The sequence below is a fragment of the Paenibacillus sediminis genome (assembly GCF_017873765.1).
Taxonomy (GTDB): domain Bacteria; phylum Bacillota; class Bacilli; order Paenibacillales; family Paenibacillaceae; genus Paenibacillus_AG; species Paenibacillus_AG sediminis.
The window spans coordinates 1-54929 of sequence record NZ_JAGGKP010000014.1 but is presented as its reverse complement, the minus strand read 5'-3'; the positions used below and the strand labels follow the sequence as shown (position 1 = coordinate 54929).

The 54929-nt window shown below is 43.6% G+C and carries 72 protein-coding genes and 1 other annotated feature (1 of these 73 running past the window's edge); of the genes, 69 read left to right on the top strand and 3 right to left on the bottom strand.

The window, feature by feature from the left end:
* The 3 genes in view from radA to pssA are tightly spaced (at most 57 nt apart) and all read left to right on the top strand, a layout consistent with a single transcriptional unit that may run on beyond the window.
* Nucleotides 1-1075 carry the 3' portion of a DNA repair protein RadA gene (gene radA / locus J2Z20_RS16325; RefSeq protein WP_209852874.1) on the top strand. 293 nt of this gene lie to the left of the window's left edge, so the window shows 1075 of its 1368 coding nt (coding positions 294-1368); the start codon falls outside the window, past its left edge; it ends in the stop codon at nt 1073-1075.
* 13 nt (nt 1076-1088) lie between these two features.
* Nucleotides 1089-2165: a DNA integrity scanning diadenylate cyclase DisA gene (disA, locus tag J2Z20_RS16320; protein WP_209852866.1), complete on the top strand. Its 1077-nt coding sequence runs from the start codon at nt 1089-1091 to the stop codon at nt 2163-2165.
* Between the two features lie 57 nt (nt 2166-2222).
* On the top strand, nt 2223-2951 hold the full coding sequence (gene pssA, locus J2Z20_RS16315) for a CDP-diacylglycerol--serine O-phosphatidyltransferase (protein WP_209852857.1): 729 nt from the start codon (nt 2223-2225) through the stop codon (nt 2949-2951).
* A gap of 97 nt (nt 2952-3048) precedes the next feature.
* Here the strand turns inward: pssA and J2Z20_RS16310 are convergent, their stop codons facing one another.
* Complete coding sequence (locus J2Z20_RS16310) at nt 3049-3438, bottom strand: nucleoside triphosphate pyrophosphohydrolase family protein (RefSeq protein ID WP_209852855.1); 390 nt, start codon at nt 3436-3438, stop codon at nt 3049-3051.
* A gap of 227 nt (nt 3439-3665) precedes the next feature.
* Between J2Z20_RS16310 and J2Z20_RS16305 the strand changes: the two genes are divergently transcribed.
* The 63 genes from J2Z20_RS16305 to J2Z20_RS15995 all read left to right on the top strand — a co-directional run bounded on the left by J2Z20_RS16305 (nt 3666) and on the right by J2Z20_RS15995 (nt 51290).
* On the top strand, nt 3666-4751 hold the full coding sequence (locus J2Z20_RS16305) for a PIN/TRAM domain-containing protein (protein WP_209852853.1): 1086 nt from the start codon (nt 3666-3668) through the stop codon (nt 4749-4751).
* A 72-nt stretch (nt 4752-4823) separates the two neighbouring features.
* Nucleotides 4824-5519: a 2-C-methyl-D-erythritol 4-phosphate cytidylyltransferase gene (gene ispD, locus J2Z20_RS16300; RefSeq protein ID WP_209852851.1), complete on the top strand. Its 696-nt coding sequence runs from the start codon at nt 4824-4826 to the stop codon at nt 5517-5519.
* Nucleotides 5519-6007 (top strand): 2-C-methyl-D-erythritol 2,4-cyclodiphosphate synthase, encoded by a 489-nt coding sequence (gene ispF, locus J2Z20_RS16295; RefSeq protein ID WP_209852894.1) that lies wholly within the window; start codon nt 5519-5521, stop codon nt 6005-6007. Before ispD ends, ispF begins: the two co-directional genes overlap by 1 nt.
* 30 nt (nt 6008-6037) lie before the next feature.
* Complete coding sequence (gene gltX / locus J2Z20_RS16290) at nt 6038-7501, top strand: glutamate--tRNA ligase (RefSeq protein WP_209852849.1); 1464 nt, start codon at nt 6038-6040, stop codon at nt 7499-7501.
* Nucleotides 7502-7937: 436 nt separating this feature from the next.
* Nucleotides 7938-8618, top strand: a complete 681-nt coding sequence (gene cysE, locus J2Z20_RS16285) for a serine O-acetyltransferase (RefSeq protein ID WP_209852847.1) — start codon at nt 7938-7940, stop codon at nt 8616-8618.
* A 27-nt stretch (nt 8619-8645) separates the two neighbouring features.
* Nucleotides 8646-10046, top strand: a complete 1401-nt coding sequence (gene cysS / locus J2Z20_RS16280) for a cysteine--tRNA ligase (protein WP_209852845.1) — start codon at nt 8646-8648, stop codon at nt 10044-10046.
* Nucleotides 10046-10555: a Mini-ribonuclease 3 gene (locus tag J2Z20_RS16275; protein ID WP_209852843.1), complete on the top strand. Its 510-nt coding sequence runs from the start codon at nt 10046-10048 to the stop codon at nt 10553-10555. The genes cysS and J2Z20_RS16275 overlap by 1 nt, the downstream gene beginning before the upstream one ends.
* A gap of 43 nt (nt 10556-10598) precedes the next feature.
* On the top strand, nt 10599-11345 hold the full coding sequence (gene rlmB / locus J2Z20_RS16270) for a 23S rRNA (guanosine(2251)-2'-O)-methyltransferase RlmB (RefSeq protein ID WP_209852841.1): 747 nt from the start codon (nt 10599-10601) through the stop codon (nt 11343-11345).
* A gap of 5 nt (nt 11346-11350) precedes the next feature.
* The gene (locus tag J2Z20_RS16265; protein ID WP_209852839.1) at nt 11351-11872 is read left to right on the top strand and encodes an NYN domain-containing protein; all 522 of its coding nucleotides are present in this window, start codon (nt 11351-11353) and stop codon (nt 11870-11872) included.
* A 162-nt stretch (nt 11873-12034) separates the two neighbouring features.
* Nucleotides 12035-12679, top strand: coding sequence for an RNA polymerase sporulation sigma factor SigH (gene sigH / locus J2Z20_RS16260; protein WP_209852838.1), 645 nt, complete (start codon nt 12035-12037; stop codon nt 12677-12679).
* 299 nt (nt 12680-12978) lie between these two features.
* Nucleotides 12979-13128 carry a 50S ribosomal protein L33 gene (gene rpmG, locus J2Z20_RS16255; protein WP_072735843.1) on the top strand — a complete coding sequence of 50 codons (150 nt, stop codon included), beginning with the start codon at nt 12979-12981 and terminating at the stop codon, nt 13126-13128.
* 24 nt (nt 13129-13152) lie between these two features.
* Complete coding sequence (secE, locus tag J2Z20_RS16250) at nt 13153-13344, top strand: preprotein translocase subunit SecE (protein ID WP_209852892.1); 192 nt, start codon at nt 13153-13155, stop codon at nt 13342-13344.
* Nucleotides 13345-13366: 22 nt separating this feature from the next.
* On the top strand, nt 13367-13900 hold the full coding sequence (nusG, locus tag J2Z20_RS16245; protein ID WP_209852835.1) for a transcription termination/antitermination protein NusG: 534 nt from the start codon (nt 13367-13369) through the stop codon (nt 13898-13900).
* A gap of 73 nt (nt 13901-13973) precedes the next feature.
* Entirely contained in the window at nt 13974-14399 is a 426-nt protein-coding gene (gene rplK / locus J2Z20_RS16240; protein ID WP_016310704.1) for a 50S ribosomal protein L11, read from the top strand.
* Between the two features lie 88 nt (nt 14400-14487).
* A complete protein-coding gene (gene rplA, locus J2Z20_RS16235) occupies nt 14488-15180 on the top strand; it encodes a 50S ribosomal protein L1 (protein ID WP_209852833.1) in 693 nt (230 codons plus the stop codon).
* Between the two features lie 65 nt (nt 15181-15245).
* Nucleotides 15246-15403, top strand: a sequence feature (ribosomal protein L10 leader region).
* 58 nt (nt 15404-15461) lie between these two features.
* Nucleotides 15462-15965, top strand: coding sequence for a 50S ribosomal protein L10 (rplJ, locus tag J2Z20_RS16230; RefSeq protein ID WP_209852830.1), 504 nt, complete (start codon nt 15462-15464; stop codon nt 15963-15965).
* A 59-nt stretch (nt 15966-16024) separates the two neighbouring features.
* Nucleotides 16025-16390: a 50S ribosomal protein L7/L12 gene (gene rplL, locus J2Z20_RS16225; protein ID WP_209852827.1), complete on the top strand. Its 366-nt coding sequence runs from the start codon at nt 16025-16027 to the stop codon at nt 16388-16390.
* Nucleotides 16391-16522: 132 nt separating this feature from the next.
* The gene (locus J2Z20_RS16220) at nt 16523-17122 is read left to right on the top strand and encodes a class I SAM-dependent methyltransferase (RefSeq protein WP_209852815.1); all 600 of its coding nucleotides are present in this window, start codon (nt 16523-16525) and stop codon (nt 17120-17122) included.
* Nucleotides 17123-17502: 380 nt separating this feature from the next.
* Nucleotides 17503-21048: a DNA-directed RNA polymerase subunit beta gene (rpoB, locus tag J2Z20_RS16215; protein ID WP_209852813.1), complete on the top strand. Its 3546-nt coding sequence runs from the start codon at nt 17503-17505 to the stop codon at nt 21046-21048.
* 101 nt (nt 21049-21149) lie between these two features.
* Nucleotides 21150-24764, top strand: a complete 3615-nt coding sequence (gene rpoC / locus J2Z20_RS16210; protein WP_280921781.1) for a DNA-directed RNA polymerase subunit beta' — start codon at nt 21150-21152, stop codon at nt 24762-24764.
* A gap of 166 nt (nt 24765-24930) precedes the next feature.
* Complete coding sequence (locus J2Z20_RS16205; protein ID WP_209852809.1) at nt 24931-25182, top strand: ribosomal L7Ae/L30e/S12e/Gadd45 family protein; 252 nt, start codon at nt 24931-24933, stop codon at nt 25180-25182.
* Between the two features lie 143 nt (nt 25183-25325).
* Complete coding sequence (gene rpsL / locus J2Z20_RS16200; RefSeq protein WP_209852807.1) at nt 25326-25745, top strand: 30S ribosomal protein S12; 420 nt, start codon at nt 25326-25328, stop codon at nt 25743-25745.
* 48 nt (nt 25746-25793) lie between these two features.
* Complete coding sequence (gene rpsG / locus J2Z20_RS16195; RefSeq protein WP_209852803.1) at nt 25794-26264, top strand: 30S ribosomal protein S7; 471 nt, start codon at nt 25794-25796, stop codon at nt 26262-26264.
* A 44-nt stretch (nt 26265-26308) separates the two neighbouring features.
* On the top strand, nt 26309-28387 hold the full coding sequence (gene fusA / locus J2Z20_RS16190; RefSeq protein ID WP_209852800.1) for an elongation factor G: 2079 nt from the start codon (nt 26309-26311) through the stop codon (nt 28385-28387).
* Nucleotides 28388-28486: 99 nt separating this feature from the next.
* The gene (tuf, locus tag J2Z20_RS16185) at nt 28487-29677 is read left to right on the top strand and encodes an elongation factor Tu (RefSeq protein WP_209852796.1); all 1191 of its coding nucleotides are present in this window, start codon (nt 28487-28489) and stop codon (nt 29675-29677) included.
* Nucleotides 29678-30006: 329 nt separating this feature from the next.
* Entirely contained in the window at nt 30007-30315 is a 309-nt protein-coding gene (gene rpsJ, locus J2Z20_RS16180) for a 30S ribosomal protein S10 (RefSeq protein ID WP_068698242.1), read from the top strand.
* Between the two features lie 43 nt (nt 30316-30358).
* Nucleotides 30359-30982, top strand: coding sequence for a 50S ribosomal protein L3 (gene rplC / locus J2Z20_RS16175; RefSeq protein WP_209852777.1), 624 nt, complete (start codon nt 30359-30361; stop codon nt 30980-30982).
* A gap of 26 nt (nt 30983-31008) precedes the next feature.
* Nucleotides 31009-31632, top strand: a complete 624-nt coding sequence (rplD, locus tag J2Z20_RS16170) for a 50S ribosomal protein L4 (RefSeq protein ID WP_209852775.1) — start codon at nt 31009-31011, stop codon at nt 31630-31632.
* Nucleotides 31632-31922, top strand: a complete 291-nt coding sequence (gene rplW, locus J2Z20_RS16165; RefSeq protein WP_209852773.1) for a 50S ribosomal protein L23 — start codon at nt 31632-31634, stop codon at nt 31920-31922. The genes rplD and rplW overlap by 1 nt, the downstream gene beginning before the upstream one ends.
* 29 nt (nt 31923-31951) lie before the next feature.
* A complete protein-coding gene (gene rplB, locus J2Z20_RS16160) occupies nt 31952-32782 on the top strand; it encodes a 50S ribosomal protein L2 (protein ID WP_209852770.1) in 831 nt (276 codons plus the stop codon).
* Nucleotides 32783-32846: 64 nt separating this feature from the next.
* Entirely contained in the window at nt 32847-33128 is a 282-nt protein-coding gene (gene rpsS / locus J2Z20_RS16155; protein WP_209852767.1) for a 30S ribosomal protein S19, read from the top strand.
* 32 nt (nt 33129-33160) lie between these two features.
* On the top strand, nt 33161-33493 hold the full coding sequence (gene rplV, locus J2Z20_RS16150; protein ID WP_209852764.1) for a 50S ribosomal protein L22: 333 nt from the start codon (nt 33161-33163) through the stop codon (nt 33491-33493).
* Nucleotides 33494-33506: 13 nt separating this feature from the next.
* Nucleotides 33507-34172 carry a 30S ribosomal protein S3 gene (rpsC, locus tag J2Z20_RS16145; protein WP_209852761.1) on the top strand — a complete coding sequence of 222 codons (666 nt, stop codon included), beginning with the start codon at nt 33507-33509 and terminating at the stop codon, nt 34170-34172.
* Between the two features lie 2 nt (nt 34173-34174).
* Nucleotides 34175-34609: a 50S ribosomal protein L16 gene (rplP, locus tag J2Z20_RS16140; protein WP_209852758.1), complete on the top strand. Its 435-nt coding sequence runs from the start codon at nt 34175-34177 to the stop codon at nt 34607-34609.
* The gene (rpmC, locus tag J2Z20_RS16135; protein ID WP_209852755.1) at nt 34599-34799 is read left to right on the top strand and encodes a 50S ribosomal protein L29; all 201 of its coding nucleotides are present in this window, start codon (nt 34599-34601) and stop codon (nt 34797-34799) included. Before rplP ends, rpmC begins: the two co-directional genes overlap by 11 nt.
* A gap of 51 nt (nt 34800-34850) precedes the next feature.
* The gene (gene rpsQ, locus J2Z20_RS16130) at nt 34851-35117 is read left to right on the top strand and encodes a 30S ribosomal protein S17 (protein WP_209852752.1); all 267 of its coding nucleotides are present in this window, start codon (nt 34851-34853) and stop codon (nt 35115-35117) included.
* 38 nt (nt 35118-35155) lie between these two features.
* Nucleotides 35156-35524 carry a 50S ribosomal protein L14 gene (gene rplN / locus J2Z20_RS16125; protein WP_209852749.1) on the top strand — a complete coding sequence of 123 codons (369 nt, stop codon included), beginning with the start codon at nt 35156-35158 and terminating at the stop codon, nt 35522-35524.
* A 41-nt stretch (nt 35525-35565) separates the two neighbouring features.
* Nucleotides 35566-35919 (top strand): 50S ribosomal protein L24, encoded by a 354-nt coding sequence (gene rplX, locus J2Z20_RS16120; protein ID WP_209852746.1) that lies wholly within the window; start codon nt 35566-35568, stop codon nt 35917-35919.
* A gap of 31 nt (nt 35920-35950) precedes the next feature.
* Nucleotides 35951-36493, top strand: a complete 543-nt coding sequence (gene rplE / locus J2Z20_RS16115) for a 50S ribosomal protein L5 (protein WP_209852743.1) — start codon at nt 35951-35953, stop codon at nt 36491-36493.
* Nucleotides 36494-36540: 47 nt separating this feature from the next.
* Complete coding sequence (locus J2Z20_RS16110) at nt 36541-36726, top strand: type Z 30S ribosomal protein S14 (protein WP_062490520.1); 186 nt, start codon at nt 36541-36543, stop codon at nt 36724-36726.
* 32 nt (nt 36727-36758) lie between these two features.
* Nucleotides 36759-37157 carry a 30S ribosomal protein S8 gene (gene rpsH, locus J2Z20_RS16105; protein WP_209852740.1) on the top strand — a complete coding sequence of 133 codons (399 nt, stop codon included), beginning with the start codon at nt 36759-36761 and terminating at the stop codon, nt 37155-37157.
* A gap of 30 nt (nt 37158-37187) precedes the next feature.
* Nucleotides 37188-37730, top strand: coding sequence for a 50S ribosomal protein L6 (gene rplF / locus J2Z20_RS16100; RefSeq protein WP_209852738.1), 543 nt, complete (start codon nt 37188-37190; stop codon nt 37728-37730).
* An 80-nt stretch (nt 37731-37810) separates the two neighbouring features.
* On the top strand, nt 37811-38179 hold the full coding sequence (gene rplR, locus J2Z20_RS16095; protein ID WP_209852736.1) for a 50S ribosomal protein L18: 369 nt from the start codon (nt 37811-37813) through the stop codon (nt 38177-38179).
* 27 nt (nt 38180-38206) lie between these two features.
* On the top strand, nt 38207-38704 hold the full coding sequence (rpsE, locus tag J2Z20_RS16090; protein WP_209852733.1) for a 30S ribosomal protein S5: 498 nt from the start codon (nt 38207-38209) through the stop codon (nt 38702-38704).
* Between the two features lie 12 nt (nt 38705-38716).
* On the top strand, nt 38717-38902 hold the full coding sequence (gene rpmD / locus J2Z20_RS16085; protein WP_209852730.1) for a 50S ribosomal protein L30: 186 nt from the start codon (nt 38717-38719) through the stop codon (nt 38900-38902).
* 45 nt (nt 38903-38947) lie between these two features.
* On the top strand, nt 38948-39388 hold the full coding sequence (gene rplO, locus J2Z20_RS16080; RefSeq protein ID WP_209852727.1) for a 50S ribosomal protein L15: 441 nt from the start codon (nt 38948-38950) through the stop codon (nt 39386-39388).
* Nucleotides 39388-40686, top strand: coding sequence for a preprotein translocase subunit SecY (gene secY / locus J2Z20_RS16075; protein ID WP_209852723.1), 1299 nt, complete (start codon nt 39388-39390; stop codon nt 40684-40686). The genes rplO and secY overlap by 1 nt, the downstream gene beginning before the upstream one ends.
* A gap of 92 nt (nt 40687-40778) precedes the next feature.
* Complete coding sequence (locus tag J2Z20_RS16070; RefSeq protein WP_209852721.1) at nt 40779-41423, top strand: adenylate kinase; 645 nt, start codon at nt 40779-40781, stop codon at nt 41421-41423.
* Nucleotides 41424-41428: 5 nt separating this feature from the next.
* Nucleotides 41429-42181, top strand: coding sequence for a type I methionyl aminopeptidase (gene map, locus J2Z20_RS16065; RefSeq protein WP_209852719.1), 753 nt, complete (start codon nt 41429-41431; stop codon nt 42179-42181).
* 9 nt (nt 42182-42190) lie between these two features.
* Nucleotides 42191-42499: a KOW domain-containing RNA-binding protein gene (locus J2Z20_RS16060; protein WP_209852717.1), complete on the top strand. Its 309-nt coding sequence runs from the start codon at nt 42191-42193 to the stop codon at nt 42497-42499.
* A gap of 2 nt (nt 42500-42501) precedes the next feature.
* Entirely contained in the window at nt 42502-42717 is a 216-nt protein-coding gene (infA, locus tag J2Z20_RS16055) for a translation initiation factor IF-1 (RefSeq protein WP_209852715.1), read from the top strand.
* Between the two features lie 80 nt (nt 42718-42797).
* Nucleotides 42798-42911: a 50S ribosomal protein L36 gene (rpmJ, locus tag J2Z20_RS16050; protein WP_003333770.1), complete on the top strand. Its 114-nt coding sequence runs from the start codon at nt 42798-42800 to the stop codon at nt 42909-42911.
* Between the two features lie 20 nt (nt 42912-42931).
* Nucleotides 42932-43300 carry a 30S ribosomal protein S13 gene (gene rpsM, locus J2Z20_RS16045; protein ID WP_209852712.1) on the top strand — a complete coding sequence of 123 codons (369 nt, stop codon included), beginning with the start codon at nt 42932-42934 and terminating at the stop codon, nt 43298-43300.
* A gap of 16 nt (nt 43301-43316) precedes the next feature.
* A complete protein-coding gene (rpsK, locus tag J2Z20_RS16040; protein WP_209852710.1) occupies nt 43317-43712 on the top strand; it encodes a 30S ribosomal protein S11 in 396 nt (131 codons plus the stop codon).
* Between the two features lie 129 nt (nt 43713-43841).
* The gene (locus tag J2Z20_RS16035) at nt 43842-44786 is read left to right on the top strand and encodes a DNA-directed RNA polymerase subunit alpha (RefSeq protein WP_209852707.1); all 945 of its coding nucleotides are present in this window, start codon (nt 43842-43844) and stop codon (nt 44784-44786) included.
* 33 nt (nt 44787-44819) lie between these two features.
* Nucleotides 44820-45185, top strand: coding sequence for a 50S ribosomal protein L17 (rplQ, locus tag J2Z20_RS16030; protein ID WP_209852703.1), 366 nt, complete (start codon nt 44820-44822; stop codon nt 45183-45185).
* A 189-nt stretch (nt 45186-45374) separates the two neighbouring features.
* Nucleotides 45375-46160 (top strand): tRNA pseudouridine(38-40) synthase TruA, encoded by a 786-nt coding sequence (gene truA / locus J2Z20_RS16025; RefSeq protein WP_209852699.1) that lies wholly within the window; start codon nt 45375-45377, stop codon nt 46158-46160.
* Between the two features lie 188 nt (nt 46161-46348).
* Nucleotides 46349-46786, top strand: coding sequence for a 50S ribosomal protein L13 (gene rplM / locus J2Z20_RS16020; RefSeq protein ID WP_209852697.1), 438 nt, complete (start codon nt 46349-46351; stop codon nt 46784-46786).
* Between the two features lie 20 nt (nt 46787-46806).
* Nucleotides 46807-47199, top strand: a complete 393-nt coding sequence (rpsI, locus tag J2Z20_RS16015) for a 30S ribosomal protein S9 (protein ID WP_209852695.1) — start codon at nt 46807-46809, stop codon at nt 47197-47199.
* Nucleotides 47200-47354: 155 nt separating this feature from the next.
* On the top strand, nt 47355-48047 hold the full coding sequence (locus J2Z20_RS16010; RefSeq protein WP_209852693.1) for a phosphoadenylyl-sulfate reductase: 693 nt from the start codon (nt 47355-47357) through the stop codon (nt 48045-48047).
* 27 nt (nt 48048-48074) lie between these two features.
* Nucleotides 48075-49244, top strand: a complete 1170-nt coding sequence (gene sat / locus J2Z20_RS16005) for a sulfate adenylyltransferase (RefSeq protein WP_209852691.1) — start codon at nt 48075-48077, stop codon at nt 49242-49244.
* A 72-nt stretch (nt 49245-49316) separates the two neighbouring features.
* Nucleotides 49317-50084, top strand: coding sequence for an N-acetylmuramoyl-L-alanine amidase CwlD (gene cwlD, locus J2Z20_RS16000; RefSeq protein ID WP_209852689.1), 768 nt, complete (start codon nt 49317-49319; stop codon nt 50082-50084).
* A 90-nt stretch (nt 50085-50174) separates the two neighbouring features.
* Complete coding sequence (locus J2Z20_RS15995) at nt 50175-51290, top strand: Mrp/NBP35 family ATP-binding protein (protein WP_209852686.1); 1116 nt, start codon at nt 50175-50177, stop codon at nt 51288-51290.
* A gap of 24 nt (nt 51291-51314) precedes the next feature.
* Here the strand turns inward: J2Z20_RS15995 and gerD are convergent, their stop codons facing one another.
* Nucleotides 51315-52043 (bottom strand): spore germination lipoprotein GerD, encoded by a 729-nt coding sequence (gerD, locus tag J2Z20_RS15990; RefSeq protein ID WP_245252479.1) that lies wholly within the window; start codon nt 52041-52043, stop codon nt 51315-51317.
* Nucleotides 52044-52179: 136 nt separating this feature from the next.
* Between gerD and J2Z20_RS15985 the strand changes: the two genes are divergently transcribed.
* Complete coding sequence (locus tag J2Z20_RS15985) at nt 52180-52767, top strand: KinB-signaling pathway activation protein (RefSeq protein ID WP_209852683.1); 588 nt, start codon at nt 52180-52182, stop codon at nt 52765-52767.
* A gap of 34 nt (nt 52768-52801) precedes the next feature.
* On the opposite strand, the gene pdaB is transcribed toward J2Z20_RS15985, so the two are convergent.
* A complete protein-coding gene (gene pdaB / locus J2Z20_RS15980; RefSeq protein ID WP_209852680.1) occupies nt 52802-53608 on the bottom strand; it encodes a polysaccharide deacetylase family sporulation protein PdaB in 807 nt (268 codons plus the stop codon).
* A gap of 92 nt (nt 53609-53700) precedes the next feature.
* Between pdaB and J2Z20_RS15975 the strand changes: the two genes are divergently transcribed.
* Nucleotides 53701-54318 carry a stage II sporulation protein M gene (locus J2Z20_RS15975; protein ID WP_209852677.1) on the top strand — a complete coding sequence of 206 codons (618 nt, stop codon included), beginning with the start codon at nt 53701-53703 and terminating at the stop codon, nt 54316-54318.
* A 105-nt stretch (nt 54319-54423) separates the two neighbouring features.
* Nucleotides 54424-54657, top strand: coding sequence for a hypothetical protein (locus J2Z20_RS15970; RefSeq protein WP_209852674.1), 234 nt, complete (start codon nt 54424-54426; stop codon nt 54655-54657).
* Nucleotides 54658-54929 lie beyond the last annotated feature (272 nt).

The following is a 54929-nucleotide window of genomic DNA, read 5'->3' as shown; positions in this document are numbered from 1 at the left end:
AGGCATTGGGAAGTCAACGCTGCTGCTTCAAACCTCACATGAAATGACTCAGGCAGGACTTAAAGTACTATATATTTCAGGTGAAGAATCCATTAGGCAGACTAAGCTTAGAGCTGAGCGTCTTGGCGCTCTGTCTCCTGAGTTATATGTGTTATGCGAGAGCAATATGGAACTTATTGAAGAAGCGATCGAGAGCATTCAGCCCGATTTTCTCGTCATTGACTCCATTCAAACGGTATATCAACCGGAAGTAACCAGCGCCCCAGGCAGCGTATCTCAAGTTCGTGAATGTACGGCTAGATTTATGCGTATTGCTAAAGGGAAAGGGATTGCAACGGTGCTTGTTGGACACGTTACTAAGGAAGGTGCTATTGCCGGTCCGAGACTGCTCGAACATATGGTCGATTGCGTTCTCTATTTTGAAGGTGAACGGCATCAGACATATCGATTGCTGCGTGCGGTGAAGAATCGTTTTGGCTCCACCAATGAAATTGGTATTTTCGAAATGAGTGAGACTGGTCTAGTGGAAGTAGCCAATCCTTCTGAGCTGTTTCTGTCAGAACGACCGCTCGGAGTTGCCGGCTCTACAGTTGTAGCGAGTATGGAAGGCACAAGACCTGTACTCGTCGAACTTCAGGCACTTGTATCGGCCACACATTTTCCTTCTCCAAGACGAATGAGCACCGGTGTCGATCATCAGCGTATGTCGCTCATTATCGCCGTACTTGAGAAACGTATGGGAATGTTCCTTCAAAATCAAGACGCCTACTTAAATGTAGCTGGTGGTGTCAAACTAGATGAACCGGCTGTTGATTTAGCGATTGCCGTCAGTATTGCTTCCAGCTTCCGTGATGCTCCGACAAGACCGTTCGATGTCGTGTTCGGAGAAATTGGTCTTACAGGAGAGGTTAGAGCGGTGTCTAGAGCAGAACAACGGGTGAAGGAAGCGGAGAAATTGGGTTTTAAGCGTGTTATTTTACCGGAGAAGAGCTTGAAGGGGTGGAAACGACCGGGAGGAATTGAGATTATTGGAGTAAATACTGTGGCAGAAGCACTAGCGGTCGCGTTAGATTAGGGGGCATATAAAGATGAACGAACCGAGCCAACTGGATAGAATGAACGACTTACTTAAGCTTGTAGCGCCTGGGACAGCTTTTCGTGAAGGACTCGAAAATGTTCTTAGAGCCAAAACGGGGGCGCTTATTGTTGTCGGCTACAGTCCCGAAGTGATGGAGGTTGTTGATGGGGGATTTTCAATTAACTGTGATTTTTCTCCCAACTACTTGTATGAATTAGCGAAGATGGATGGTGCCATTATATTGAGTGAGGACCTCAAACGAATTTTATATGCGAATACGCAGTTAATTCCGGATTCCTCCATCTCATCCATTGAGACAGGTATACGCCATCGTACTGCCGAACGTGTCGCTAAACAAACAGGTAAGCTCGTCGTATCGATCTCTCAACGGCGTAATATTATTACACTGTACAAAGGTCAGCTGCGTTATGCACTGAAGGAAATCGGCGTTATTCTAACGAAGGCCAATCAAGCGATTCAAACGTTGGAAAAATATAAATCCGTGCTGGATCAGTCGCTCACGAATTTAACAGCATCCGAATTTGAAGAATTGGTCACTGTGCCTGAAGTGGTAAACGTGATACAACGATTCGAGATGGTACTTCGCATTAAGAAGGAAATTAAGCGTTATATCAACGAGCTTGGCACAGAGGGACGTTTGATCAGCATGCAGATGGAAGAGCTGCTTAACAATACAGAGGAAGAAGCATGGCTTCTGTATAAGGACTATGCTCGTGAAGATGATGATGAGAAAATTAGAGAAATTATTGAAGCATTGAAGCGTACTTCAGATGATGAATTGCTCGATGTTCACCATGTCGTGCGGCTTCTCGGCTTTCCATCTTCTGCAGCTACATCTGAAGAGGCGGTTGCTCCTAGAGGGTACCGGGTGTTCAGTAAGATTCCGCGATTGCCGAATGTCATTATCCATAACTTAGTAGACCGCTTTGAACAGCTTCCTCATGTTATGATGGCAACAATTGAGGAACTTGATGAGGTAGACGGAATTGGTGAAGTGCGAGCTCGTGCAATCAAGGAAGGTCTGAAACGGCTTCAAGAACAAGTGTTCATTGACAGACAAATCTAATTCCATTTACAATCAAGTATGTATTATATTTGCGGCACATATATTCGAGGTGAAGAGATGATAACGAAATCAATTCCGAACATGTTTACTTTAGGTAACCTGTTTCTCGGAATGATCGCGATCATTATGGCAATAGATGGGAACTATAGCTTTGCTGCCATTATGGTCATTATCGCGATGTTGATGGATGGATTAGATGGTCGCGTGGCGCGCGCGTTAGGCGTTCAGAGCGAATTTGGCAAAGAACTTGACTCGTTGTCCGATGTCATATCATTTGGTGCAGCTCCTGCAATCATTGTTTATTCCGCTGCTTTTTATAATTTGAATCCTGCGATTGCCTTTGCGGTGACGGCTATTTTTCCGATGTGCGGTGCTTTGCGGCTGGCTCGTTTCAACGTGAAATCAGGAATTCCCGGCTATTTTACAGGCCTGCCAATTCCGGCTGCTGGCGGAGTGCTCGCAACATTATCTTTATTCTATAAGGATATAACGGAGCCCTATTTAGTCATTGCAACATTATTATTATCTTACTTAATGATTAGCACCGTGAAATATCCGAATTTCAAAAAAGTAGGCATACCGAAAAAAGCAAAATGGATCGCTCCTATTATTATTATAGCGGGTGTGATCGTCGCAGTGATGTTCACTCAACAAGTAGCAAAAACGATCTTTGTGGGCTTAGTTTTATACACGATATATGGAATGAGTCAGAACGTCAAGAAAATTGCAAAAGTACTTCGTCGTCATAAATCATCTGAAGAAGAAGTTTATCGCACTAAAAACTAAAAAATGCTTGTTGTTTAACAAGTCCATAATAAAAAATAAAAAGCATTTATTTCCCGGACCACCCGGAGAGATAAATGCTTTTTGTTATTTTTGCCGGTTATGACAAATTAAAAAGCCCTAAAGTAGAACATTTCTCGGATTCCTTTTGTAATACATCGTCTAAATTGATTCCAAGTTGACTGCATAAGGCGGAAATATAAAATAAGTTCCGTCCGAGTTCGGAACTAATGGCTTCTCTACAGTGCTCACATAATTGTCCATGTACATGATTCGTTGAATTTTCTTTAGCTTGCTGCAGGTTTGAGCCGAATTTTTGTTTCTTAGCATACAGTTGGATACAACCGCACTCCGTAATAGACTTGGTGACAGCTCGATTTACTGAGGAACTGCTCTGACCATTTTTAGACATGACATCAAGCAAGCTGCGGTGACGGAGTAACAGTTCGGAAACTTGTTCTTGAAAAGACTGCAAACTTGGTGCGCTCATTTTCCCAATCCACCTCATCATTCATAAGAGTTGAGTTCATTATAGTCCACCCGATTACCAATTTTCAACAAAAAAACAAATTTAGAAATGGAGAAATTGATTTGTGTTCCGCGTCAAATTCCTCGAAAAAAGTTTGGTGTTTCGCGATTATGTCTGGCAAAAATGGTTCATACTGGATATTGAAGATATGCATTTAATAGGATTATCTTTTAGGAGGTGAAGGACTTATGATAAAGAGAGTCATTACAGCATTTGCTGGATTGTGCGGTGCTTGGGCGGGATTTGCTTCGTTTTACTCCATAGATTACAGGTCGCAGTTTATACAGCGATTCTTCGGAGGGATGGGGCAAACAGCAGCAAGTCTTATATTTGCAGCCATTGGCGCAATATTGTTTTTAGTTATATGTTCGATCGTTGCAGATTCGATTTCTTCGAAGCTTCATTACGTCATTCATATGTTGTCACGTATTCCGATGAATGAGATGGCTCCAGGTTTAACCGGCCTCGTTGCAGGACTTCTGCTCTCGCTTCTTGTGTACCCAGCCCTTTCTTGGACAGGACAAGCTCGTGAACTCGTTCAGCTCGGGTTCGCTTTAGTGTTCGGATATGTAGGACTGCGGGTTGGGTTAGAGAAGAAGGAGGAATTAGCTTCTCTCTGGACGACGGGAAAATGGGGGCATGCCATTTCTCCAGAGCGCAAGCTTGAGGAACACAAAATATTGGACACGAGCGTCATCATTGACGGACGTATTGCCGATATATGCAAAACTGGGTTTATTGAAGGGACTATTGTTATCCCTGAGTTTGTACTCGAAGAGCTGCAGCATATTGCGGATTCATCTGATCTGCTCAAAAGGAACCGCGGGCGTAGAGGTCTTGATATTTTAAATAAAATTCAAAAAGAGCTCGACGTGAAGGTCCTGATCTATGAAGGCGACTTTGAAGAAATTTCAGAAGTAGACAGCAAGCTTGTGAAGCTAGCGAAAGTGCTTCAGGGTAAAGTTGTAACTAATGATTATAATTTAAACAAAGTGTGTGAACTGCAAGGTGTGTCTGTGCTTAACATTAATGACCTTGCGAATGCCGTTAAACCGGTCGTGCTCCCTGGTGAGGAGATCATGGTGCAAGTGATTAAGGATGGTAAAGAGCATGGACAAGGCGTCGCCTATTTAGACGATGGAACGATGATTGTCGTCGAAGGCGGGCGGGAGTTTATAGGAACAACGATGGAAGTACTTGTGACGAGCGTTCTGCAGACCTCTGCTGGTCGTATGATCTTTGCCAAACCAAAATTGTTGGAAAAAGCCCAGTAAAAACGGTATGATGTAGTTATACGAATGGCGATCATCGGCGAAGATTTTACAGATTAAGCAGGGAGAGAACGTATGAACAGCGGAGTAGGTGTGGTTGTCGTCGCAGCTGGCAAAGGCTCTCGAATGGGGACGAAGGAGAGCAAGCAATATTTGCAGCTGCAGGGCAAGCCAATTATTATCCATACATTAGAGGTATTTGACAAAATAGATGTTGTCGATGAGATTGTACTTGTTACTGGTGCACAGGACTTTGAACGTTGTCAGACGTGGGTTAACAGCTACGGTCTTCGCAAAGTAACGAAGATTGTTGCTGGGGGCAGTGAACGTCAGCATTCTGTTTACAAAGGACTGCAAGAAATTCGCTCCTCATGGGTACTTGTGCATGACGGTGTTCGTCCGTTTGTAACGGAGGAGCAGGTTGTTGCCTGTTATGAAACGGCTAGGCAGCACGGAGCATCTGTTCTGGCTGTTCCCGTTAAGGATACGATCAAACAAGTGAACGAAGCGGGTGTAATTACAGCAACGCCAGACCGCCATAGCTTGTGGGCTATTCAGACCCCACAGGCTTTTCGTCTTTCCGACCTTATGCGTGCTCATCAAGAAGCGCAAAGGGAAGGATTTGTCGGAACTGATGATTCTATGCTCGTTGAGCGGCTAGGCATGACCGTAGCGGTATGTGAAGGAAGCTACAGTAATATCAAAATTACGACGATTGAAGATTTGGATTATGCAGAGTTTTTGGAGAAGCTAAAGGGAGAGAAAAGATGATGATTCGTGTTGGACAAGGTTTTGATGTGCATCAGCTGGTCGAAGGCAGGCCGTGCATTATTGGGGGTGTGCAAATACCGTTTGAGAAAGGGCTGCTAGGACACTCGGATGCAGATGTATTGCTGCATGCTGTAACCGATGCAATTTTAGGAGCGCTTGGCTTGGGAGACATCGGCAAACACTTTCCAGATAACGATCCTGCGTTTAAGGATGCGGATAGTTTGAAGCTTTTAGAGCATGTGTGGGGTCTAGCGAAGGAGAAGGGATATCGCCTTGGTAACGTAGATGCAACAATTATTGCTCAGAAGCCGAAGATGGCGCCTTATATCCCACAAATGGTTGACATTATCGCTAAAGCGCTTGACGCTGAGACAGAGCAAGTTAACGTGAAAGCAACAACTACGGAGCAGCTTGGTTTTACTGGCCGAGGCGAAGGGATCGCGGCTCAGTCTATTGTATGCCTTGTCCAAGGTATGCTATCATCTTGAGAGAAACTGAAGCAGAAAAGAGGGATTATAATGACCAGTCAAGTTCGAGTGCGTTATGCACCGAGTCCGACGGGACATTTACATATTGGTAATGCCAGAACGGCATTGTTCAACTACTTGTATGCAAGAAGTCAAGGTGGTAAATTCATTATTCGTATTGAGGATACCGACTTGAAGCGAAATGTTGAGGGCGGAGAAGAGAATCAATTAACTTACCTGAAATGGCTCGGCATGGACTGGGATGAAGGTGTAGATATTGGAGGAGAATACGCTCCTTATCGTCAGACAGAACGTCTGGATATTTATCGTAAATATTGGCAGGAGCTCATTGATAAAGGTCTGGCCTACCGTTGTTATTGTACGGAAGAAGAGCTTGAACAGGAGCGCGAGGAGCAAATTGCTCGCGGAGAAACACCTCGCTATTCCGGCAAGCATCGTAATTTAACCGAAGAAGAGATTAAAGCGTACGAAGCTGAAGGCCGTGTACCAAGCATTCGCTTCCGTGTGCCTGAAGGCAAGACGTATACGTTTAATGATATGGTTAAAGGAACGATTTCCTTTACTACAGAAGATATGGGCGATTTCGTTATTGTGAAGCGGGATGGTATCCCGACTTACAACTTCGCTGTGGTTATAGACGACTATTTAATGAAAATTACTCACGTGCTTCGCGGAGAAGACCATGTATCGAATACGCCGCGCCAGCTTATGATCTATGAAGCACTCGGCTGGGAGCCTCCAATCTTTGGTCACATGACACTCATTGTGAACGAGAATCATAAGAAGCTTAGTAAACGTGATGAATCTATTATTCAATTTATTGAACAATATGATCAGCTCGGTTACTTGCCAGAAGCGTTGTTCAACTTTATTTCTCTGTTAGGTTGGTCTCCAGAAGGAGAAGAAGAGATCTTTACGAGAGAACAGCTCATTTCGATCTTTAATGCGAACCGCTTGTCTAAGAGCCCAGCGGTGTTTGATACGGCGAAGCTTGCGCATATTAACAATTATTACATCAAGCATGCTGATCCAGACCGTATCGCAGATTTGGCCATTCCGCATCTTCAAAAAGCAGGCAAACTTCCGGAATCTCTATCTGCCCAGCAGAGAGAATGGGCGAAGACGCTTGTGGCTCTGTATCAAGAGCAAATGACAGCTGCGTCGGATATTGTCGAGTTGTCGGAAATGTTCTTCAGAGACGATCTGGTGTTAGAAGAAGAAGGAGCGAACGTGCTTGCTGAGGAGCAAGTGCCGACAGTGCTGCAAGCTTTCTTAACGAAAGTCGAGCAAACGGATGAATTTACGAGCAGCAACATGGCTGTATTAATTAAAGAAGTGCAAAAAGAAACAGGCTATAAAGGCAAACAGCTGTTTATGCCGATTCGTGTTGCTCTTACAGGACAAACACATGGCCGTGATTTGAATCAGACGATTTACTTGCTTGGACGAGATAAAGTGATCAGCCGTCTTAAAGCGCGGCTCAGCGGTAAATAATTGATATTTTACATGTAAAACATTTCTTGTCAGTTCTATACCTTTTCGATATAATTACTACCAAACATCTGAATATCGAATAGCTAAGATCAGGAGAAGTACGTTGAAACGTGTATTTTCCAGAGAGGATAACCATGAGTAGCTGACTGTATATGCAGCATAGTGCTCTCGGCTGAAAGTTATCTAAATACAGACAACGGAAATGCGCCTGGGAGCTGCATTGTCGAAAATGTCAACATATTAGACAATGTCGTGTCGTCCCCGTTAAGGACGTCTATAAGTGGGGTGTCTCGGAGAAGTTGCTTAGTTAGTGCCTGCCTTCTGACCGAGTACCCAAGCAGAGTGGAACCGCGATTTCATACGTCTCTGCAGCGTTTGCTGCAGGGGCGTTTTTTGTTAGAAATGGCAAGTAAGAAACGAAGAGGTGAAACAAGGTATGTTTGAAAATATAAAATCAGATATACAGGCAGTATTCGATAATGACCCGGCTGCGAGAAGCGTGTTCGAGGTTGTGTTCACCTATTCAGGCTTGCACGCCATTTGGGCACACCGGATTGCACATCGTTTTTATAAGCGCCGTTGGTTTACTGTTGCCCGCATCATTTCTCAAGTGAGCCGTTTCATGACGGGTATTGAAATTCATCCTGGTGCGCAAATTGGAAAGAGACTGTTTATTGACCACGGGATGGGAGTTGTCATTGGCGAAACTTGCGAAATTGGGGATGATGTGGTTATCTATCAAGGAGTGACACTAGGCGGAACCGGTAAGGAAAAGGGCAAACGTCATCCAACGATTGGCAACAACGTCGTATTAGCTTCAGGAGCGAAAGTCCTCGGATCTTTTAAAGTTGGGGATCACAGCAACATCGGCTCTAATTCTGTTGTGCTGAGAGAAGTGCCTTCGAACAGTACGGTTGTCGGCATTCCAGGAAGAATTGTGAAACAAGACGGCAAAAGAGTGGATCGTCTCAGCCACCAGCTGCCTGACCCGATTGTCGATTCCATGCGTCTTCTTCAGCGAGAAGTTGAAGAGCTCCGTGCTGAGGTTCAGCGTTTGAAAAGCGAGAAAGAGAAAGAGACGACTTCACCTTCTCTGCCTCAAAGGAATACATTGTAACCACTTAAGCTGAAAGGAAAAGTGAACATGGCATTACAAATTTACAATACATTGACTCGTTCCAAAGAGATTTTTGTATCTCAAGAACCGGGAAAAGTAAAAATGTATGTGTGCGGACCGACAGTATACGATTACATTCATATTGGTAATGCGCGTCCGATGATCGTCTTCGACGTCGTACGAAGTTATATCGAAAGTTTGGGGTATGACGTGAACTATGTCGTTAACTTTACGGATGTGGACGATAAGCTCATCCGAAAAGCGGAGCAGATGGACACAACTGTACCTCAAGTTGCGGATACTTTCATCGAGGCATACTACGAAGACTTGGAAGGGCTCGGCATTCCGCGTGCAACGATGAACCCAAGAGTTACAGAAAATATTGACGTCATTATCGAGTTTATTAAAGAGTTGGTTGATAAGGGATTCGCTTATGAGAAAGGCGGAGACGTCTACTACCGAACTCATAAATTTCCCGATTACGGCAAATTGTCGCATCAGAATATCGATGAGTTGCAGTTCGGTATTCGGATCGAGGTGGATGAGCGCAAGGAACATCCTGAAGACTTTGTGCTGTGGAAAGCGGCTAAGCCTGGAGAAATTCACTGGAACAGCCCTTGGGGAGAAGGACGCCCTGGTTGGCACATTGAATGCTCCGCAATGGCACGCAAGTATTTAGGGGATACACTCGACATCCACGGCGGGGGACAAGATTTGCAGTTCCCGCATCATGAGTGCGAAGTGGCTCAATCAGAAGCGCTGACCGGAAAACCGCTTGCGAAATATTGGATGCATAACGGATATATCCGTATTAATAATGAGAAAATGTCGAAATCATTAGGTAACGGGATCTTGGTTAAAGATTTACGCAAAAATTATAAACGCGAAGCGATTCGTTATTTTATGCTGTCGACTCATTATCGCAATCCGCTAAACTTCAGTGACGATACGATGATGCAAGCGGAGAAAAGTGTTGAGCGCATTGCCAACGGGGTGGCTCGGCTGAATCACAGACTCGAAATCGCAGATGCATCTCGCGAGGTAAGTGCCGAGCTCTCTCAAAAAATCGAGGCGATAGCCTCTCTGTTTGATGAGAAAATGCAAGACGACTTTAATACGCCGGATGCGATCACAGCGATGTTCGAGTGGGTGAATACAACGAACCAATGGCTGCAGCAAGATGTCGTAGGTCGTGCTGATCTCGAAGCGCTCAAACAATTGTTTGTAAAAATGAACAACGTGCTTCGTCTATACGAAGAAGGCGAACCAGATTTGCTCGATGAAGAAATAGAACGCTTAATTGAAGAGCGGACGGAAGCGCGCAAAGCGAAAAACTGGGCTCGTGCTGATGAGATTCGCGATCTGTTGGCAGCTCAAAACATCTTGCTTGAGGATACGCCTCAAGGCATGAGATGGCGGCGTAAATGATGGACGATTCGAAGCAAGTAAACCTTAGCAGCGCACATGAACATCTGGACAATGGCGGTAATCACGAGCAGTCATATGATGGGGAAGGCAGTGAATGGTTTCATTACGAACCATCAAAGCCCCCTCATTTACTTCCGCCTATTGTGCTTGCTTATATCGGGGATGCCATTTATGAGGTCGCCATTCGTCAATATTTAATTTCGAAGAGCAATTTAAGACCAAATCATCTGCACCGCACAGCAACTCGTTATGTTTCGGCTAAAGCGCAGGCAGCTATCCTTGCGCACATCGAACCCCTTCTTACTGAAGAGGAGCGGGAAGTTGTGCGCCAAGGACGCAATGCGAAATCAGGCAGCATACCGAAGAATGCCAATGTAATCGACTATCGTCTTGCAACCGCATTCGAATGTTTAGTCGGTTTCCTATATTACAAGAAACAATCGGGACGGCTTCAATATTTGCTTCACCAAGGAATTGAATCTGTAGAACAGTCCGAAAACAACACATGATAAGCGCGGAAAGCGATGCGGATATAGGAGGAAGGAACAAATCATGCAGGATGAATATATCGCGGGTAAGCATTCTTTGCTCGAAGCTATACGATCTGGGAGAACAATAAATAAAATTTGGATTGCTGAAAATGCATCTAAACATTTAACTCAGCCCATTGTAGCCGAGGCTAAGAAACATGGGGTTGTTATTCAATATGTGGATAAAAGAAAACTCGATCAAATGGTCCCTGACATGCAGCATCAAGGCGTTGCGGCACAAGTTGCTCCATTTGCCTATGCGGAAGTTGAAGATATATTAGCTGCCGCACAGCAAAAGGGAGAGGATCCATTTCTTATTGTGCTTGATGAAATTGAGGACCCTCATAATTTAGGATCTATTCTAAGAACGGCCGACTGTACAGGAGCGCATGGAGTCATTATTCCTAAACGTCGCTCCGCTCAGGTGACGGCTACCGTTTCCAAGACGTCTGCGGGAGCTGTCGAATATGTACCTGTGGCAAGAGTGACAAATCTAGCTTCGACCATTGACCAGCTGAAAGAAGCGGGTGTATGGGTTGTGGGCACCGACGTTCGTGCGAGTGAAGAAATCTATGATAATAGCGTGCTTTCAGGTCCGGTCGCAATTGTTATTGGCAACGAGAATACAGGAATGGGTCGGCTTGTTCGTGAAAAATGTGACGTTCTAGTAAAACTGCCGATGGCTGGGCACATCAATTCACTCAATGCATCGGTGGCAGCGGGAGTCGTCATGTACGAGGTTTTACGTCGTCGCCAAGCTAAAGGGTAGAGCTTATGCCCGATTTCCGAGATTTGCTTCTGGTTGATGGCTATAACATGATTGGATCGTGGCCTGATCTTGTAGAGTTAGCGAAGACGAACATGCAGGACGCCAGAGACAGATTGCTTGAGAGGCTTGCTGATTATCAGGCTTTTTCAGGGCGGAAAGTGATCGTTGTATTCGATGCTTACCTTGTCCCGGGCCTTGGCAAATCATTTACTCAAGGCAAAGTTCAAGTATATTTCACCAAAGAAAAAGAGACAGCAGATGAGGCGATCGAACGGTTAGTTAACGAAATGAGTCATCGGCGCAGGCAGATTTATGTTGCGACGAGCGACATGGTAGAGCAGCACGTTATCTTTGGACAAGGTGCTTTACGTGTATCTGCACGTGAACTGTTAATTGAATTAGAGCAGAGCGAGCAAGAGGTTAAAACGCAAATTGCTCAGGATAATGCGAAGTCTGCTCGAAATACGGTGGACAGCAAACTCAGCCCTGATGTAAGGAAGGTTTTTGAACGCTGGCGGAGAGAGTAACGAGAATCGGTACTATGATCAAGACAGTAACCTTTACCAAGTATTCATGCCATTTGGCTTTTTTGGCATATCATGGTTGACGTTGAAAGGTTACATAATATATACTTGTGCTATATTTCATAGAGTGACGGGATACCGTGTGTTGCGGCCGGAGGGATTGTGGTGAGTGTCGACCTCAAGCAAGTAGTTGTGTCTGATTACGATTATAGTACTGATGAAGACATTGTTGGATTAGTCCACGAAGGCGACAGTGAAGCGCTAGAGTACTTAATCAATAAGTATCGCAATTTTGTGCGCGCAAAAGCCAGATCCTATTTCTTAATTGGCGCCGATCGCGAAGACATCATCCAAGAGGGGATGATTGGGTTATACAAAGCGATTCGCGATTTTAAAGGGGACAAGCTGGCGTCGTTCAAAATATTTGCAGAACTATGCATCACCCGCCAAATTATTACTGCTATCAAAACAGCAACGAGACAAAAGCACATTCCTCTGAATTCTTACGTGTCGTTGGACAAGCCTATTTACGATGAAGATTCAGACCGCACCTTGCTTGATGTGATATGCGGCTCACAGGTCTGCGATCCTGAAGAGCTAATTATTAATCAGGAAGAGTTTGACGGTTTAGAAGTAAAGATGTCCGAAATATTAAGCGATTTAGAACGAAAAGTTTTAATGCTATATTTAGACGGCCGATCTTATCAAGAAATAGCCGTAGACTTAGATCGTCACGTGAAATCGATTGATAATGCGCTTCAGCGCGTGAAACGCAAACTTGAGAAATATTTGGAAGTACGAGATATTTAAGTGAGAGTGAATACGAGGAAGAAAGGCTCGCATAGAGTCTTTTTTTTCTCGAAACATATTAATAGGTTTAGCTTTGATCATATCGACCTATACTTGAAAATGAATGCAAGCAGCGTTCGGAGAAATAGCCAAAAAAAGCATGATTCACCTTACTGGCTGCGGGAGTGAAAACCAGCATTGTTTTCATTGACATGGTCATACCCTTATGATAAAGTGTTTTAGGTAGGCCTAAATTCGCGGTTTTTTAGGATCAATATAGAGACTTCTGATTAGAAGGATGTCTTCGGGAGGTGCACATCATGCGGGTAATTATTACGTTGGCTTGTACTAACTGCAAACAAAGAAATTACACAACGACTAAAAACAAGCGCAATCACCCCGACCGCATGGAGATGAAGAAATTTTGCAAGTTTTGTAACGAGCAGACTTCTCATCGCGAAACCAGATAGTTTTTTGGAGGTGTAGTCGTGGGCGTGAAAAACAGTTTCAAGTCTTTGTTTTCCTATTTCTCTGAAAGCTGGGCTGAACTTAAAAAAGTTCGCTGGCCTAATCGTAAGGAACTGACAAACTATACATTGATCGTCCTTGGTACGATTGCGTTTGTTACAATTTACTTTTGGGTTCTTGACATCGGTATTTCCGCTGTGATTGAAGCGATTATTTAAGAAGGGTCCCAGGTGGCTTGATATGGAAAAAAGATGGTATGTCGTTCATACCTATTCTGGGTATGAGAATAAAGTCAAAGCCAATTTGGAAAAACGTGTAGAATCCATGGGCATGGAGGACAAGATATTCCGTGTTCTTGTTCCGATGGAAGAAGAAGTGGTGAACAAAGACGGCAAGAAAAAGACCGTTATGCGTAAAGTTTACCCAGGATATGTCTTGGTTGAAATGATCCAGACCGATGATTCTTGGTATGTTGTTCGCAATACGCCAGGGGTTACGGGTTTTGTTGGTTCGACAGGTTCCGGTTCCAAACCGACGCCTTTGCTGCCAGAAGAAGTGGAACAAATTCTGAAGCATATGGGTGTAGATGAGCCGAAACCGAAGATTGAATTCGACATTAAGGAATCTGTACGCATTAAAGTTGGTCCGTTTGCGAATTTTGTTGGAACAGTCGAAGAGATTTTGACCGACAAGAGCAAACTGAAAGTTCACGTTAACATGTTTGGGCGAGAAACCCCGCTAGAGTTAGACTACACTCAAGTGGAGAAGCTATAAAGTAAACTTCAGGTTTCTTGTGGGAGGGATATTAAATCCCGTCTACCACTACTAGTGCAAGGAGGTGTTTTACATGGCGAAAAAAGTTATCAAAGTTGTAAAACTGCAAATTCCTGCAGGGAAAGCGAATCCGGCTCCTCCAGTAGGTCCAGCGTTGGGTCAAGCGGGTGTCAACATCATGGCATTCTGTAAAGAATTTAACGCTCGTACTGCGGATCAAGCTGGTTTGATCATTCCGGTTGAAATTTCAGTGTTTGAAGATCGTTCTTTTACTTTCATCACTAAAACTCCACCGGCTGCAGTTCTACTTCGTGTAGCTGCAAAAATTGAAAAAGGTTCAGGCGAACCTAACAAGAAAAAAGTGGCGACTGTTAAACGCGATACAGTTCGTCAAATCGCTGAGCAAAAAATGCCAGACTTGAACGCTGCATCCGTTGAGGCTGCTATGCGTATGGTTGAAGGCACTGCTCGCAGCATGGGTATCACAATCCAAGACTAATTGTATTGGGATGTGATGAATGTTCCCTTGGGAACGTTACAAGTGGGAGGAATATCCGTCCGCTAATACCACGAAGGAGGAAAATGATATGGCTAAACACGGTAAAAAATACCTGGAAGCTGCTAAGCTGATTGACAGCGAAGCAACTTATGAGCCTTTGGAAGCCGTTGAATTGGTGAAAAAGGCAGCTACTGCGAAATTCGACGAGTCTGTTGAAGTAGCAGTACGTTTGGGTGTTGACCCTCGTAAACAAGATCAAGCTGTACGCGGTGTTGTTGTCTTGCCTCATGGTACAGGTAAAACAAAACGCGTTTTAGTATTTGCAAAAGGTGACAAAGCGAAAGAAGCGGAAGCAGCCGGCGCTGATTATGTTGGAGATCAAGATATGATCAACAAAATCCAACAAGGCTGGTTTGATTTCGATGTCTGCGTTGCGACACCAGATATGATGAGTGAAGTTGGTAAATTGGGCCGCCTTCTCGGTGGTAAAGGCCTAATGCCTAACCCTAAAGCTGGTACGGTTACATTCGATGTTGCTAAAGCTGTTCAAGAAATTAAAGCTGGTAAAATCGAATACCGTCTAGATAAAGCAGGTCAAATTCACGCTCCAATTGGTAAAGTATCTTTCACTGCTGAACAATTGAATGAGAACCTTAAAGCTCTTCTTGATGCACTTAACCGTGCTAAACCAGCAGCTGCAAAAGGTGTATACCTTAAAAACATCGCTGTATCTTCGACGATGGGGCCAAGTGTTCGCGTGAGCACAGCAAACTACAGATAATATTGACAAGTTAATTGTTTAGTGTTATATTGTATGAGTTGTGTCCGAGATGGAACATGACCGTTAAATGTGAATATTGCTTACCGTAGACAGTAGGTGCCAATATGGCTTAATTTCCTACCGAGGTGTTATGATAGAACGTCTGCATTATGTTAAACGAGTTTTAGCAAATGTATGAGTGATCAGGCCTTCGTTATTCTACGGAGGCCTTTTCTATTGCTCGTGTAGGAGAGTGGCAGTAGAAATGCTGCTGCTTAGAAATCTATTAGGAGGTGTACAGTTTGGCTAACGCAAAAGTGATTCAATCTAAACAAGAAGCCGTTGAAGTGGTTACAGCGAAATTGCGCGAAAGTGCTACTACCGTTGTAGCAGACTACCGCGGTTTGAACGTAGCACAAGTTACGGAACTTCGTAAACAGCTTCGTGAAGCTGGTGTAGAATTCCAAGTGCTCAAAAACACAATTCTTCGCCGTGCGACTGCTGCTGCAGAATTGACTGAACTGGATGAAGTGTTAACTGGTCCAACTGCGATCGCATTCAGTGCAGAAGATGCTGTGGCGCCAGCCAAAATCTTGAGCGACTTCGCTAAGAAGAACGACGCTTTGAAAATTAAAGGTGGCGTTGTTGAAGGACGCGTAGTTGACACTGCTCAAATTAAAGCACTTGCGGATCTTCCTTCCCGCGAAGGTCTCCTTTCTATGCTTCTCAGCGTATTGCAAGCTCCAGTTCGCAACTTCGCGCTTGCAGTTAAAGCTGTTGCAGAGAAAGAAGAAGCTACTGCTTAATTTAGTAATGTACCAAGCGGTTTGAAAATAAAAAACTATTATAAATGGAGGTTCAATCAATGAGTAAAGAACAAATCTTAGAAGCAATTAAAGGTATGACTGTACTTGAACTTAACGATCTTGTAAAAGCAATTGAAGAAGAATTCGGCGTAACCGCTGCAGCTCCAGTAGCTGTTGTTGCAGGTGGCGCTGGTGTGGCTGAAGCTGCAGAACAAACTGAATTTGACGTAATTTTGACTAACGCTGGTGCTTCCAAAATCAACGTTATCAAAGTTGTTCGCGAAATCACTGGCCTTGGCTTGAAAGAAGCTAAAGACCTAGTTGACAACGCTCCAAAACCACTGAAAGAAAAAGTGGGCAAAGAAGAAGCAGATTCCATCAAAGCTAAATTGGAAGAAGCAGGCGCAACTGTAGAAGTTAAGTAATTTCTTTGTTATTAACAGCAAGCCCCTTGAATTCGTTCAAGGGGTTTGTTTTGTAAATAGGGAAGTGTAGAACAGGAAAATGAGGGAATTCTGACTAATGAGATTCAGAGTTCGACGATTTGGAGGTTGGGCATGCCTGATCATTATTACTCCAGTCAGCCAGTAGTTAAGCATGATCGCAAGATACTGGAAGCGAAGTTAAGAGGGAAGACATTCCGATTTATTAGCGATGCAGGTGTCTTTTCTAAAAGTGGCATCGATTTCGGAAGTCGTGTCCTTATTGAAGCAATGGATATTCCGAAAGATGCTTCCGTGCTGGATGTTGGGTGCGGCTATGGCCCAATTGGACTTACGGCGGCGACGCTCGCTACTGAAGGACACGTTACGATGATTGATGTAAATGCTAGGGCAGTGGATCTAGCTAAGGAGAATGCTAGGCTCAACAATCTTACGAATGTAACCGTTGTGGAGAGCGATCTATTTATTGCTGTAGAAGGTCAAGTGTTTGATGTGATCCTGACAAATCCGCCAATACGTGCTGGGAAAGAAACGGTTCATTCTATTTTCGAGCAAGCGTACGCACATTTGAAGAGTGGAGGGGCACTGTGGATTGTTATACAGAAGAAACAAGGAGCGCCTTCTGCGAAAGCGAAATTAGAAAGTTTGTTTCCAAAGGTTGAAGAAGTGACGAAGGACAAAGGATACCGCATCTACAAAGCTCAAAAATTATAGTACAATTTTGTAGAATAGATGTTGACTTGAAAAATTGTCTATGGTATTATTGTAAAATGTCAGTATTAGGATGGGTTCTGTGTCTTTAGTTTACTGAAATGTCAAGTGTTTTTTCGGAGATGCTGCATAATGCGTGCGACATTTACGTATAATATGTACATTTTGGGCAAATCTACTGAATATGAAAGCATCCTAACACACAGGGAAAGTAACACACATAAATGATGCTCTTTTTTCGAAAGCATTCGATAAGGGCTTTTCTTTATTTGTGCTAAGAATCTTTGTTGTATTCTTTAATTATGTTCGCAATCATTATAAAGGATATAAACATGGATTCGCAATGAATTTTTAAGTGAGTAGACATGAGGGGTGAGTTAAAGTTGGCAGGACATCTTGTTCAGTATGGTCGACGCACTCGGCGAAGCTATGCGCGAATCAATGAAGTACTCGAAATTCCGAACCTGATTGAAATCCAACGAAATTCCTACGAGTGGTTTTTGGAGGAAGGATTGCGGGAGATGTTCCAGGACATTTCGCCAATTCAAGATTTCACAGGGAATTTGGTGTTGGAATTTATCGATTACAGCCTCGGTGAACCGAAGTATACCGTTGATGACGCGAAAGAACGTGACGTAACGTATTCGGCACCATTAAGGGTTAAGGTTAGACTTATCAACAAAGAAACCGGTGAGGTCAAAGAACAGGAAGTATTTATGGGAGATTTCCCATTGATGACAGAAACCGGTACATTCGTGATCAATGGTGCAGAACGGGTTATTGTCAGCCAGTTAGTTCGCTCTCCAAGCGTCTATTTCAACACGAAAGTGGATAAGAACGGCAAGAAAACATACAGTGCTACGGTCATCCCGAATCGTGGGGCTTGGCTGGAGCTTGAGACGGATGCGAAAGATATCATTTATGTTCGTATCGACCGTACTCGTAAAATTCCGGTAACTGTTTTGCTGCGGGCTCTTGGTTTTGGTACAGATGCTGAAATTCTGGACCTGCTTGGCAATGATGAATATATTCGTAATACGCTTGATAAAGACAACACAGATTCTACGGAAAAAGCGCTCATCGAAATTTATGAACGTCTTCGTCCAGGTGAACCGCCTACACTTGATAACGCGAAAAGTTTGCTCGTAGCACGCTTCTTCGATCCAAAACGTTATGATTTGGCGAATGTAGGTCGTTATAAAATTAACAAAAAGCTGCACATTAAAAATCGCTTGTTCAATCAACGTTTGGCTGAAACGCTTATTGACACAGCTACTGGAGAAATCATTGCAGAAGCTGGTCAAATGGTTGATCGCCGTTTGCTCGATGAGATTTTGCCGCGTTTGGAAGAGAGTGTAGGCTTCAAAACATACCATACAAGTAATGGGGTTCTGGATGCTGTTGATATTCCGCTTCAAACAATCGATGTGTTCTCTCCAATCGAAGACGGTAAAGTGATTAAAGTGATCGCTAATGGTAATATCGACAAATCGGTTAAACATATTACACCGGCTGATATTATTTCTTCGATTAGTTATTTTATAAACCTGCTTCATGGCATTGGAAGCACGGATGATATCGATCATCTGGGTAACCGTCGTTTACGGTGTGTGGGTGAACTTTTGCAGAACCAATTCCGTATCGGTCTTTCTCGTATGGAACGTGTTGTTCGTGAAAGAATGTCGATCCAAGACGCAAATGTTATTACACCTCAGGCATTGATCAACATCCGTCCAGTTATTGCGTCGATCAAAGAGTTTTTCGGCAGCTCCCAGTTGTCTCAATTTATGGACCAAACGAACCCTCTTGCAGAACTTACACATAAACGTCGTCTGTCTGCACTAGGACCTGGTGGTTTGACTCGTGACCGTGCGGGCTTTGAAGTACGCGACGTCCATCACTCTCACTATGGCCGTATGTGTCCAATTGAAACGCCGGAAGGTCCGAACATCGGCTTGATCAACTCCTTGTCTACATTTGCCCGTATTAATGAATACGGCTTTATTGAAGCGCCTTATCGTTGGGTAGATCCTAAGACAGGAAAAGTTACGGATAAAATTTCGTATTTGACAGCTGACGAGGAAGATAACTACGTTATCGCCCAAGCGAATGCTGAACTGAATGAAGACGGAACATTTAAAGACGATATGGTTATCGTTCGTTACAATAAACAATCTGATAACATCTTAACGATGCCTACAGATCGCGTTGACTATATGGACGTATCGCCTAAACAAGTGGTTTCCGTCGCAACGGCGCTTATTCCGTTCTTGGAAAATGACGACTCTAACCGTGCTCTCATGGGTTCGAACATGCAGCGTCAAGCAGTGCCGCTCCTCGTTCCTAAAGCTCCGCTTGTAGGTACGGGAATGGAACATAAAGCCGCTAAAGATTCCGGCGTATGTATCGTTTCTAAATATGACGGAATTATCGAACGTTCCGCTGCGAATGAGATTTGGCTCCGCCGAATCGAAGTCGTTGACGGCAAGGAAGTAAAAGGTGACCTTGTTAAATATAAATTACACAAATTTATGCGTTCTAACCAAGGAACATGCATTAACCAACGTCCAATTGTGAAACGCGGAGATATCGTTAAAAAAGGTGATATCTTAGCGGATGGACCATCCACAGAGATGGGTGAATTGGCTCTTGGCCGCAACGTTGTGGTAGCTTTCATGACTTGGGAAGGTTACAACTACGAGGATGCGATCTTGCTCAGCCAAAAATTGGTTAAAGAAGATGTCTACACTTCCATTCACATTGAAGAATATGAATCGGAAGCGCGCGATACGAAGCTTGGACCTGAAGAAATTACTCGCGATATTCCTAACGTTGGCGAAGAAGCTCTTCGTAACTTGGATGAACGAGGAATTATCCGTGTAGGTGCGGAAATTGCAGCTGGCGATATTCTTGTTGGTAAAGTAACACCTAAAGGGGTTACTGAGCTGACTGCGGAAGAACGTCTCCTTCATGCAATCTTCGGTGAGAAAGCACGTGAAGTGCGTGATACTTCGCTTCGTGTACCTCACGGTACCGACGGTATTGTTGTGGATGTTAAAGTATTTACTCGTGAGAACGGTGATGAATTGCCGCCAGGAGTAAACCAACTCGTTCGTGTCTACATCGCTCAAAAACGTAAAATTTCTGAGGGTGATAAGATGGCGGGACGTCACGGTAACAAAGGTGTCGTTGCTCGGATCTTGCCTGAAGAAGATATGCCATTCCTGCCAGATGGTACACCAGTAGAAGTTGTCCTTAACCCACTCGGGGTTCCTTCCCGTATGAATATTGGGCAAGTACTTGAAGTGCATCTTGGTATGGCGGCTAAACGTCTAGGTATTCATGTCGCTACACCGGTATTCGATGGTGCGAATGAATACGATGTATTTGATACGATGGAAGAAGCAGGCATGCAGCGTAACGGTAAAACGGTACTGTACGATGGTCGTACAGGGGAACGTTTTGAACGTGAAGTTACCGTTGGTGTCATGCACATGATCAAATTGGCGCACATGGTTGACGATAAGATCCATGCTCGTTCTACAGGTCCTTACTCTCTCGTTACTCAACAGCCTCTGGGTGGTAAAGCTCAGTTCGGTGGTCAACGTTTCGGGGAGATGGAAGTATGGGCACTCGAAGCATATGGCGCTGCTTATACTCTTCAAGAAATCTTGACAGTCAAATCCGATGACGTGGTTGGTCGTGTGAAAACATACGAATCGATCGTCAAAGGTGAGAATGTACCAGAGCCTGGAGTTCCAGAATCATTCAAAGTATTGATCAAAGAGCTTCAAAGTTTAGGTATGGACGTTAAGATCTTGAGTGAGAATGAAGAAGAGATCGAAATGAAAGAAATCGATGATGAAGATGACGCTGCAGGAGACAGATTAAGTCTTAACTTAGAAGGTTCAGAAGTCGGCGTAGAATAATGTAACTTGTGATTCTTGGGCGCATTTAGTTCGGTTTGTACGGGCTATAATGCGCTTAGGAGTCTACTAAAATTCAGGACTTGGTTAAGGAGGGATGCTCCTTGATGGACGTCAACAACTTCGAATTTATGAAAATTGGGTTAGCTTCCCCAGAAAAAATTCGTTCTTGGTCCCGCGGAGAAGTAAAGAAACCGGAAACGATTAACTATCGTACGTTAAAGCCGGAAAAAGAAGGGCTGTTCTGCGAGAAAATATTTGGTCCTACTAAAGACTGGGAATGCCATTGCGGTAAATACAAACGTGTTCGTTATAAAGGCGTAGTGTGCGATCGATGCGGCGTTGAAGTAACTCGCGCGAAAGTACGTCGTGAACGTATGGGTCACATCGAGCTTGCAGCTCCTGTATCCCACATCTGGTATTTCAAAGGTATTCCAAGCCGTATGGGTTTGGCACTTGATATGTCCCCAAGATCCCTTGAAGAGATCATTTATTTTGCATCTTATGTGGTAACTGATCCAGGGGAAACACCGCTTGAGAAAAAGCAACTATTGTCCGAAAAAGAATACCGCAGCTATCGTGAAAAATACGGCTACGGATTCCAAGCGGGTATGGGTGCTGAAGCGGTTAAAAAACTGTTGCAAGACTTAGACGTGGAAAAAGAGCTTGAATTTTTGAAAGAAGAGCTTCGCACGGCTCAAGGCCAACGCCGTAACCGTGCCATCAAACGTCTAGAAGTCATTGAAGCATTCCGTAACTCTGGCAACAAACCAGAATGGATGGTACTTGATGTACTTCCGGTTATTCCTCCGGAACTTCGCCCAATGGTACAATTGGATGGCGGACGTTTTGCGACTTCCGACTTGAATGATTTGTACCGCCGTGTTATTAACCGTAACAATCGTTTGAAACGTCTGCTTGATTTGGGTGCGCCTGATATTATCGTACAGAACGAGAAACGAATGCTCCAAGAAGCTGTTGATGCGCTCATCGATAACGGTCGCCGTGGTCGTCCAGTGACTGGACCAGGTAACCGTCCGTTGAAATCACTCAGCCATATGCTTAAAGGTAAACAAGGTCGTTTCCGTCAGAACTTGCTCGGTAAACGGGTTGACTACTCTGGTCGTTCCGTTATCGTCGTAGGTCCTTACCTCAAAATGTACCAATGTGGATTGCCTAAAGAAATGGCGCTTGAACTTTTCAAACCTTTCGTTATGAAAGAACTCGTTAACAAAGGGCTTGCTCACAATATTAAGAGTGCCAAACGTAAGGTAGAACGTGTAAGCGCAGAAGTATGGGATGTACTTGAAGAAGTAATCAAAGAACATCCAGTACTGCTTAACCGTGCCCCTACGCTTCACCGTCTTGGTATTCAGGCGTTTGAACCGATCCTTGTTGAAGGACGTGCAATTCGTCTGCATCCACTCGTATGTACAGCGTACAACGCCGATTTTGACGGTGACCAAATGGCCGTTCACGTTCCATTGTCAGCTGAGGCGCAAGCGGAAGCTCGTCTTCTCATGTTGGCATCGGGTAACATCTTGAACCCTAAAGACGGTAAACCAGTTGTTACACCTTCTCAGGATATGGTTCTTGGCTCTTTCTATCTCACTATGGATAACAAAGATGCTCAAGGTTCAGGCATGATCTTCAGAACTGTGAACGAAGCGGTTTCCGCTTATCAACGCGGTACAGCTTCACTTCATGCACGTGTCGCGATTCCTGCTAAGGCTCTTGGCAAAACTGGATTTACAGAAAAACAACAAAATGCATTATTAGTAACTACTGTTGGTAAAATCATATTCAACGAGATTTTCCCTAGCAGCTTCCCTTACATTAATGAAGCGACTCGTAACAACTTGTTCGAAGGAACACCTGACAAATACTTCATTTATGAAAAAGGTGCAAATGTTCGCGAAATTATTGACAGCTTGCCAATAGCTGGAGCTGTGGGTAAGGAATATTTGGGTCAAATTATTGCTCGTTGCTTTGAAATCTACCATACAACTAAAACTTCGGTTATTCTGGATAAAATCAAAGAACTCGGATTCACATACTCGACTCGTGCGGGTGTTACCGTTGCGGTATCCGATGTTATTGTTCCAGAAGAGAAAAAAGCGATTCTTCAAGAATCTGATGAGAAAGTACGCGTCGTAACAAATCAATATCGCCGCGGACTTATCACGAATGAAGAACGTTATGACCGCGTTATTGATATTTGGTCTAAAGCGAAAGATCAAATTACAGATGTCCTCATGAAATCGATGGATCGTTACAACTCCATTATGTTGATGGTGGACTCTAAAGCGCGCGGTAATAAATCGCAGATTACTCAGCTCGGCGGTATGCGCGGTCTGATGGCGAACCCATCGGGTCGTATCATCGAGCTCCCAATTAAATCGAACTTCCGTGAAGGTCTGACCGTCCTCGAGTACTTCCTGTCTACACACGGTGCTCGTAAAGGTTTGGCGGATACAGCGCTTCGTACAGCTGACTCTGGTTACTTGACTCGTCGTCTCGTTGACGTTGCACAAGATGTGATCGTCCGCGAAGAAGATTGTCATACCGATAAAGGCTTTATGGTTAGCAAAATTCAAGACGGTAAAGAAGTTATCGAGGATCTGTACGATCGTATTGAAGGACGTTACTCCTTCGAGACGGTTCGTCATCCGGAAACAGGAGAAATTATCGTTCATCGCAATGAACTGATTGACTCCGATAAAGCTAATGAAATCGTGAAAGCTGGCGTAGAGAAATTGCAAATTCGCTCTGTGCTTAGCTGCCGCGCTCGTCATGGCGTATGTAAAATGTGTTACGGTCGCAACCTTGCTACTGGTAAACACGTTGAAATTGGTGAAGCAGTTGGTATTATCGCCGCTCAATCCATCGGTGAACCAGGAACGCAGCTTACAATGCGTACGTTCCATACTGGTGGTGTTGCGGGTGATGACATCACTCAAGGTTTGCCTCGTATTCAAGAGCTCTTCGAAGCTCGGAATCCGAAAGGTCAAGCAACAATTTCCGAGATCGATGGCGTCGTGAAAGAAATTCGCGAAGCGAAAGATCGCCGTGAGATTGAAGTTCAAGGTGAAGCTGAATCCAAAGTATACTCCGTATCCTACGGATCACGTATTCGTGTGTCTGAAGGTCAAGAAGTAGAAGCTGGGGATGAGCTTACAGATGGTTCGATCGACCCTAAAGAAATGCTTCGCATCAAAGGCATTCGCGGTGTTCAAAACTACATCTTGCAAGAGGTTCAACGTGTATACCGTAACCAAGGTGTAGAAATCAACGACAAACACGTTGAAGTTATGATCAAACAAATGCTTCGTAAGATCCGTATTGTGGAATCTGGCGATACAGCTCTGCTTCCAGGATCATATGTGGATATGTTTGAATATGAAGCTGCGAACAAAGAAGCTATTCTGTCTGGTAAAGAGCCGGCTGTTGCTAAACCTGTTCTTCTCGGTATTACGAAAGCTTCCTTGGAAACTGATTCCTTCTTGTCTGCGGCATCCTTCCAAGAAACAACGCGTGTTCTTACAGATGCGGCGATTAAAGGTAAAGTTGACCAATTGCTAGGTCTTAAAGAAAATGTAATTATCGGTAAATTGATTCCTGCCGGTACAGGCATGAATCGTTATCGTAACATACAATTCGTAAATCCAGATTCAGATGGATTGGCTGAAGAGCAACTGGAGCCCGTTTCTGTAGAATAAAATAGTTTGCGAGCACCGACCTGAATTTTTAAAAAGGCGCAGTATCGGTGCTCCAAATCATTTTAACGAGCTCGACAATTATCTTGACATCGCAATTTGGAAATGCTAATATAGCAAAGGCGCGTGAGTAAAAGACAGTTCCCTGTACTTTTGGAGGAATCGCAAGATGTCTAATGATAAAGGCTTACAGGATGCTCATGTAAAGATCGGTACTAAGCAGACGATGAAAGTCGTTGAGCTTGGACTAGCTGAAGAAGTATATGTTGCACAAGATGCAGATCCAAGATTAATATCGAAGATCGTTGCACTGTGTAATAAGCACGCTGTAAAAGTGACTTATGTAGATACGATGAGGAATCTCGGTAAAGCGTGCGGCATAGAGGTTGGAGCTGCAATGGCTGCGATCCTAAAAAAATAGTAATCGGAATGTTTTTGTTAAAGACTGTGTGAAGTCTTTTGGCAAAAACTTTTCATTTGTTCTTTTATGAACCGCCTGGGTCTGTGGACTTAAAGTTTGGTTTATGAAGACAGTTGAAACTTTAGGAAGGGGGTGGCAACAACATGCCAACAATTAACCAATTAGTTCGTAAAGGACGTCAAGCTAAAATTGTAAAGTCTAAATCCCCTGCGTTGCAAAAAGGATTTAACGCTTTGAAACGTGAGGAAACTAACCTAAGTGCTCCTCAAAAACGCGGTGTCTGCACTCGTGTAGGTACTATGACTCCGAAAAAACCGAACTCAGCGCTTCGTAAATATGCCCGTGTTCGTTTGACGAACCGCATTGAGGTGACTGCATACATTCCAGGTATCGGTCACAACTTGCAAGAGCACAGTGTTGTATTGGTCCGCGGCGGTCGTGTAAAAGACCTTCCAGGGGTACGTTACCATATCGTTCGCGGTGCTTTGGATACAGCAGGTGTGAACAACCGTATGCAAGCACGTTCTAAATACGGTACTAAACGTCCTAAAGCGAAAAGCTAATTCGCAATAAAATGAAAATGTTTGAACTGATGAGAAAGGGGGATAAACATGCCACGCAAAGGCCCTGTTGCAAAAAGAGACGTTTTGCCGGATCCGGTGTATAACAGCAAGTTGGTTACTCGTTTGATTAACCGCATCATGATCGACGGTAAACGTGGTGTTGCTCAAACTATTCTTTACAACGCGTTCAAATTGGTTCAAGAACGTACAGGTAAAGATCCAATGGAAGTATTTGAAGCAGCAATCAAAAACATTATGCCAGTTCTTGAGGTTAAAGCTCGCCGTGTAGGTGGTGCTAACTATCAAGTGCCTGTTGAAGTTAAACCAGAGAGACGTACTACTTTGGGATTACGTTGGCTCGTTAACTACTCCCGCACACGCGGTGAGAAAACAATGGAAGAACGTTTGGCAGCTGAAATTATTGATGCTTCCAACAACACTGGTGCTTCCGTTAAGAAACGTGAGGACACTCACAAGATGGCTGAAGCGAACAAAGCGTTTGCTCACTATCGTTGGTAAGATATTGACTAATTTAAACTTTGATTTTGAAGGGAGACTATTTCATGGCAAGAGAGTTCTCCTTGAAAGATACACGTAATATCGGGATCATGGCGCATATTGATGCTGGTAAGACGACTACCACTGAACGGATCTTGTTCTACACAGGCCGTACGCACAAAATCGGGGAAGTTCACGAAGGTGCTGCGACAATGGACTGGATGGAACAAGAGCAAGAGCGCGGGATTACAATTACATCCGCTGCGACTACCGCTCAATGGAAAGGTCACCGCATCAATATCATTGATACCCCAGGGCACGTTGACTTCACTGTTGAAGTTGAACGTTCCCTTCGTGTATTGGATGGGGCAGTAGGTGTATTCAGTGCGAAAGAAGGCGTAGAGCCTCAGTCTGAAACTGTTTGGAGACAGGCTGACCGTTACGGCGTTCCTCGTATTGCATATGTTAACAAAATGGACATCATCGGCGCTGATTTCTTAGGAGTCGTTCAATCGATGCGTGACCGTTTGCAAGCAAACGCAGTAGCGATTCAACTGCCAATCGGTGCAGAAAACGACTTTGTGGGTATTATCGACTTGGTCGAACAAGTTGCTTACATCTACAAAGACGATCTCGGTAAAGATATCGAGAAGACAGAAATTCCTGCAGAATACTTAGACCAAGTCGAAGAACTTCGTGCGGAATTGATCGAGAAGGTAGCAGAACTAGACGAAGAATTAACGATGAAATACCTTGAAGGTGAAGAAATCACTGTACCAGAGCTTAAAGCAGCTCTTCGTAAAGGTGTTGTTGAAGTTAAAATCTTCCCTGTAATCTGCGGTTCTTCTTATCGTAACAAAGGTGTTCAGCTGATGTTGGATGCTGTTGTTGATTACTTGCCTTCTCCAGTGGATGTTCCATCGATCAAGGGTCACCTTGAAGATGGAAGCGAAGTAATTCGTCACTCTTCCGATGAAGAGCCATTCGCTGCATTGGCATTTAAAATCATGACTGACCCGTTTGTTGGTAAATTGACATTCTTCCGCGTATACTCCGGTATTTTGCAATCCGGTTCTTATGTGCTGAATGCTACTAAAGGCAAACGTGAACGTATCGGTCGTATTCTTCAAATGCACGCTAACAGCCGCCAAGAAATTACCGAAGTTTACTCCGGTGATATTGCAGCTGCAGTAGGCTTGAAAGATACAAGTACAGGTGATACTCTTTGTGATGAGAAACATCCGGTTATTTTGGAATCCATGAACTTCCCTGAACCGGTAATCCACATCGCAGTAGAACCAAAAACGAAAGCCGACCAAGATAAAATGGGTGTTGCCCTCAGTAAATTGACAGAAGAAGACCCTACACTTCGTGCTCATACAGATGAAGAAACAGGTCAAACAATTCTGTCTGGTATGGGTGAGCTTCACCTTGATATTATCATTGACCGTATGCGTCGTGAATTCAAAGTGGAGACGAATGTAGGTAAACCTCAGGTTGCTTACCGCGAAACATTCCGTACGCCAGCGCGTGTGGAAGGTAAATTCGTGCGTCAATCCGGTGGTCGTGGTCAATATGGTCACGTATGGGTTGAATTCGAACCGCTTGAACCAGGTAGCGGCAACCAATTCGACAGCAAAATTGTCGGTGGTGCTGTACCTAAAGAATACATTGCACCTGCACAAGCTGGTATTGAAGAAGCAATGCAAAACGGTGTTCTTGCAGGCTTCCCGGTTGTAGACGTTAAAGCTACAATTGTTGATGGATCCTACCATGATGTCGACTCCAGTGAAATGGCGTTTAAAATCGCCGGTTCAATGGCGCTCAAAGCAGCGAAGGATAAATGTAATCCTGTATTGCTTGAGCCAATCATGAAAGTTGAAGTCACTGTACCAGAAGAGTACATGGGTGATGTTATGGGTATGCTGAACTCTCGTCGTGGCCGTATCGAAGGTATGGACTCCCGTGCTGGAGCTCAAATCATTCGTGCAAAAGTGCCTCTCGCTGAGATGTTCGGTTACTCAACAACTCTTCGTTCCGGTACACAAGGACGCGGCGTGTTCTCCATGGAGCTTTCTCACTACGAAGAAGTTCCTAAAAACATCGCTGAAGAAATTATTGCCAAGAGCAAAGGCGGAGAGTAATCTCTAGGTTTACTGCTGATCGGAGTATTAGAGCGAAATGCTTTAATTACTCCGTACAGTCAACATATTTAATTCATTATTAAGGAGGAACTGTTCAAAATGGCAAAAGCTAAATACGAACGTACAAAACCCCATGTTAACATCGGTACTATTGGTCACGTCGACCATGGTAAAACAACTCTTACAGCTGCAATCACAACTGTATTGTCCAAAAAATACGGCGGTGCTGCAGTAGCATTCGACCAAATCGATAAAGCTCCAGAAGAAAGAGAACGCGGTATCACGATCTCCACAGCTCACGTTGAGTACGAAACTGACAAACGTCACTACGCTCACGTTGACTGCCCAGGTCACGCCGACTACGTTAAAAACATGATCACTGGTGCTGCTCAAATGGACGGCGCAATCTTGGTTGTATCCGCAGCTGACGGTCCTATGCCGCAAACTCGCGAACACATCTTGTTGTCCCGCCAAGTAGGCGTTCCTTACATCGTTGTATTCTTGAACAAATGCGACATGGTTGAAGACGAAGAGCTTCTTGAATTGGTTGAAATGGAAGTTCGCGACCTTCTTAACGAATATGACTTCCCAGGTGATGACACTCCAATCACTCGTGGTTCTGCTCGTGAAGCATTGATGAATCCAGAAGGCGAATGGGCTCAAAAAATCATTGAAATGTTCGAAACGATTGATGAGTACATCCCTCTTCCAGAACGCGACACTGACAAACCTTTCTTGATGCCAGTCGAAGACGTATTCTCCATCACTGGTCGTGGTACAGTTGCAACTGGTCGTGTAGAACGCGGTGTAGTTAAAGTCGGCGACGAAGTTGAAATCGTTGGTCTTGCTGAAGAAACTAAAAAATCCGTTGTTACAGGCGTTGAGATGTTCCGTAAATTGCTCGACAACGCACAAGCTGGTGACAACATCGGTGCATTGCTTCGTGGTATTGACCGTAAAGATATTGAACGCGGTCAAGTTCTTGCAAAACCAGCTTCCGTTAAACCGCACACTGAGTTCACTGCTCAAGTGTACGTTTTGACTAAAGAAGAAGGCGGACGTCATAAACCTTTCTTCTCAGGCTACCGTCCACAATTCTACTTCCGTACAACGGACGTAACTGGTGTAATCACTCTTCCAGAAGGAACAGAAATGGTTATGCCTGGTGACAACATCACTGTATCCGTACAATTGATCGCTCCAATCGCGATTGAAGAAGGTACTCGTTTCTCCATCCGTGAAGGCGGACGTACAGTTGGTGCTGGAACAGTAGCAACAATCTCCAAATAATAGGCTGAACAAGTCTATTGAACATAAGCAACATTGTACTGTAACGAGCAACATTGTACTGTAACGATGATGAGAAAGAGCCTGTATTCGTAAAGAAAACAGGCTCTTTCTTTTTAGTTTCTTCTATATAAGATGTACGCTGCAGAAACTTTTAATTTTTTCTTGCAAAGTGCCCGCCTTTTCTATATAATAATGAATGTTGTTCTGAGACGTTGCGATGATGTGAGAGGTTACTGACACACCCGGCCCCTTTGCCATGGGAAGGTGAGTCGGAAAATTTTCACGGAGTATGTCCGATACTAAATTGGGCGATAGAAGGAGGGACTAAAATGGCAAAGCAAAAAATTCGTATTCGTTTGAAAGCATACGATCACAGAATTCTTGATCAATCCGCAGAGAAAATTGTAGAGACTGCAAAACGTTCGGGTGCTGGTGTATCTGGCCCGATTCCGCTTCCAACTGAGAAACAAGTTGTAACTATTCTCCGCGCGGTACACAAGTATAAGGATTCTCGGGAACAATTCGAACAACGTACACACAAACGTTTGATCGATATTGTGAACCCAACTCCACAAACTGTGGATGCCTTAATGCGCTTGGACCTGCCGTCCGGTGTGGATATCGAAATCAAATTGTAATTCCAATGCATAACGGAAGAAAGAAAGGAAAAGAGGTGTCAACATGAAAGGTATCTTAGGGAAAAAACTTGGGATGACTCAAGTGTTTACTGCTGAAGGTAATGTTATTCCTGTAACTGTAGTAGAAGCAGGACCTAACGTTGTTTTGCAAAAGAAAGATTTGGAGAACGACGGTTACGAAGCAGTGCAATTGGGCTTTTCCGATAAAAAAGAAAAGAACGCGAATAAACCTGAAGCAGGTCATGCTAAAAAAGCAAACACTGCACCTAAGCGCTACGTTCGTGAAATTCGCGGTGTTGACCTCGCTGGATACGAGGTTGGCCAAGAAGTGAAGGTTGATATCTTCGCAGAAGGCGAATTTGTTGACGTAACAGGTATTTCTAAAGGTAAAGGATTCGCTGGCGTTATCAAACGTTGGGGACAAAGCCGCGGACCAATGGCTCACGGTTCTCGTTACCATCGTCGTCCAGGTTCCATGGGTTCCATCCAAGCGAACCGCGTTCCTAAAGGTAAACACCTTCCAGGACATATGGGGCATGAAACAATTACGATTCAAAACCTTGAAGTCGTAAAAGTTGATGCTGAACGCAATGTATTGCTCGTTAAAGGCTCCATTCCAGGACCTAAAAACAGCTTCGTGAAAATTAAACAATCGGTGAAGAAATAAACACCTAAGGAAAGGAGGAACAAACAATGCCTAAAGTAGCTCTTTACAATGTTAGCGGTAGCCAAGTGGGCGAAATTGAATTGAACGATGCGGTGTTCGGAATCGAACCAAACGTTCACGTTCTTCATGAAGCCGTTGTTATGCAACAAGCTTCCCTTCGTCAAGGTAACCATAAAGTTAAAGGTCGTTCTGAAGTTCGCGGTGGTGGTCGTAAACCTTGGAAACAAAAAGGTACAGGCCGTGCTCGTCAAGGTTCGATCCGTGCACCACAATGGAAAGGCGGCGGTGTCGTATTTGGTCCGACTCCACGCAGCTATGCGTACAAACTTCCTAAGAAAGTTCGTCGTCTAGCAATCAAATCCGCATTATCTTCAAAAGTTGTGGATAATGAAATTATCGTACTTGATCAACTTACGCTTAGCGCGCCAAAAACAAAAGAATTCGCAGCTATTTTGAACAACCTCAAAGTAGATCGCAAAGCACTTGTAGTAGCGCCTAGCTATGACGAGAATGTTGCTCTATCTGCACGTAACATCCCTGGGGTGAAATTCGTTGCAGCTGACGGCATTAATGTTCTTGATGTGTTGACTTACGACAAGCTGATCATTACGAAAGAAGCAGTTCAGAAGGTAGAGGAGGTGCTCGCGTAATGAAGGATCCTCGCGATATAATTAAGCGCCCAGTGATTACGGAACGTACGGCTGACTACATGAGCGACTTGAAATATGCGTTCGAAGTAGACATGCGTGCGAACAAAACCGAAATCAAGCAAGCTATTGAGGCGATCTTTAAAGTTAAAGTAACTAACGTGAATACGATGCGTGTTCCTGCGAAGCCAAAACGTTACGGACGCTACTCCGGTTACACTAGTGAATGGAAAAAAGCGATTGTAACTTTGAGCAAAGACAGCAAACCGCTCGAGTTCTTTGAGTCTGTATAAGAAATCGTTAATGTAAGGAGGGAAAATCAGTGCCTATTAAAAAGTATAAACCGACATCCCCGGCTCGCCGTGCTATGTCCGTATCCACTTTTGAAGAGATTACGACTAATGAGCCGGAGAAATCTTTGCTTGCGCCACTTAGCAAAAAAGCTGGCCGCAATAACCAAGGTAAAATTACGGTTCGTCACCAAGGTGGTGGACACAAACGTAAATACCGTATTATCGACTTCAAACGGAATAAAGATGGAATACCAGGTAGCGTTGCTACAATTGAGTATGATCCTAACCGTACTTCCAATATCGCTTTGATCAACTATGCTGATGGAGAGAAACGTTATATCATCGCTCCTAAAGGTCTTAAAGTTGGCGATAAAATCGAATCTGGTCCTAATGCCGACATCAAAATCGGTAATGCACTGCCGCTAGAAAACATTCCAGTAGGTACAGTTATCCACAATATCGAATTGCAACCAGGTAAAGGTGGACAATTGGTTCGTGCAGCAGGTACTGAAGCGCAACTTCTTGGTAAAGAAGATAAATACGTAACTGTACGTCTTTCTTCTGGTGAAGTTCGCAGAATTTTGAAAGTTTGCCGTGCAACAATCGGATCTGTAGGTAACGAAGATCACGAACTTGTGAAAATCGGTAAAGCAGGCCGCAGCCGCTGGCTTGGTCAACGTCCTGAAGTTCGCGGGGTAGTAATGAACCCTAACGATCACCCTCACGGTGGTGGTGAAGGTAAAGCTCCAATCGGACGTAAATCGCCTATGTCTCCATGGGGCAAACCAACTCTTGGTTACAAAACGCGTAAAAAAGGAAAAGCTTCTGATAAATATATCGTTCGTCGTCGCACTAAGTAATGCAAATTGTGCATAACTCGTGCATAGATCAAGCGAGAAGATTTGAAGAAGGGAGGATTTGACTATGAGTCGCAGTCTGAAAAAGGGGCCTTTTGTTGATGGCTACCTGCTGAAGAAAGTAGAAGAATTAAACGAGTCCAACAAAAAGACAGTAATTAAAACGTGGTCCCGTCGCTCTACGATTTTCCCACAATTTATCGGACATACGTTTGGAGTATATGACGGACGTAAACACGTGCCAGTATATGTAACGGAAGATATGGTTGGTCACAAACTGGGTGAGTTTGCTCCTACCCGTACGTACAAAGGTCATACGGATGACGATAAAAAAACCGGAAGACGTTAATATAAGTTCTACGTTTGAGAGGAGGTTACACAATGGAAGCAAAAGCACATGCAAGATTTGTTCGGATTGCTCCTCGTAAGGCTCAACTAGTTGTTGACTTGATTCGCGGCAAGAAAGTTGGCGAGGCAATTGCAATTCTTCGTCATACTCCGAAAGCTGCTTCTCCAATCGTTGAGAAGCTCTTGAATTCAGCGATCGCGAATGCTGAGCATAACAATTCATTGGATGTCAATAAATTGGTTGTAACACAAGCGTACGTTAACCAAGGTCCGACGATGAAACGTTTCCGCCCACGTGCAATGGGACGTGCAAGCCGGATCAACAAACGTACTAGCCACATTACTTTAGTGGTATCTGAAAAATAAGGAGGGAAAACGTGTGGGCCAAAAGGTAAATCCAGTCGGATTACGTGTTGGAATTATCCGTGATTGGGAATCTAAATGGTATGCAGGCAAAGATTTTGGTGATCTTCTACTAGAAGACGTCAAAATTCGTGAATACCTGAAAAATAAATTGAAAGACTCTGCAGTATCTCGCATTGAAATTGAGAGAGCAGCCAACCGTGTGAACGTAACAATCAATACTGCGAAACCAGGTATGGTAATTGGTAAAGGCGGTTCTGAAGTTGAAAATCTTCGTAACCAAATTACTAAAATTGCAGGCGGTAAAAAGGTTCACATTAACATTTCTGAAATTAAAAACCCTGAGCTTGACGCAATCTTGGTAGCAGAAAGCATTGCACAACAATTGGAACGCCGTGTTTCATTCCGTCGTGCTTTGAAACAAGCTATTCAAAGATCGATGCGTGCAGGAGCTAAAGGGATTAAAACAGCAGTCAGCGGACGCCTTGGCGGTGCTGAAATCGCTCGTACAGAAGGCTACAGTGAAGGAACTGTTCCACTTCATACGCTTCGTGCTGACATCGACTACGGTACAGCGGAAGCTCATACAACTTATGGCCGTCTTGGCGTAAAAGTATGGATCTATCGTGGAGAGGTTCTTCCTACGGCTAAGAAACAAGCTGCTCAGGAAGGAGGCAACTAATCATGTTGGTACCAAAACGTGTAAAACACCGCAAACAACAACGCGGTCATATGAAAGGCCAAGCTAAAGGCGGCACGGAACTGAACTTTGGTCAATACGGGTTGCAAGCTCTTGAGCCTTCTTGGATCACTAACCGTCAGATCGAAGCAGCTCGTATTGCGATGACTCGTTACATCAAACGTGGCGGTAAAGTTTGGATTAAGATTTTCCCTGATAAACCGATTACTCAAAAGCCTCTTGAAGTGCGTATGGGTAGCGGTAAAGGTAACGTTGAGAAATGGGTAGCAGTTGTTAAGCCGGGCAAAATTATGTTCGAGCTTGATGGTGTGTCTGAAGAAATTGCTCGCGAAGCAATGCGTCTTGCAGCTCACAAACTGCCTATCAAAACGAAGTTTGTGAAACGTGAAGAATTGGGTGGTGAAGCAAATGAAGGCTAATGAATTGCGCAACTTAACCACTGCTGAAATTGAACAAAAAATTGCCGGATTTAAAGAGGAGCTCTTTAACCTCCGTTTTCAATTGGCTACCGGTCAGCTTGATAACCCATATCGAATCCGTGATGTGCGTAGAGAAATAGCTCGTGCTAAAACCGTATTACGTGAAAGAGAACTTGGGATCACTAGTTAATGAACCAGATGGCTGCATCGTAATCATCTGAATTCAGGAAGGAGGCTAACTATGAGCGAAGAACGCAATGCTCGTAAAGTGCAAATCGGTAAAGTGGTCAGCGATAAAATGGACAAAACAATTGTAGTTGCTGTTGAAACTTACAAAAAACATGCTTTGTACCATAAACGCATTAAATACACTAAGAAATTTAAAGCGCATGATGAAAACAACGTTGCGAAAATCGGCGATATCGTGAAAATCATGGAGACTCGTCCGCTTTCTAAAGACAAACGTTGGAGACTTGTGGAAGTTGTAGAAGAAGCGGTTATCATTTAAGGATGACCTAGAGCTTATTCCGAAAGGAGGAAATATCAATGATTCAACCATTTACACGCTTAGCTGTAGCTGATAACTCTGGTGCGAAAGAACTTATGTGTATTCGCGTTCTTGGCGGTACTGGTCGTCGTACGGCTCAAATTGGTGATATGATCGTATGTTCTGTAAAACAAGCAACACCAGGCGGCGTTGTCAAAAAAGGTGACGTTGTTAAAGCGGTTGTTGTTCGCAGCAAACGTGCTGTTCGTCGTAAAGACGGATCTTACATCGCATTTGATGAAAATGCAGCAGTTGTTGTTAAAGAAGATAAAAGCCCACGCGGAACGCGTATTTTCGGACCTGTCGCACGTGAGCTTCGTGATAAAGACTTCATGAAAATCGTTTCCTTGGCTCCGGAAGTAATCTAACAAGGGTATAAATAAATCCTTGCAACCAGGAGGTGTACGAAATGCCAAGATTGAAAAAGGTGCTTGAATCCCATGCTAACAAACTTCACGTCAAAAAAGACGACACTGTTATCGTGATCAGCGGTAAAGACAAAGGCAAAAAAGGCCGCGTACTTGCAGCTTATCCTCGTGAAAACCGTGTCCTTGTAGAAGGCGTGAACATGGTTAAAAAACACCAAAAACCTACTCAACTTAATCCACAAGGTGGAATTATTGAGAAAGAGGCTCCGATTCACGTATCGAACGTAATGCACGTTGATCCTAAGAGCGGAAAAGTAACTCGTATCGGTTACAAAGTATTGGACAACGGCAAAAAAGTTCGCGTAGCTAAGAGATCCGGAGAAGTTATCGACTAATTGAATTGTCAGGAAAGGAGGTCCATAATTCATGGCAGCAAGATTGAAAGAACGTTTTCTAAACGAAATCACTCCTGCTTTGATGCAGAAGTTCAACTATACAACTGTAATGCAAGTGCCTAAAATTGAGAAAGTGGTAATCAACATGGGTGTTGGTGACGCTGTTGCTAACTCTAAAGTGCTTGATTCCGCAGTCAATGATATGGAGTTGATTGCAGGTCAAAAACCAGTAATTACTCGTGCTAAAAAATCCATCGCAGGATTTAAGCTACGTGAGAACATGCCGATTGGGGTTAAAGTTACACTTCGCGGTGAACGCATGTACTACTTCCTTGATAAATTGTTCAACGTTGCGCTTCCTCGCGTTCGTGACTTCCACGGTGTATCTACTAAAGCGTTCGATGGACGTGGTAACTACACTCTTGGTCTTAAGGAACAATTGATCTTCCCTGAGATCGAGTACGATAAAGTGGATAAAGTTCGCGGTATGGATATCGTTATCGTAACAACGGCTAACACTGACGAAGAGTCTCGTGAATTGTTGACTCAACTCGGAATGCCATTTGCGAAATAATGTCGGCTTAATTGTTCACCGAAACTATTTAGGAGGTGTCAGGCTAAGTGGCAAAAACTTCAATGAAAGTAAAACAACAACGCAAGCCTAAGTTTAAAGTGCGTGCATACACACGTTGCGAGCGTTGCGGTCGTCCACATTCGGTATTGCAAAAATTTAAAATTTGCAGAATTTGTTTCCGTGAATTAGCTTATAAAGGTCAGATTCCTGGCGTCAAAAAAGCAAGCTGGTAATCACCCTACAACGGGAAGGAGGTTTACATTAAATGACTATGTCAGATCCAATTGCAGATATGCTTACTCGCATTCGTAACGCAAACACAGTGCGTCATGAAACGGTAGAAGTTCCTGCTTCGACGATCAAAAAACAAATCGCTGAAATTTTGAAGCGTGAAGGTTTTATCCGCGATGCAGAGTATATCGATGATAATAAACAAGGGATTATCCGTATCTTCTTGAAATACGGCCCTAACAACGAACGCGTCATCTCCGGTTTGAAGAGAATTAGTAAACCAGGCCTTCGCGTGTACACGAAAAGTAATGAAGTTCCTCGTGTTCTCGGCGGTCTAGGTATCGCAATTATCTCCACATCCAAAGGAGTTATGACGGATAAAGAAGCTCGTCAAGCAAAATCAGGCGGAGAAGTTATCTGCTACGTTTGGTAATACACGTCTTAAAACAAGGAGGTGCAACAAATGTCTCGTATTGGTCGCAAACCAATCGCAATCCCTAGTGGTGTGAATGTCACACTTGATAACTCTGTAATTACGGTTAAAGGACCTAAAGGTACGCTCAGCCGCGCACTTCATAAAGATATGAAAGTAACGGTTGAAGATAACCAAATCATCATTGAGCGTCCTTCTGAAAATAAATTACATCGTTCTCTACATGGTACAACTCGCAGTGTTGTAAACAACATGGTGAGCGGTGTAACTGAAGGTTTCTCTAAATCCCTTGAGCTTGTAGGGGTTGGATACCGTGCTAGCAAATCCGGAGATAAAATCGTTCTGAACGTTGGTTACTCCCATCCGGTTGAAATTACGCCAGAAGCAGGCATTGAGTTCGAAGTTCCTTCTAACACGAAAATTATCGTTAAAGGGATCGACAAAGAGCGCGTAGGTGCTTATGCTGCTAAAATTCGTTCTGTACGTGAACCTGAACCATACAAAGGTAAAGGTATTAAGTATGAAGGCGAACGCATCATCCGTAAGGAAGGTAAAGCTGGTAAGAAGAAATAAGGTAAATCTTATTGGACTTTTACCCCGTGCGTCTTAATGTGAAGCTGTGATGGCAAAACTGAAGGGAGTGAAAAGGAAGCATGATTACGAAAGAAGATAAAAACAAAGCTCGTCTGAAAAGACATTTGCGCGTTCGTAAGAAAATCCAAGGAACGGCTGAGCGTCCAAGACTCAACGTATTCCGTTCCTCCAAACATATTTATGCTCAATTGATCGATGATGTAGCTGGCGTGACACTTGCATCAGCATCTACTCTTGATAAAGAGCTTAGCGGTGAAATTGGTAACGGCGGCAGCGTAGAAGCTGCTCGTAAAGTTGGAGCATTGATCGCTAAACGCGCTAAAGATAAAGGTTTTGCAAATGTGGTATTTGACCGTGGAGGATACTTGTACCATGGACGGATTCAAGCACTAGCTGATGCTGCTCGTGAAGCAGGTCTTGAATTCTAAGACATTTTCTAAAAGGAGGTTAACGACTTGCGTGTAGATCCGAACACTTTAGAACTGACTGAAAGAGTTGTAAATATTAACCGCGTAGCTAAAGTAGTTAAAGGCGGACGCCGTTTTAGCTTCAGCGCACTAGTAGTTGTCGGTGACGGCAAAGGCTGGGTTGGAGCTGGTATCGGTAAAGCAGGCGAAGTACCTGATGCAATTCGCAAAGGTATTGAAGATGCGAAGAAAAATCTAGTTTATGTTCCGCTTGTAGGAACAACTATTCCTCACCAAGTTATTGGTCACTTCGGTGCTGGCCGTGTTCTTTTAAAACCGGCTTCGGAAGGTACTGGGGTTATCGCTGGAGGTCCGGTTCGTGCGGTTCTCGAACTGGCTGGTGTAGGTGACATCTTGACAAAATCTCTTGGTTCTTCGAACTCCATGAACATGGTAAACGCGACTTTGGAGGGCTTGTCCCGTCTGAAACGCGCTGAAGATGTTGCAAAATTACGTGGAAAATCCGTCGAAGAGCTTTTGGGCTAAGGAGGGAATGTCATGGCAAAATTAGAAATTACCCTCGTACGGAGTTTGATCGGTCGTTCTGAGAAACAACGTACTACCGTCAACACTTTAGGATTGCGTAAATTAAATCAAACTGTGGTTCATAACGACAACCCCGCAATTCGCGGAATGATTAATCAAGTGAGCCATTTGGTTTCTGTTAAAGAAATTGAAGGTTAATTCTTTGTGAATTAACCTAGAATTATTAAGGAGGTGCAACGAACGATGAAGTTACATGAGCTTTCCTCAGCTCCTGGTGCTCGCAAAGAACGCAAACGCGTAGGTCGCGGTACTAGTAGCGGTACAGGTAAAACATCTGGTCGCGGTCATAAAGGACAAAACGCTCGTTCCGGCGGTGGTGTTCGTCCGGGCTTCGAAGGTGGTCAAAACCCACTATATCGTCGCTTGCCGAAACGTGGTTTTGTGAATCCAACTCGTAAAGAGTATGCGATTGTGAACATCGAAGAGCTTAACAGCTTTGCAGCAGACACTGAAGTGACTCCGCAATTCTTGATCGAGAACGGTATCGTGAAAGATGCTAAAAGCGGAATCAAGATTCTTGGTAACGGTGAAATCAATGTTAAATTGACTGTAAAAGCCAATAAGTTCTCACAATCTGCGGTAGAGAAGATCGAGGCTGCCGGCGGTAAAACCGAGGTGATCTAATGTTTAAAACCCTAAGGAATATATGGCGGGTCGAAGACCTTCGAAGTCGTATTCTGTTTACCCTTTTAGTTCTGATTGTATATCGCATTGGATCCTTCGTACCGGTTCCGGGTGTAGATAAAACTGTTTTTGAACAGGTAAACCAACAGGGTAGTGAATTATTTGGTCTTTTGAACACATTCTCGGGCGGAGCGTTGTCTAAGTTTTCAATCTTCGCCCTCGGGATTATGCCGTATATCACTTCGTCCATCATCGTGCAACTTTTATCGATGGACGTTATTCCTAAATTTGCTGAATGGGCAAAACAAGGGGAGCACGGCAAAAAGAAATTGGCTCAGTTCACAAGATACGGAACAGTTATCTTGGGACTGATCCAAGCATTTGCAACATCTATCGGTTTTAATCGTTTGTACGGCGCAAGGATGGTTCCAGATGCTACATTTGTCACTTATCTGATGATCGCGATCATTCTTACTGCAGGAACATCGTTCCTTATGTGGCTTGGTGAGCAAATCACAGAAAAAGGGATCGGCAATGGTATTTCGATTATTATCTTTGCAGGTATTGTAGCGAATATTCCTCAATATATTCGTGATACAGTGCAATCAGAGTTTATTCAAGCTGATCAATTGTTCTTGAATATCGTCAAACTGATCATTATTGCACTTGTTGTAATTTTGATCATTGTCGGAGTTATTTATATTCAACAAGCGATTCGTAAAATTCCAGTACAATACGCAAAACGTGTTGTAGGCAACAAAATGTACGGAGGACAAAATACGCATATTCCGCTGAAAATTAATTCTGCGGGCGTTATTCCAGTCATCTTCGCTGTATCGTTGCTGCAGTTCCCAATTATTATCGCTAGTTTCTGGGCAGGTAAAGGTTGGGCACAATGGATTACGACTCACATGTACTATGATAAGCCGCTCGGTATGGTACTGTATGTTCTGATGATTATCGGATTTACGTACTTCTACACGTTCGTGCAAATGAACCCGACCCAAATGGCGGACAACATGAAGAAAAATGGCGGTTATGTCCCAGGCATTCGTCCTGGTAAGACGACGGCTACGTACTTGACCAAAGTCATGTCTAGATTGACGATGACGGGTGCACTTTTCTTGGCTGTCATTTCGGTATTGCCGGTATTCTTTGGAACAGTAGCAGGTCTTCCTAGATCTGTTAAGATCGGTGGTACATCGCTGCTCATCATTATCGGGGTTGCCCTTGATACGATGAAGCAAATCGAGAGCCAATTGATTAAACGTCATTACAAAGGATTTATCAAAAAATAACAGATAGGTTCCGGTCGAGAGCATATTAGACTCGCCCGGCGCCTACTTTATTGTTTATTGTATTGCGTCAGTCTTAGAGGGAGTGACATAACGTGAACATATTATTCATGGGGCCTCCTGGGGCAGGAAAAGGAACACAAGCAGAAGTCATTGTGAAAGAATTCGGTATTCCTCATATATCTACTGGCGATGCTTTTCGTCTGGCGATTAAACAAGGAACTCCAATTGGCCTTAAGGCTAAAGAATATATGGATCAAGGCCTGCTAGTACCTGATGACGTGACGATCGGCATTGTGGAAGAACGGCTTAAACAGCCTGATTGCGAAAAAGGATTCTTGCTGGACGGATTTCCAAGAACTTTATCGCAAGCAGAAGCGCTGGATAACATCCTAAGTTCCATGAACCGCAAATTAGATCACGTTATTAACCTGAAGGTAGACCGTAATAGATTGCTTGCCCGTTTAACGGGACGCCGTATTTGCAAAAACTGCGGATCAACTTATCATGTAATTTTCAATCCTCCAAAAGAGGATGGAGTTTGTGATAAGTGCGGCGGAGAATTGTATCAACGTTCTGATGATAATGAAGAAAGTGTTGGTACAAGACTCGATGAGTATCTTAACAAAACAGCACCTCTCCTTACATTCTATGAGGGAAAAGGTTTGCTGCGTCAGATCGATGGCGAAATGGAAATTGGTGCGGTTTCACAAGAGATCGTATCCCTACTGCGAGGTTAGATGTAATGATCATTGTTAAGTCCGAAACGGAACTAGGCTTTATGAAGGAAGCAGGGCGAATTGTGGCAGAGACACATCGTCTCCTTAAGGAAGCGATTGAGCCGGGGATCACGACGGGAGAACTCGATCATATCGCCGAGCAGTATATTCGCAGTCAAGGAGCAGTGCCATCTTTTAAAGGTTACAATGGTTTTCCTGCGAGCATTTGCGCTTCAGTTAACGAACAATTGGTTCACGGGTTTCCCGGCAAACGCATATTAAACGAAGGCGACATCTTTACTGCTGACATTGGTGCTCAGTTTAAAGGCTATCACGCTGACTCGGCCTGGACCTATCCTGTAGGAAAAATCTCCGAGGAGGCGCAGCGTTTACTAGATGTCACTGAAGGAGCTCTGATGGCAGGTCTAGCGCTTGTCAAACCAGAAGTGCGTCTGTTTACAATATCTCATGCGATTCAGCGGTACATTGAAGATAGGGGTTTCTCGGTTGTACGGGAATATGTTGGTCATGGAATTGGAACCGAACTTCATGAGGAACCACAAATTCCTAACTACGGTATACCTGATCGCGGACCACGACTTAAGCCAGGTATGGTATTATGTATTGAGCCGATGGTCAATGCCGGAGAACGGTATGTAAAAACGTTGGAAGACAACTGGACAGTTGTTACGGTAGATGGTTCACTGTGTGCTCATTTTGAACATACGGTTGCGGTAACACCAGATGGTATGGAAATTTTCACGAAACTGGATTCGTAGGTGATTGCATTGAACAACAATGTCGGCCCGCAAATCGGTCAAATTGTGAAAATCCTGAAAGGCAGAGATCGCGGACAGGTTGGAGTCATCGTTGCCATCGCTGATGAGAAATTCGTCTATATCGCTGATGGAGATAAACGTAAGTTTGATGCACCAAAGAAGAAGAATCTTCTTCATCTAGAACTGGAACCTGTAATCAGCAGCGAAGTTGTAAACAGTTTAAATGAGAGCGGTCGGGTGACAAACGGAAAACTCCGTTATGCAGTTACGAAGTATCTGCAATCCACCAAAACCAATGCTGAAGAGAAAGGAGACTAACTGTGTCCAAAGAAGATGTCATTGAAGTGGAAGGTACTGTCATTGAACCGTTGCCGAATGCTACGTTCAGAGTAGAACTTGAGAACGGTCATCAAATACTTGCTCATGTTTCCGGAAAGCTGCGGATGCACTTCATCCGTATTCTGACAGGGGACAAAGTGGTCGTACAGTTATCACCTTATGATTTAACTAAAGGTCGTATAACTTACCGCAAATAGTTAATACAGTTTCCGAACAGGAAACCGTGAATGCTTACGAAAAGAGTTTTGCTTCGCAAGACTTTAAGGAGGTAATTAACATGAAGGTAAGACCTTCTGTAAAACCTATTTGCGAAAAATGCAAAGTCATTCGTCGCAAAGGGAATGTAATGGTAATTTGTGAAAATCCTAAACACAAACAAAAACAAGGTTAATAAAGGGGGTGTAGCGTAAAATGGCTCGTATAGCTGGTGTGGATTTACCACGTGATAAACGCGTTGAGATCGCCTTGACTTATATTTTCGGAATCGGTAAAACGACTTCACAGAAAATTTTGAGCGAAACAGGCATTAATAAGGACACTCGTGTTCGTGATCTGACAGAAGATGAAATTAGCAAACTACGTGAAAATATCGACAAGAACGTCAAAGTAGAAGGCGATTTGCGTCGTGAAATTTCCTTGAATATTAAACGTTTGATCGAGATTGGTTCCTACCGTGGTCTTCGTCATCGTCGCGGTCTACCAGTTCGTGGACAACGTACTAAAACGAATGCTCGTACACGTAAAGGCCCTCGTCGTACGGTAGCGAACAAGAAGAAGTAAGGAGGGATAAGAGACAATGGCTAAACCAAAGAAAGTCGTACGTACTAAACGTCGTGACCGTAAAAATATTGAATCTGGTGTGGCACATATCCGCTCCACATTCAACAATACGATCGTTACGATTACCGACCCACACGGAAATGCAATTTCATGGGCTAGCTCCGGTAACCTTGGATTTAAAGGTTCCCGTAAATCAACTCCATTTGCAGCGCAAATGGCAGCTGAAACAGCAGCAAAAGCAGCTATGGAACACGGCATGAAATCCGTTGAAGTTATGGTTAAAGGTCCTGGTGCAGGCCGTGAAGCGGCTATCCGTTCTCTGCAAGCAGCAGGTCTTGAAATTAACTTGATTAAAGACGTAACGCCTATTCCGCACAATGGATGCCGTCCACCAAAACGTCGTCGTGTCTAATGAAGCGTGCCTTAATGTGGTATAAATCCGGCACAACTTGAGAAGAATGGTTGTTTAGGCATACTACATGGTTCGACTTTAAAAGGTAACAGTTTCATATAGAGCGATGTTTTGAAGGAGGGGTATCTCGTGATAGAAATCGAAAAGCCGAAAATTGAGACCGTAGACGTTAACGATGAGGGCACTTATGGGAAATTCGTGGTAGAACCACTTGAGCGCGGATATGGGACAACACTCGGGAATTCACTTCGCCGAATTTTGCTCTCATCTCTTCCAGGTGCAGCAGTCACCTCGGTTCAAATCGATGGTGTTCTGCATGAGTTCGCAACGGTTCCTGGAGTTATGGAAGACGTAACGGAGATCATTCTGAACTTGAAGGCTCTATCGCTTAAAATTCATTCTGATGAGGAGAAAATCCTTGAGATTGATGCTGAGGGCGAAGGAGTTGTAACAGCAGGAGATATTCGTGCGGATAGTGATGTTGAGATTCTGAATCCAGATCTTCACATTGCTACGCTTGAACCGGGTTCTAGACTCCATATGCGCATTTATGCCAATCGAGGTCGCGGTTTTGTACTGGCAGATCGGAACAAACGTGATGATCAACCAATTGGTGTAATTCCCGTGGATTCGATCTATACCCCGATTGCTCGCGTCAATTATGGCGTGGAAAATACGCGGGTTGGTCAAGTGACCAACTATGACAAGCTAACGCTTGAAGTATGGACCGACGGAAGTATTAAACCGGAAGAAGCGGTAAGCCTCGGCGCCAAAATTTTAACCGAGCATTTGATGCTGTTCGTGGGTCTCACGGACGAAGCTAAAGATGCTGAAATTATGGTTGAAAAAGAAGAAGATAAAAAAGAAAAAGTGCTCGAGATGACTATCGAAGAGCTCGATCTTTCTGTCCGTTCCTATAACTGCCTCAAACGTGCCGGTATTAATACGGTGCAGGAGTTAACAACGAAAACGGAAGAAGATATGATGAAAGTCCGTAACCTCGGACGCAAATCTTTGGAAGAAGTTCAAGAGAAGCTCCAAGAGCTTGGACTCGGACTTCGGACAGAAGAATAAACTGCATGATTGTTTCGTGAAGGAGGGAAAAACATGGCATACCAAAAGTTGGGACGTGACTCCAGCGCACGTAAAGCATTGTTTCGTGACCTGGTAACTGACCTATTCTTATACGAGCGTATCGAAACTACAGAAGCGAAAGCTAAAGAGGTTCGTTCTATCGCTGAAAAACTGATCACAACGGCTAAACGTGGAGACCTTCACGCTCGTCGTCAAGTGGCAGCTTATGTTCGCCGTGAATCCGTTGATGGAGAGCAAGATGCAATTCAAAAACTGTTTACAGAATTGGCTGCACGTTACTCTGAGCGTCCAGGTGGATACACTCGTATTCTTAAATTAGGACCTCGTCGTGGTGACTCTGCTCCAATGGTTTATTTGGAACTTGTTGACCGCGCGTAAGTAGGCCGGATGGGGAAAGGGTGGACAGGATCAACTGATTCTGAACAAACCCTTTTTTTCTCTTCATTTCGGAAGCTGCGTTAATAGCAGATTAGAGAAGCTTCGAAGGGAGCTTCTCTTTTATTTGATGACGACCCCCTAAATCCCCCTAAGCATATGTTTTATGGATCAAAGTGGAGGAACAAGCGAATGCGTAATTTATGTATGACGGTCAGTTTTGATGGCACGGCGTATAACGGATTTCAAACGCAGCCTGGCGGCAATACGATTCAGGATCATATTGAGGAGGCGATTCGTCTTCTCACGGGTGAAACAGTGAAGATTCATGGATCTGGGCGTACGGATGCAGGGGTGCATGCGAGAAGTCAGGTGTTTCATTTCCACACTTCTTCGGCTATACCTGTAGAGCGTTGGTGTCTTGCATTAAATGCAAGATTGCCAGACGATATTATCGTAACGAGTGCCCGTGAAGTGCCGTTATCTTTTCATTCAAGGCGCTCTGCAAAGCGTAAGACTTATCGGTATACGATCAATGCCAATCAATTTCCTGATGTATTTCAAAGGCGGTACCAAGTTCACCATCCAGGTAAGCTTGATATACCCGCGATGCAGCAGGGACTTGAGTATCTGATCGGAACGCATGATTACACTTCGTTTGCATCGCGTCATTCAACCAAGACAAGTCATGTGCGCACCATTTATAATGCCCGCATTGAAGTAGATACATCCATGTCACGAGCAGGTACTCGGGATCAGGGAGTGCTTCATACGTACATTACGGGTAATGGATTTTTGCAGCATATGGTACGTATCATTATGGGGACTCTGATTCAAGTGGGTGAAGGGAAACGTTCGCCTGAAGATATGCTGCGTATTTTACAGGCTCAAGACCGTTCTGCTGCAGGTCCAACTGCGGTAAGCCAAGGCTTGATGCTGTGGAGCGTAGAATACGATGAATTAGACGATAAATCATAAATAGCACTTGCGGTTTTATGTGTGATGCTGTAAAATAAAAATTGTGTTTTCTTAACGGCTTTCCCACAGCCCCAGTTAAGAGAGTCATCAATTGAACTTGATTTACTCACGAATTTAACTAACGAACTAAACTTGAAAATGAATATAAATCGAAAGTAGATTTCGAAGCAAATAAGGAGGATCTTTTCATGCGTACCACATATATGGCTAAGCCTAATGAAGTTGAGCGTAAATGGTACATCATCGATGCTGAAGGCAAAACGCTTGGTCGTTTGGCTAGTGAAGCAGCAGCGTTGATTCGCGGTAAACATAAGCCTCAATTTACTCCACACGTTGATTCTGGAGATTTCGTAATTGTCATCAATGCAGATAAAGTTGTATTGACAGGCAAAAAAATGCAAAACAAAAAATACTATCGTCACTCTTTGCATCCAGGTGGTTTGAAAGTAACAGTTGCACAAGACATGGTTAAAAACAAACCTGAGCGTATGATCGAGCTTGCAGTACACGGAATGCTTCCTAAAACTCGTCAGGGTGAAAAAATGAAGCTTCGTTTGAAAGCTTACGCTGGCACTGAGCATCCACATGCTGCACAAAAACCTGAAGTTTACGAACTTCGCGGATAATTAAAAGGGAGGACAGTTTCATGGCACAAGTACAATACTATGGGACAGGTCGTCGTAAACATTCGGTAGCACGTGTTCGCCTTGTACCGGGTGAAGGACGCATTGTCATCAATAAACGTGACATTAATGATTATTTCGGTTTGGAAACTCTTAAACTGATCGTAAAACAACCATTGACATTAACAGACACAATCGGTAAATATGATGTTCTTGTTACAGCTAATGGTGGCGGTATTTCCGGTCAAGCTGGTGCAATTCGCCACGGTATTTCCCGTGCATTGCTTAAAGTAGATCCAGAGTTCCGTTCATCTTTGAAAAAAGCTGGATTCTTGACTCGTGACCCTCGTATGAAAGAACGTAAAAAATACGGTCTTAAAGCGGCTCGTCGCGCACCTCAATTCTCCAAACGTTAATATTTGCATATTATACAAAACCCTTTTCGAATTTCGAAAAGGGTTTTTTGTGTTTAGCTCTGAATCCAAGCATTGACAATAAAGGAAAAACAATTATACTTATCTTAATCATATTGAATTAGTAGGAATTAATATCATTTTGGGGGAATAGATTAATGAATTTACTTGAGAAGGAAGAGCTGATTCGAATCAAAGCTGAAGAGTTAGAACATGCATCTGCTGAGGAAGTTATTCGTTTCGCGGTCAATCAATTTCCTAACATTACATTTGCATGCAGTTTCGGTGCTGAAGATGTAGTGCTTGTAGATATGCTACAGAAAATAAGTCCGTCCACAGACATATTTTATTTGGATACGAATTTTCATTTTCCAGAAACATACCAAACTCGTGATTCACTAGCATCTCACTATAATCTTGAATTCATACAAGTTCTCCCGAAACTAACACCGGCGCAGCAAGCAGAGCAATATGGGGACGAATTGTGGAAAAGTGATCCGAACGCATGCTGTAACCTCCGTAAAGTAGAACCACTTACCCACATCTTATCCCAATATGACGCGTGGATTACTGGAATTAGACGCGATCAAGCGCCGACTAGGGCTAATGCGAAGAAAGTAGAATACGATACGAAGTTCGGCCTTGTTAAATTTAACCCTATTGCCGGCTGGACATCTGAAGATGTGTGGAACTATATTCGTACGAATCATGTCATTTACAATCCGCTCCATGATCAGAACTATCCGAGTATTGGGTGCACCTATTGCACACGTCAAGTGATGCCAGGGGAAGATCCGCGTGCTGGAAGATGGTCTGGTACAGATAAAACCGAATGCGGGCTGCATAAATAATAACGGATCGCCTAAGGAGAGATGAAGATGACTGCGATACTTCCGCACGGGGGTACTTTGATCCAGCGTATAGTACAGGGTGAGGAAAAACACAATCTTTTATTACAAGCCGCTAATCTTAGAAAAATAAAAATCAATAACTGGACGATCTCAGACTTAGATTTAATTGGAGTAGGCGCGTTTTCACCTTTAACAGGGTTTCTGAATGAAGATGATTATAAATCCGTTGTGGATGATATGAGGTTATCTAATGGAACGGTATGGAGTATCCCCATAACACTGGCTGTGGATAAAGAAATTGCAGATCAGTTATCCATAGGGGAACAAGCCTCGCTTGTGGATGAACGTGATGGTGTCGTTTATGCAATTCTTGATGTAGAGAGTGTATACCAAGTGGATCAAGTCTATGAAGCACGGCAAGTATATAAAACGGATGATCCGGCGCATCCGGGTGTTCAGAAGCTATTTGAACGTCCATCTTACTATGTTGGAGGTCCTGTAAAAGTTCTAAACAGACCGAAGCCGGAACGATTTGAACAATTTTATTTCGATCCCGCTGAAACGCGGCGTATTTTTGCCGAGAAGGGCTGGAAATCGGTTGTCGGCTTTCAGACAAGAAATCCTGTCCACAGGGCACATGAATATATCCAGAAGAGTGCGATGGAAATTGTGGATGCATTGTTCTTAAATCCGCTCGTTGGTGAAACGAAGTCTGATGATGTCCCGGCGAGTGTTCGAATGAAGAGCTATTTAACGTTACTTGAGCATTATTATCCACAAGATCGAACATTTCTGGGGGTATTTCCTGCAGCGATGCGTTATGCTGGACCAAGAGAAGCAATTTTCCATGCTATTGTTCGTAAAAATTATGGTTGTACACATTTTATTGTGGGTAGAGATCATGCGGGTGTGGGTGAATATTACGGAACCTATGAAGCACAGCAAATTTTTTCGAATTTTACGGCAGAAGAGTTGGGGATAACGCCATTATTTTTTGAGCACAGCTTCTTCTGTACTAAATGCGGTAACATGGCATCGAGTAAAACTTGTCCACATCAGAGTGAAGATCATTTAACGCTGTCTGGAACGAAAGTGAGAGCACTTCTTCGTGACGGAGTATGCCCGCCTCCGGAATTTACAAGACCGGAAGTGGCGCAAATATTAATTGAGGGTATGAAAGAGCAAGTTACAATATAAACATAAACGTCATATTTGTCCACCTTGTCCCATATAGATGATAAGAGTCTGTATGGGACGAGGTGTTTTTGTATGCGTAAATCGAAGAAGATAATGATCTGGATTCAACTAAGTCACTTGAAGAGAGTGATCACTGGACTGTGTCTGCTTGCACTCTTCATTCTGGTCGTAACATATGAAGTGCCAAGCGCGAAGCCGGCCAATTACTGGAGTCTTCCTCTGGCAGGTAAAGTCATTGCGCTCGATGCTGGACACGGTGGGCCTGATGGGGGAGCAGTGAGCAAGCAAGGGATTATCGAGAAGGATATTAATCTTGCCATTTCACTATACTTGAGAGATTATTTGCAGCAAGCAGGGGCTGTCGTCATAATGACTCGTGAAGGAGATTATGATCTGGCAGACAGTGGGACTAAGGGCTACAGCAAACGGAAAACGCAAGATCTAAAGCAGCGTCTTCGCAATATTGAAGAACAGCAAGCAGAATTGTTTGTCAGCATACATATGAACAGCATTCCTTCGAATCTGTGGAGAGGGGCGCAGACGTTCTATTATCCGAACCATCCTGACAGTAAAGGACTTGCTACCCTTGTACAAAATGAACTTAGACGTAATTTGGAAAATACAGATCGTATTCCGAAAACGGTAAATACCGTTTATCTCTTGCAAGCATTAAAAATCCCTTCGGTACTGGTCGAGGTTGGTTTTCTATCGCATCCGGAAGAGTCGATGCTGCTTGCAGATGAAAAATATCAACGCAAGGTAGCTGCATCCATCTATATGGGAATACTGCGTTATGAGTCCGGAGAAAAAAATGAGAAACCTACAGGAAAAGATAAATAGTCTTTGTTATAATTAGAAGTGTTATAATGTAACAATAGTTAGTAAATAAATCATAGTAATGAACGAAGAAAAGTAGAGGTGCTGTCAGCTATGTTGTCTAGAGAACAAGTGTTGGAAACGCTTCAAACGATTACAGACAGATCTACAGGCAAAAGTTATATTGAAATGCAGCTCATGCGAGATATTATGGTGAAAGAAAATCATGTATCTCTAACAGTGGTTTACTTAGAAGATAGCGACCATCCTCCAGAAGGATTGGAACATCAGATCAGAGAACGTCTAAGCACGATGAATATTTCCGATGTACATATCCGTTTTCGTAAAGCATCAGATTGGGAGCGTGAGAAAGCAGGAACTAAGAGTTCATCCGCTTCTGCCGCAAAACCTAAAGCATCAATCCCTGATAAAGGGCATGCAGCAGGGCTAGAAAATGTTGATATACTGAATGAAAAATCAGGCGTTCACTTTATAGCAGTAGCTAGTGGTAAAGGAGGCGTCGGCAAATCTACGGTTACCGTCAATTTGGCGACCGCTTTAGCAAGAGCAGGCAAACGGGTAGGCATTATTGATGCAGATATTTACGGATTTAGTATTCCCGATATGATGGGGATCGAAGAAGGACCGTCTGTTGAGGATGGTGTAATTCAGCCTGTTGAACGATTTGGCGTTAAAGTGATGTCGATGGGCTTTCTCGTACGTGAGAATGCTCCTGTTGTATGGCGTGGACCAATGCTTGGCAAAATGCTGCGTCAATTTTTCAGTGATGTAAATTGGGGCCAGCTTGATTATATGCTGCTTGATCTTCCTCCAGGTACAGGTGATGTTGCGCTTGATCTGCATCAAATGGTTCCGCACAGCAGCGAAATTATAGTCACGACACCGCACGCAACAGCTGCCTTCGTGGCTGCCAGAGCGGGTTCAATGGCAATACAGACGAAACATGAAATTCTTGGCGTTGTTGAGAACATGGCATACTACGAGTGTTCGAAATGTGGAGAGAAAGATTACATCTTCGGCAGAGGCGGCGGTGGTAAATTAGCTGAAATGCTGCATACCGATTTACTTGCGCAAATTCCACTTGGAGCTCCAGATAACCATGTTGCTGAACCGGATTTCTCACCGTCCGTGTATAAGCCGACTACAAAGATTGGAGCATTATACGACGAAATGGCGGCGAATGTTATTCATAAATGCGAGAAGGACTGACTTTACGTCAGTCCTTCTTTTGGTTTAACTGCCGCCGCTTGAACTGTCGTCACCTTGATCACCTTGATCTTGCCCATCTTGGCCTCCACCTTGACCTCGGCCGCCTTGCCCGCCTTGCGCTCCTTGCCCACCTTGCGCTCCTTGCCCGCCTTTTTGAACTTTTGGCTGTAATTCATCCTGAACAACTGTTTTGAGCAGATTCATAACTTCCAAGCGAAATAGAGGACTTTGCATTGCATCCTGCATAACAGCCATCGATTGTTTTCGGTAATCAGGCGTTTTCGTTAAATTTAAAAACATATTCATCATCTCGGGTGATTTCATCATATCCATGATCGCTTTTTGGTATGTTGGATCTTTAATGAGCTGTTTATGAAGCTCTTTATTTTGCGAGCTGATGGCTTTAGCAAAATCCCCTGCAAATTGTGGATCTGTCATAATTTTTTCAATTTCTTTTTTATATTCGGGTGACGTGATTGTGTTTTTGACTGCAACTCGTACTTCATCCGTTGCTTGACCGGAGAGCATTTGCATTCTAACTCCTCCGCCAGAACCGCCGCCCGACTGACCGCCGCTTAAAGCTTCTTCAATTGCTTTTCGGCCATCATCACTTTTGAGTATATCGACAACCATCGATTTCATTTCTTTATATCCGCCTGTTGAAGATGACGAACTCGGTTCAGAACTGCATCCGGATAGAGTTATTATAAGAATGCTGGCAGTACAGAACGTACGGAGAATCATTGCCTTCATACTGCTTATCCTCCTTCTTCCGATTTACTGCTTGTAGTATGTGAACGTCAATTGTGAATTATGTTGTGAAAGCATGGTTTTTTATTGTGAACGTTGGTAAAATAAAGTGTCGTATGAGGGTGGAGGAGGAGAAAAATTGAATCTTAAGAGATGGTTCTATTTATTTTGGACAACCTTACTTGTTGGCGCCGTTGCTTCCTTAATCACGGGTGTCATTCTTAAATGGACAGAGCAGGGTACACAGCTGAAAGGGTTTGCTGATGTGATCATGTTAGGTGTCCTTCTTCTTGGATCAGGCATAATGGTAAGCATTTATTCTCAAATGGGCTTTTTCGCATATTTAATGATGAACTACATGGCTGTCGGTGTCTTTTCGAAAAGAGTATGGCAGTACATACAGTTAGGACTTGCGGCTTTAGCACTGCTGGAGCTTATGTTCTTTAGAATATTTGTAGGCGGACAAACAGATCGGTTATCTGACATTGTACTCGGCATCGTTATTTTGCTCACAGCGGTCATCGTAGCTTATTATAAAGTGAAAGGGACGAATGCCAGCGCGTTTATTCCGACCTTGTTCTTTATGATCACGGGTACCATTGTTGAAGTCATTGGTGTGCTTAGCATAGGCGTCAATAATGCAACTGTATTTATTGTCATTCCGCTCCTCGCATGTAATGCATACCAAATATTACTTTTGCATCGTATATTACAACAAAAGAGCTAACAGAGTTAGCTCTTTTTTGCTAAACGATATGGACTTACATACCGGCTGCTGTTTCTAACTTCTCCATTAACCAAGCTTGGTCGTGCACTTCATTGCTTTTTAGTTCTGTTTGGTTAAGGAGCTCCGATACAGTTACAAACTCATATCCTTTCGCACGCAGTTGGTCAATGATGGCTGGAAGTGCATCCGCAGTTTGTTTAGCTGAATCGCTGGCGTGAAGGAGCACGATATCGCCAGGATGAGCCTTATCCACGACACGATTAACAATTTTATCAACACCTGGATTTTCCCAATCACGGGAATCAGTATCCCATTGAATCACTTTGTAATTTAGACGATTAGCAATATCGAGTACTCGTTTATCAAAATCTCCGTTTGGAAATCTTATAAGCTTAGGTTGTTCACCAGTGACATCACTAAGAATACTATGCGCTGTAATAATCTGAGCCCGGATATCTTCATCGGCTAAACTGCTGTAATTTGTAAACTTATGCCCATGGCTGCCGATTTCAAATCCGTATTCTTGAATGGATTTAACAATATCGGGATGGGTTTTCGTCCAAGGCGAGGATAGGAAGAACGTTGCTTTCTGCACATTTTTTTCTTTTAACACATTTAATATAGGCTTTGCGCGTTTGTCTCCCCAGCTGATATCGAAAGTGAGTGCAATGACTTTCTTCTCGGTAGGAACACTGTAGACAGCAGACGGAGAATCTTCAGAAAATACAGTGACATTGTCACTCTCCACATAGATGACGCCAATGGCAAATATAGCAGCAGCAAGTATGAAAAATAACCGTTTAATCTTTCGACCGTTCACAACATAAAAATATTGATTCATGTGAAAAAGTGCTCCTCTCGTTATCAGAATTGCTTGTTTACTACAATTTATGCTCGTACATTTTACTTATTACATTTACAGGAGGATTTTGTATGTATCGCTTTAGCGGGTTTGTAAGAGATTTGCTTCAAATGAAACGAGTGTTATTTATTTCTACAGCTGTCTTTATACTAGGAATTTATTTGGGGACAGTAGGGTCTGATGCACTTCATCATTTTTTAACGAGTCAAATTAGTGGATTATCTGAAATAAGCAAGCAGCTTGAAAAGAGCAGACATCAAGAGCTTAGTTTTTTCTTATTTATATTTTTTAACAACGCAATTAAAGGGGTGCTGATCATTTTTCTTGGCGCGTTGTTCGGAATACTTCCGCTCTTTTTTCTATTGGTGAATGGAATGGTTATTGGGTTCGTTGTAAAAATGACTGTCGACGGGGGAGCGGATTTGTCTGATTTGATCATCAAGGGGTTACTTCCGCATGGCATTATTGAAATACCTACAATACTGATTGCATGCGCATATGGACTTCAGCTTGGCGGTCTCGTGTTTCGAAGCATGGGGAGTTTATTTCAATCGGAGAAGCGGGCTTTAATCGGTTCAGAGTGGGGACAATTTATGATGAGAGCGGGTAGGGCGTCCATTTGGATTGTCGTGCTCATGTGTATTGCTGCGATTATTGAGAGTACCCTTACTTATCATTTGTTGCGATAATAAAAATTCTAACATCAATCATAATTTTCCATAAATGTGAGCATAACAGTAACACGGCATCCATCCGTACTTATTGATATGGTCCATTTAAGGAGGATAATGATCATGCTTGGTATGCTATTTAACGACAAAGAATGTAAAGAACTGAACTATATGCTGCGAAAAGAAATGGACGAGATGCTTCTTGATTTAATGGATCATCGGTTAGATCAGCAAATCCGCATTGCTATAGAGAATCGTTACAGAACCGTATTCCGGATGTATGCGCGATTTGCTACACCTAAAGAGCTGTCGAAGTACGCTCGTAACAGTCGAACACAACAATTGAATAAATTTTAAAAAAGTGTTGACTCACTAAACGTGTTCATGATATATTATTTTTCGTTCCTCTTTTGTAGGAATGTCTAGAAAACGTTGAGAACATTGAGTTTCATAAAAAACTTAAAAAAAGTTCTTGACGAAAAGATAGACGATATGATATATTATAAGAGTCGCCGCTGAAACATGGCGAAGACAAAAAAGTGAGTTTGATCTTTGAAAACTGAACAACGAGTGAGTGAATTTCACTTCGGTGAAATTCAAAAATAGAGAACGACATGTTCTCGTCAGTT

What these genes read in the sequence shown, in the direction of transcription:
- disA (WP_209852866.1), top strand. Translation starts at nt 1,089, where the DNA reads ATGAACGAACCGAGCCAACTGGATAGAATGAACGACTTACTTAAGCTT.
- pssA (WP_209852857.1), top strand. Translation starts at nt 2,223, where the DNA reads ATGATAACGAAATCAATTCCGAACATGTTTACTTTAGGTAACCTGTTT.
- J2Z20_RS16310 (WP_209852855.1), bottom strand. Translation starts at nt 3,438, where the DNA reads ATGAGCGCACCAAGTTTGCAGTCTTTTCAAGAACAAGTTTCCGAACTG.
- J2Z20_RS16305 (WP_209852853.1), top strand. Translation starts at nt 3,666, where the DNA reads ATGATAAAGAGAGTCATTACAGCATTTGCTGGATTGTGCGGTGCTTGG.
- ispD (WP_209852851.1), top strand. Translation starts at nt 4,824, where the DNA reads ATGAACAGCGGAGTAGGTGTGGTTGTCGTCGCAGCTGGCAAAGGCTCT.
- ispF (WP_209852894.1), top strand. Translation starts at nt 5,519, where the DNA reads ATGATTCGTGTTGGACAAGGTTTTGATGTGCATCAGCTGGTCGAAGGC.
- gltX (WP_209852849.1), top strand. Translation starts at nt 6,038, where the DNA reads ATGACCAGTCAAGTTCGAGTGCGTTATGCACCGAGTCCGACGGGACAT.
- cysE (WP_209852847.1), top strand. Translation starts at nt 7,938, where the DNA reads ATGTTTGAAAATATAAAATCAGATATACAGGCAGTATTCGATAATGAC.
- cysS (WP_209852845.1), top strand. Translation starts at nt 8,646, where the DNA reads ATGGCATTACAAATTTACAATACATTGACTCGTTCCAAAGAGATTTTT.
- J2Z20_RS16275 (WP_209852843.1), top strand. Translation starts at nt 10,046, where the DNA reads ATGGACGATTCGAAGCAAGTAAACCTTAGCAGCGCACATGAACATCTG.
- rlmB (WP_209852841.1), top strand. Translation starts at nt 10,599, where the DNA reads ATGCAGGATGAATATATCGCGGGTAAGCATTCTTTGCTCGAAGCTATA.
- J2Z20_RS16265 (WP_209852839.1), top strand. Translation starts at nt 11,351, where the DNA reads ATGCCCGATTTCCGAGATTTGCTTCTGGTTGATGGCTATAACATGATT.
- rpmG (WP_072735843.1), top strand. Translation starts at nt 12,979, where the DNA reads ATGCGGGTAATTATTACGTTGGCTTGTACTAACTGCAAACAAAGAAAT.
- nusG (WP_209852835.1), top strand. Translation starts at nt 13,367, where the DNA reads ATGGAAAAAAGATGGTATGTCGTTCATACCTATTCTGGGTATGAGAAT.
- rplK (WP_016310704.1), top strand. Translation starts at nt 13,974, where the DNA reads ATGGCGAAAAAAGTTATCAAAGTTGTAAAACTGCAAATTCCTGCAGGG.
- rplA (WP_209852833.1), top strand. Translation starts at nt 14,488, where the DNA reads ATGGCTAAACACGGTAAAAAATACCTGGAAGCTGCTAAGCTGATTGAC.
- rplL (WP_209852827.1), top strand. Translation starts at nt 16,025, where the DNA reads ATGAGTAAAGAACAAATCTTAGAAGCAATTAAAGGTATGACTGTACTT.
- J2Z20_RS16220 (WP_209852815.1), top strand. Translation starts at nt 16,523, where the DNA reads ATGCCTGATCATTATTACTCCAGTCAGCCAGTAGTTAAGCATGATCGC.
- J2Z20_RS16205 (WP_209852809.1), top strand. Translation starts at nt 24,931, where the DNA reads ATGTCTAATGATAAAGGCTTACAGGATGCTCATGTAAAGATCGGTACT.
- rpsL (WP_209852807.1), top strand. Translation starts at nt 25,326, where the DNA reads ATGCCAACAATTAACCAATTAGTTCGTAAAGGACGTCAAGCTAAAATT.
- rpsG (WP_209852803.1), top strand. Translation starts at nt 25,794, where the DNA reads ATGCCACGCAAAGGCCCTGTTGCAAAAAGAGACGTTTTGCCGGATCCG.
- fusA (WP_209852800.1), top strand. Translation starts at nt 26,309, where the DNA reads ATGGCAAGAGAGTTCTCCTTGAAAGATACACGTAATATCGGGATCATG.
- tuf (WP_209852796.1), top strand. Translation starts at nt 28,487, where the DNA reads ATGGCAAAAGCTAAATACGAACGTACAAAACCCCATGTTAACATCGGT.
- rpsJ (WP_068698242.1), top strand. Translation starts at nt 30,007, where the DNA reads ATGGCAAAGCAAAAAATTCGTATTCGTTTGAAAGCATACGATCACAGA.
- rplC (WP_209852777.1), top strand. Translation starts at nt 30,359, where the DNA reads ATGAAAGGTATCTTAGGGAAAAAACTTGGGATGACTCAAGTGTTTACT.
- rplD (WP_209852775.1), top strand. Translation starts at nt 31,009, where the DNA reads ATGCCTAAAGTAGCTCTTTACAATGTTAGCGGTAGCCAAGTGGGCGAA.
- rplW (WP_209852773.1), top strand. Translation starts at nt 31,632, where the DNA reads ATGAAGGATCCTCGCGATATAATTAAGCGCCCAGTGATTACGGAACGT.
- rpsS (WP_209852767.1), top strand. Translation starts at nt 32,847, where the DNA reads ATGAGTCGCAGTCTGAAAAAGGGGCCTTTTGTTGATGGCTACCTGCTG.
- rplV (WP_209852764.1), top strand. Translation starts at nt 33,161, where the DNA reads ATGGAAGCAAAAGCACATGCAAGATTTGTTCGGATTGCTCCTCGTAAG.
- rplP (WP_209852758.1), top strand. Translation starts at nt 34,175, where the DNA reads ATGTTGGTACCAAAACGTGTAAAACACCGCAAACAACAACGCGGTCAT.
- rpmC (WP_209852755.1), top strand. Translation starts at nt 34,599, where the DNA reads ATGAAGGCTAATGAATTGCGCAACTTAACCACTGCTGAAATTGAACAA.
- rpsQ (WP_209852752.1), top strand. Translation starts at nt 34,851, where the DNA reads ATGAGCGAAGAACGCAATGCTCGTAAAGTGCAAATCGGTAAAGTGGTC.
- rplN (WP_209852749.1), top strand. Translation starts at nt 35,156, where the DNA reads ATGATTCAACCATTTACACGCTTAGCTGTAGCTGATAACTCTGGTGCG.
- rplX (WP_209852746.1), top strand. Translation starts at nt 35,566, where the DNA reads ATGCCAAGATTGAAAAAGGTGCTTGAATCCCATGCTAACAAACTTCAC.
- rplE (WP_209852743.1), top strand. Translation starts at nt 35,951, where the DNA reads ATGGCAGCAAGATTGAAAGAACGTTTTCTAAACGAAATCACTCCTGCT.
- rpsH (WP_209852740.1), top strand. Translation starts at nt 36,759, where the DNA reads ATGACTATGTCAGATCCAATTGCAGATATGCTTACTCGCATTCGTAAC.
- rplF (WP_209852738.1), top strand. Translation starts at nt 37,188, where the DNA reads ATGTCTCGTATTGGTCGCAAACCAATCGCAATCCCTAGTGGTGTGAAT.
- rplR (WP_209852736.1), top strand. Translation starts at nt 37,811, where the DNA reads ATGATTACGAAAGAAGATAAAAACAAAGCTCGTCTGAAAAGACATTTG.
- rpmD (WP_209852730.1), top strand. Translation starts at nt 38,717, where the DNA reads ATGGCAAAATTAGAAATTACCCTCGTACGGAGTTTGATCGGTCGTTCT.
- rplO (WP_209852727.1), top strand. Translation starts at nt 38,948, where the DNA reads ATGAAGTTACATGAGCTTTCCTCAGCTCCTGGTGCTCGCAAAGAACGC.
- secY (WP_209852723.1), top strand. Translation starts at nt 39,388, where the DNA reads ATGTTTAAAACCCTAAGGAATATATGGCGGGTCGAAGACCTTCGAAGT.
- map (WP_209852719.1), top strand. Translation starts at nt 41,429, where the DNA reads ATGATCATTGTTAAGTCCGAAACGGAACTAGGCTTTATGAAGGAAGCA.
- rpmJ (WP_003333770.1), top strand. Translation starts at nt 42,798, where the DNA reads ATGAAGGTAAGACCTTCTGTAAAACCTATTTGCGAAAAATGCAAAGTC.
- rpsM (WP_209852712.1), top strand. Translation starts at nt 42,932, where the DNA reads ATGGCTCGTATAGCTGGTGTGGATTTACCACGTGATAAACGCGTTGAG.
- rpsK (WP_209852710.1), top strand. Translation starts at nt 43,317, where the DNA reads ATGGCTAAACCAAAGAAAGTCGTACGTACTAAACGTCGTGACCGTAAA.
- rplQ (WP_209852703.1), top strand. Translation starts at nt 44,820, where the DNA reads ATGGCATACCAAAAGTTGGGACGTGACTCCAGCGCACGTAAAGCATTG.
- truA (WP_209852699.1), top strand. Translation starts at nt 45,375, where the DNA reads ATGCGTAATTTATGTATGACGGTCAGTTTTGATGGCACGGCGTATAAC.
- rplM (WP_209852697.1), top strand. Translation starts at nt 46,349, where the DNA reads ATGCGTACCACATATATGGCTAAGCCTAATGAAGTTGAGCGTAAATGG.
- rpsI (WP_209852695.1), top strand. Translation starts at nt 46,807, where the DNA reads ATGGCACAAGTACAATACTATGGGACAGGTCGTCGTAAACATTCGGTA.
- J2Z20_RS16010 (WP_209852693.1), top strand. Translation starts at nt 47,355, where the DNA reads ATGAATTTACTTGAGAAGGAAGAGCTGATTCGAATCAAAGCTGAAGAG.
- sat (WP_209852691.1), top strand. Translation starts at nt 48,075, where the DNA reads ATGACTGCGATACTTCCGCACGGGGGTACTTTGATCCAGCGTATAGTA.
- cwlD (WP_209852689.1), top strand. Translation starts at nt 49,317, where the DNA reads ATGCGTAAATCGAAGAAGATAATGATCTGGATTCAACTAAGTCACTTG.
- J2Z20_RS15995 (WP_209852686.1), top strand. Translation starts at nt 50,175, where the DNA reads ATGTTGTCTAGAGAACAAGTGTTGGAAACGCTTCAAACGATTACAGAC.
- gerD (WP_245252479.1), bottom strand. Translation starts at nt 52,043, where the DNA reads ATGAAGGCAATGATTCTCCGTACGTTCTGTACTGCCAGCATTCTTATA.
- pdaB (WP_209852680.1), bottom strand. Translation starts at nt 53,608, where the DNA reads ATGAATCAATATTTTTATGTTGTGAACGGTCGAAAGATTAAACGGTTA.
- J2Z20_RS15975 (WP_209852677.1), top strand. Translation starts at nt 53,701, where the DNA reads ATGTATCGCTTTAGCGGGTTTGTAAGAGATTTGCTTCAAATGAAACGA.
- J2Z20_RS15970 (WP_209852674.1), top strand. Translation starts at nt 54,424, where the DNA reads ATGCTTGGTATGCTATTTAACGACAAAGAATGTAAAGAACTGAACTAT.